The organism is Falsirhodobacter xinxiangensis, assembly GCF_004959935.1.
Classification (GTDB): Bacteria; Pseudomonadota; Alphaproteobacteria; order Rhodobacterales; family Rhodobacteraceae; genus Falsirhodobacter; species Falsirhodobacter xinxiangensis.
Map to the genome: position 1 here is coordinate 1 of NZ_SMYN01000019.1, position 57671 is coordinate 57671.

The window sequence follows — 57671 nt, forward strand, 5'->3', positions numbered from 1 at the left end:
CTGGCTCTGAAACTCAATGAGTCTGGACCCTAGTGACACCCAAGTTGCGTTCTAAGAGCTGCTCTATGAGCTCTTGATAATCAAGGATGCTCTTAGCAATAAATTTAACAAGATAATCATATCCACCCGAGATCAGGTGGCATTCCATCACCTCTGGAACCCGCGCCATACCCTGCTCGAACCGCGAGAAGTTGTCGCTGCGATGATCGGCCAGTGTGAACTCGGTAAAGATCGTCACGACCTGCGCGACCTTGCGCATGTCCAGAAAAGCGCCGTAGCCGCTGATGATCCCCGCCGCCTCCATGCGCCGTATGCGCTGGAGGCAGGGCGAGGGGGAAAGCCCGACATGTTCGGACAGGCGGACGTTGGAAATCCGTCCATCCTTCATCAGTTCCGCGAGGATCTTGATGTCGATTCTGTCGAGCTTGATCGTCATGCCGGTGCTATCTCAGGATGCAAGCCGAAGGCTTTTCTGATGGGCCTGGGCGAAATCCGCCATCGAGTTGAAGCGGAAATCATAGCTGGGCATATCTCCGGGGTGCATCGTCGCGCCGAAGCCTTCCTTGTTGTGCCGACGATAGATCCACGCCGAGGCGAGCCCATGCCGGTTTGCGGGCTTGTGATCGTGGAACATGCTTTCGGCAGTGTGAAGGATCTCGGACTTCTGGTGGCCCATGCGGTCAAGCTGCGCCAGCATATAGTCGAAATTGCGATCAGAAGGCTTGTAGCTGCCCACATCTTCGGCGGTGTAGACATAATCGAAGTCGACGGCGAGCTTTTCGTTTGAAAAGGCGAACGAGCGGTTGTCCACGTTCGACAGCACGCAGAGCTTGTAGTATTTTTTCAGGTATTGAAGCGCACCTGCGGAATCCTCGAAGGCGGGCCAGTTCCTGACCGACTGGCCATATTCCTCGCATTCGGCCCAGGTGACGGGGATGCGCCATTCTTCGGACAGGCGGCGATAGACGGTGGCGAGCAGGCGCGAATAGGGCATGGCCGGCGTCGCGAGTTGCTGGGTGCTTTCGTGGAACGCATGCGCCTCGAGGATCTGGTCGCGGCTCAGCGACAGCCGGTCGGTCAAGGGGCGCAGGCCCTCGATCATCCCGCTCTCCCAGTCGATCAGCGTGCCATAGACATCGAAGGTCAGGACTTTGAAATCATTCAGGTTCATTTGGTTTCTCCGTGTAATGTCAGATGACGAGGCAGAGCCGGAAGGCGTCGTAGATGGAGGCGTGGATAGAGCGCGAGGAAACCGCATCGCCGATACGGTAAAGCGCGAATTCGTCCTTGCCCACCTCGGGCTGCGGTTTCAGGGCAAGAAGCGCGTCCATGTCCAGCGACCCGCGGTTGCCCGAGGCGTCCTTCATCTCGTGGAACAGCTCGTCGATCGGGATCGAGCCGCAATCGACGATGACGTTGTCGGCCAGAACCTCGATCCGCTCGCCGGTGAGCATGTGGGTCAGGGTGGCCTTCAGACCGTTGCCGTCGCGCTCGACCTTGGCGATTTCCAGATCCACATCGACGCGGGCATGTTTCTCGGCCAGCTTCTTGCGATAGGTGACGCGGGATTGGTATTCCATCTCCTGCGCCATGAATTCATCGACGGTGACCAGATGCACGTCGCGGCCCGCCTCGGCCATGGTCAGGGCGGTGGAGGGCGCCTGATGGCGGCCCGTGCCATCCACGACCAGAACGCGCTGGCCAATGCGGTGGGGCTCGGTGAGGGCATCCCAGCTGCTGGTGACCAGATCCTCTCCTCCCTCGGGGACGGTCGTGTCGGGCAGGCCGCCCGTGGCGATGATCACCACGTCCGGCTGCTCGGCCATGATGTCTGCCTCTTCGGCATAGACGTTAGTGCGGACGGTAACGCCCAGCTTTTCAAGCTCCGCCTCGCGCCAGTCCACGATCGCGATCAGATCGCGCCGCCATCCGGCCAGCGCCGCCGTGCGAATCTGGCCGCCCAGCTTTGCGCCCGCCTCGAACAGCACGACGCTGTGCCCCCGTTCGGCAAGCACGCGGGCCGCCTCTAGCCCCGCCGGGCCGCCGCCGACAACCACGGCCTTTTTCGCGATTTCGGCCTTTGGCACGATATGCGGCAGCTTGTATTCGCGGTTGCTTGACGCGTTGTGGATGCAGTTGCCCAAGCGATAGAGGCAATGCGAGGTGCCGATGCACGGGCGGATGCGGTCGGCCTCGCCCTGCTCGAGCTTGCGCACAATGTAAGGGTCCGCGATATGGGCGCGGGTCATGCCGACCAGATCCAGCAATCCCTCGGAGATGGCGTAGCGCGCCGTTTCCAGATCGGGAATTCGCGCGGCGTGGAAGACCGGTAGCTTAACCTGCCGCTTGAAGGCACCCACGGTCTTTAGGAACGGGGCCAGCGGGCGGGCCATGTTCGGGATGTTGTGTTCGACCAGCGCGATGCCGGTATCCATCTTGCCAAAGATGCAGTTGAAGAAGTCGATCGTCGTCTCGCGCTGCAAAATATCCGCGATTTCAAGGCATTCGTCGAAGGACAGGCCGATCCCGTCGCCCTCGTCCACGACATAGCGCATGCCGACGACGAAATCGTCGCCGACCTCGGCCCGGATGGCGTCGTGGACGGCGATTGCGAAACGGGTGCGGTTTTCGACCGATCCGCCCCAGCGATCGTTGCGGTGGTTGGTCAGCGGCGAGAAGAACTGCCCGATCAGGTGGCCGCCGGTCAGTGTCTCCAGCCCGTCGAAGCCGCCTGCCTTGAGCCGGCGCGCCGCTTGGGCGTAATCGCGTATGACGCGGGCGATGTCATCCTCGTCCATCTCGCGGCTGATCGCGCGGTGGCGCATCTCGCGCATCCGGCTTGGGCCCATCGCGGGAAGCCAGTCCTTGACCGTCGCATCGGCACGGCGACCAAGATGCGAAATCTGGCACATCACATGCGCACCGTGCTTGTGTACCCGATCGGCCATCTGCTGAAGATAGGGGATGGCGTCGTCATGGCTGACATCCATCTGGTTGCCGCCCCAGTTGCTGTCGGGCGACACCTGCGACGATCCGCCGATCATCGTCATCGCCAAGCCGCCCTTGGCCTTTTCCTCGTGATAGGCCTGATACTGCTCGCGCGGATAGCCCCCGCCCCCCGCCGTCGCCGCGTGCGAGGTGGAGATGATGCGGTTCTTCATCGTCAGGTGCTTGAGCCGGAACGGGGTCAGAAGCGGGTCCTTGATCCGGGCCGGATTGGAAATGGCGTTCATGGGGCTTTTCCCTGCTGGTTCAATGGGTGGCGCCCGCGCTGCGGCGGGTGCTGGCGGGGACTTCCTCCAGCCAGCCGCGACGAAGCTGCGGCACGGCGCGGACGAGTTCCTGCGTGTAGGGATGGGTGGGGGCGTGGGTCAGCACGTCGCGATGCGCCAGCTCCACCTCGCGTCCCTGGTAGAGCACCATGACCTCGCGGCACATCGCCTCAACCTTGCCCAGATCGTGGCTGATGAACAGATAGGACAGGCCAAGCTCGCGTTGAAGTTCCACCAGAAGCTCGATCACCGCCGTGGCGACGACGGTGTCCAGTGCCGAGGTCACCTCGTCGCAGATCACGACCGACGGCTTCGCCGCAAGTGCCCGCGCAAGGTTGATGCGTTGCTTTTGCCCGCCCGAAAGCTCTCGCGGGCTGCGATGGGCCAGCGACGCGGGCAAGCGGACCATGTCCAGCAGCTCGGCGACGCGGCGGTCGCGCTCGCCGCCCTTCATCCCATGATAGAAGGTCAGTGGCCGGCCCAGGATTTCCGCATTCGTCTGCGCCGGGTTGAGCGCGGTATCGGCCATCTGGAACACGATCTGCACCGCGCGGCGATCGGCGCGGCTGCGCCGAGCGGGATCGGCCAGATCCAGCTCCTTCCCGTTCAGCTTCGCCCACCCCTTCGCCGAGGGAAGCATCCCCGCGATCACCCGGCCCAGCGTGGACTTGCCCGAGCCGGATTCCCCGATCAGGCCAAGCGTCTGACCGCGTGGGATGCGAAAGCCGATGTCATGCAGCACCGGATGTTTCGGCATCCCGTCCCGGACCGCACCATAGCCTGCCGTCACGCCGCGGCATTCCAGCACGATGTCATCGGCGACCGGCGGCAGTTCGAGCCGCTTGCTCGCCGAGGCGGAGATCAGGCCTTGGGTAAACGGATGCTGCGGTCGGTCGAGAAGATCGTCCACCGGCGCGTTTTCCATGACCTCGCCGCCACGAAGCACGATGATACGGTCGGCCATCTGGGCGACGACGCCCAGATCGTGGCTCACATAGATCGCGGTCACGCCTTTTTCGCGCACCAGCGCCTTGAAGGCGCGCAGCACGTCAACCTGCGTCGTCACGTCCAGCGCGGTGGTTGGCTCGTCGAAGATCAGCACCTCGGGCGTGTTGATCATCGCCATCGCCGCCATCATGCGCTGCAACTGCCCGCCCGAGACCTGGTGGACATACCGATCGCCGATGGTCTGCGGATCGGGCAGGGCAAGCTCTTCCAGCAGCGCCTTGCCCTTGGTGACGGCCTGTTCGCGCGGCATCGTCGAATGCAAGGCGGTGGGGCTGACGATCTGGTTCATGATCCGCTTGGCCGGGTTGAACGCCGCCGCAGCCGATTGCGCGACATAGGCGACCGTCCTGCCACGCAGGTCGCGGAGTGCGCGTGGCGGCAGCGAGAGAATTTCGCGCCCGCCGATGCGCACCGAGCCGGAGGCGATGCGGCAGCCCGGCCGCGCATATCCCATCAGCGACAGCGCGATGGTCGATTTGCCCGAGCCGGATTCCCCGATCAGCGCGACGACCTCGCCCTTCTTGGCGGTGAAGCTGACATTGTTCACGATGCGGGTCTTGCCTGCATCGATGCAAAGGTCGCGGACCTCGATGAAATCGTCCATCCTAGCCGTCCTTTCCGTGCGAGATCGCGTCCACCATCAGCGTCATCGCGATGGTCAGCGACAGAAGGCAGATCGCTGGGGCCAGCACCGCGCTTGCGGCATAGGACAGGCCCACCATGTTTTCCGCGACCAGCGCGCCCCAATCCGCCTCGGGCGGCTGGATACCGAGCCCAAGGAAGGACAGACCCGACAGCAGCAGCGCGATGTAGATGAAGGTGATCCCGAAATGGGTGAGCATGTTCGGCACGATGTTCGGCAGGATCTCGCGCCGGATCAGATGGGCCGTGCCCTCGCCGCGCACGCGCGCCGCCTCGACGTAATCCATGCGCGAGATGTTGATGGCCGCCGACCGGATGTTGCGATAGGCCGACGGCACGTAAAGCACCGTGATCACCACGATCAGTACCGGCAGCGACGATCCGAATCCCGCGACCGCCACCAGCGCGAAGATGGTCGAGGGAAGGGAGTTCATCGTGTCCATGAACCAGCTGAGCGCCGTGTCCACCGCCGGGCGCACGAGCGTCGCGAGGATGCCCAGCACCGCGCCGAGAATCAGCGCCAGCGCCGCCGTCAGCATCGGTAGCCCCACCGTGTATTTCGCACCCGACATGATGCGCGACAGCACGTCCCGCCCCAGATAGTCGGTGCCAAGCGGATAGGTCGCCGACATCGGGCCGAGGCTGTCCCAGCTGTCTACGAACTCGCCCGGATCGTAGGGGGCCAGCAAATCGCCGAACAAGGCAAGGAAGACCCATGCGCCGAAGACGGCCGCGCCCGCTAGCGACAGCACGGGCCAACGATTGCGCGCGCGACGCAGGGTCGGTGCGGTTTCGATTTTCGTGTCGGTCATCGTGCCCTCAGTCTTGGATTGGCAAGGATGGCGATCAGGTCGGCGATCAGCACGAGGATCAGGAACCCCGCGCAGAAGATCAGCGCGCAGGCCTGCATCAGCGGCAGGTCGCGCGCGGCCACGCTGTCCACCATCAGCTTGGTCAGGCCGGGATAGGCGAAGATCACCTCGACGAAGACGACGCCCGAGATCAGCGCGTTGAGGCTGAGTGCCGAGGCGTTCACGATTGGCCCCGCCACGTTCGGCAGCGCATGGAACACGGTCGCATGCAGCCGCGATGCTCCGTTCAGGATCGCGGTTTCGACATAGGGCTCGCGCAGCGCACCCAGCAGGATTGCCCGGATCATCCGTGCCATCTGTCCAATCACGGAAAGCGACAGGGCCAGCACCGGCAACGTCATCACGCGGAAATGCCCCGCGATGCCCGACGCGCCCTCGACGTTGGCAAGCGCTGGAAACCATCCCGCCCAGACCGAAAGCACCAGCACGATCAGCGTCGCGATCAGGAAGGACGGCGTGGACAGAGCCACCACCGACAGCAGTGTCGTCAGCCGGTCGAAAAGCGATCCCGGCTTCATCGCCGAGGCGATCCCGAGGACCAGCGAGACCGGAATGGCGACCAGCGCCGCCAGCCCCGCCAGCAGCAGCGAGTTCGGCAGGCGCGTGGCGATCACATCGGCCACCGGACGACCGCTGGCCAGCGAAAAGCCGAAATCACCGGTCACGACGCCGCCCAGCCACGCGAAATACCGCGCAAGCTCGCCTCCCTCCAGTCCAAGCTGGGCGCGCAGGGCGGCCAGCGTTTCTGGCGTGGCGTCCTGCCCCAGAATGGATTCCGCCGCATCCCCCGGCAGCGCGCCGCTGACCATGAACACCAGCGTCGCCACCAGCCACAGCGTCAGCAGCCCCAGCCCGATACGTTTTGCGATCAACGCCCCCATCAGGCTTCAAGCCAGACGTGTTCGGCAAAGGAGTAGCCCATCATGTTGCCCGTCGGGATCGGCTTCAGGCCTTTGAGCTTGCTGGAATGGGCGTCGATATTGGCAAAAAACAGCGGGATGCCGGTCCCAGCCTCGTCCCGCACCATCTGTTGCAGATCGGCATAGTTCTGGGCGCGCGTTGCCTCGTTCGTTTCGGCGCGGGTGGTGTCCAGCAGCTTGTCGAACGCCTCGGACTGCCAGCGGGACGAGTTGAACGCGCCGCCGGATTTATAGCACAGCGACAGGATCATATCCGCTGTCGGGCGCTGCGTGATCGTGCCGAAGCCAAAGGGCACCTTCATCCAGACGTTCGACCAGTATCCGTCAACCGGCACGCGCTGGACGTTGATGTTCACGCCGATCCCTGCCGCCGCCTGCTGGATGATAAGGGCCATATCCAGCGTGTTCGCCACGCCCGCCGACGCGACCAGCGGGATGTCCGCGCCGATGACGCCTGCCTTTTCAAGATGGAACTTCGCCTTTTCGGGGTCGTGTTCGCGCTGTGGGGCGGATGCGTCGTGGTATTTCATGGTGGATGCGATGGGCTGGTCGTTCGCCATCTCGGCAAAGTCGCGATAGATCGAGGAGACCATCACCTCGCGTTGCAGCAGATGCTTCATGCCAAGGATGAAGTCGGGATTGCCGGTGGTACTGTCCGTGCGCTGCATTATCAGGTCCGAATAGGTACCTGACTTGGTGACGAACAGATCGACGCCTTCCTCGCGCTCGATCAGACGGGTAGAGCGGGGGTTGATGCCGGTGGTCAGATGAACCTCGCCCGCGCGCAGTGCGTTCAAACGCGAGCTTTCGTCCGGCAGACCGAAATATTCGATGGAATCGACGTGCTGCTTGCCGTCCTTCCAGTAATCGTCGTTGCGGACCGCGACGGAACGCACGCCTGCCTCGAACATCTCCAGCTTGTAAGGGCCGGTGCCGATGCCGAATTCGGTGCTGCCGTCCGGCACGATGAACATGTTGAACGTGCCGAGGATCACCGGCAGATCGTAGTTCGGGCCGGTCAGGGTGATTGCCAGCTCGTGCGGGCCGGTCGCGCGAACCTCTGAAATCATCGCGGTATAGGTTTTGCCCCGCGACGCGGTTTCGGCGACATTGTGCCGCGCGATGGAAAAGACCGCATCGGCCGACGTGAATGGGCGTCCGTCATGGAACCGCACGCCTTCGCGCAGGCGGAAGACCCATGCGATGCCGTCGGCGGTGGACCATTCGGTTGCGAGTTCCGGCTGTGCCGCCAGATCGCCGTCAAGCGCGGTCAGCGTGTTGTAGAACATGAAGCCGCGCGCATAATCCGTGCCGTTGCCGAAGCGTGCGGGGTCCAGCGTTTCTGCGGTGGACGAGGACGACCCGGCTACCTTTAGAGTGCCGCCGCGAACGGGGACCGCGTCCTGCGCATGGGCGATGCGTGTGGACATCATGCTGGCGGCGGCAATCGTCATGCCGCCCGCGACGAGCCCGCGCAGGATGTCGCGCCGTGTTGCACCGCGGGCCGCCATGCCCTGCATCCGTGCAAGATCGCGCGGTGAAAGGGGGGGAGCCATCTCTAGGTCACTCATTGGAATCTCCGCTGATGGTCTTGGATAGGTTCTTTGTGTTCTTGGCGACCGGACGCATCCGCCGCAGCCCTAGGGTGCCAAGAAGGCCGCGAACAGTTCCGCTGAATTCCGGTGTTCGGCTTTGCAAAAATTTTGTGAAGCCGACGAATTCCCCGAAATCTGCGGCGTCGGGGGGGCTAATCCTGTGGTCACGAATGCCGCAAAAGGGCCCAGTATGACGAATATCGGAAAGTTTTTCATTGATGGTCAGTGGGTTGCGCCGGTCTCGCAAATGTCCGCTGATGTCATCGACCCCGCCACGCATACTGTGGTGGGGCAGGTTCCATTGGCAAATGCCGAAGATGCGAATCGCGCCGTCATAGCGGCAAGGCGGGCCTTCGACAGCTTTTCGCAGGTCCCGCTGGCGGATCGGATCGCCCTGCTGCGCCGCATTGCCAAGGGGATGACCCGCCGGCAGGAAGACATCGCGCAGGCCATCAGCGCCGAGATCGGCGTGCCCATCGCCTATGCCCGCTCCGGCCATGCCGCTGCCGGTGCGGCGCATATCGAGATTCTTTGCCGCGAGTTAGAAAGCTTTGCCTTCGAATGGATGCAGGGCGACACGCTGGTCACGCGCCTGCCGATCGGCGTGGCCGCGCTGATCACCCCTTGGAACGTGCCGGTCAACCAGATCGTCATCAAATTCGCACCCGCGCTGGCTGCGGGCTGCACCATGATCCTGAAGCCGTCCGAAATCGCGCCCACCTGCGCCACCATCATCGCCGAGATCATCCAAGAGGCGGGCATCCCTGCGGGCGTGTTCAACCTGATCCACGGCGACGGGCCGGGGGCGGGTGCGGCGCTGACCTCGCACCCGCAGGTGGATATGGTGTCGTTTACCGGATCGACCCGCGCGGGAATTGCGATTTCCAATGGGGCTGCCCCGACGATCAAACGCGTCGGGCTGGAGCTGGGCGGGAAATCCGCCAACATCCTGCTGGACGATGTGGATCTTGCCGATGCCGTCGCCAAGGGCGTGCGCGCCTGTTTCGCCAATTCGGGGCAGGCCTGTTCGGCCCCGACGCGGATGCTGGTGCCGCGCGGGATGATGGCCGATGCGGCGCGGATCGCGGCGGGCGTGGCGGATGGTTTGCGCGTGGGCGATCCGCGCAACCCGGCGACCGACCTTGGCCCAGTTGCCAATGCGAACCAGTGGCGCAGCATTCAGGCGATGATCGCGGCGGGTGTGGCCGAGGGTGCAACCCTTGCCGCAGGCGGCACCGGTTTGCCGGAGGGGCTGACCACGGGCGATTACGTCCGCCCCACCGTCTTTGCGGATGTGGCGCCCACCATGCGCATCGCGCAAGAGGAGATTTTTGGCCCCGTCCTGTCCATCATCCCTTACGACAGCATCGATCATGCTGTGGAGATTGCGAATTCCAGCGTCTACGGCCTTGCGGCTTATGTGCAGGGGCGCGATCTGGACCGCGTTCGCGCTGTGGGTCGTCGCTTGCGGGCAGGGCGGGTGCATCTGAACTATCCCGTACTGGACCGGACCGCGCCTTTCGGGGGGTTCAGGCAGTCGGGCAACGGGCGCGAACAGGGCCGCTATGGCCTTGAGGAATTTCTGGAATACAGCGCACTTATCGGCCACGGCGCCGCGTGAGGGAAACAGAGATGACCCGCCAGACCCCCCCCGCCTATATGGAAGCGTACAAAGAAGCCTTTGTCGCCGAGACGGCCGAATTCATACACGCCTATGACACCGCCCACGTCGTGATGCTGGGCGAGGCAGGGGTGCTGCCCGCCGAGACGGCCCTTGCCCTCCTGGACGGTCTTGCCGAGATGGAGCGCGCCGGGATCGCCGTCTGCCGCAGCGCCGCAGGCGGAGGAAACCATGCGGGAGAGCGGCATCTGACCGCAACGCTGGGAGCAAGCGTCGGCGGGGCAATCGGCCTTGCGCGTTCCTCGGGCGATCTGTCGGCGATTTCGTTCCGCATGTATGCGCGCGATGCGGCGCTGCGGCTGCGCCGACGGGTCCTGCTGCTGCGGCGCGCGATGCTGGCCTTTTCCGCATCCCACCGCGACAGTGTTTTCGCCGGCAACACCCACGGCCAGCACGCACAGCCGATCACTTTCGCACTGTGGGCGATGATGTATCACGATGCGCTGGCCCGCGACGGCGAAAGGCTGGCCGCGTTCGGCGCGCGGGCGAACTGGTGCCCGGCAGGGGCGGGCATCATGGCGGGGACGGGCTTTCCCATCAACCGCAAGCGCGTGGCCGACCTTCTGGGTTTCGACGGTGTGATCCCCAACACGCTTGATGCCGCGCTGAGCCATGATCTGGAGATCGAGTACGCGTCGGTCCTGAACGCTTTGTGCTACACCCTCTCGCGCATGGCCGAGGATGTGTTCATGTGGAACACGACAGAACATTCGCTGGTGACCTTGCCGGACTGGTTCATCGGCGCATCCTCGATGATGCCGCAAAAGCGTAACCCCGACGGTTTGCAGGACCTGCGCAACCTGTCCGCGCAATCGCAGGCGGCGCTGACGATGGTGATGGGCACCGAACGCGGCCCCACCGGCTATGCCATCATCGAACGCCGCAACCCCGACCGCGCCCTGCGCGCGCTGACCGAAGGTGTGATCGAACGGCTGGAGGTTCTGCCCGACCTTTTGGCCGAAATGCGGATCGACACCGAACGCGCCGAGGCCCATGCCAACGCCAACTGGGCCAGCGTGACCGACATCGCCAGCGCCATCGTCACCCTGAACGGGATCGAGTGGCGGCGCGCCCATCACATCGTAAAGGGCTTCGTGCGCGACTGTATCGCCAGCGGTCTCGCCCCGTCAGAGGTCACGGCGGACCATTTCAACGCCTATGCCTCGCGCTGCGGCGAATTTTCAGTGCTGCTGAACGATGCGATCCTGACCCGCGCGCTGGATGCCCGCGCCTTTATCAACCGGCGCGAGACCTTTGGCGGCCCCGGCCCCGAGGCGATGGAGGCCGCGATGGATTCCGCCACCCACCGCATCGCGATGGAGGCCGACAACATCGACGATCTGGCAGCCCGTTTCGCCAAGGCGGCGGAATCGCTGGCCGCCGTGGTATCCTCGACCCTAAAGACGCGGAAATTCGCATGAGTCGAGAGACCGCCGCGATCTGGACCATTGGCTATGTGCACGGCCTGAGCCATCTGTTCATGCTGCTGCTGCCGCCGCTGTTCGTGCTGATGGCGGCAGATATGGACATATCCATCGCGCAGATGGGCCTTGCCATCGCGGGGTTCAATCTGGTCACGGCGGTTACGCAATATCCGATGGGGCTGGCGGTAGACCGGTTTGGCGGGGTGCTTTGCCTGCGGATCGGGCTGGCCACTTCGGGGGCGGCAATCGCGCTGATGGCTGTTTCGTCAAGCTTTGCGGGCCTTGCGGCGGCCTATCTTCTATGCGGGTTGGCGAATGCGGTCTATCACCCCGCCGATTTCCGCATCCTGAACGACACCGTCTCCAAGGAGAGGCGCGCCTTTGCATTCTCGGTCCATGCGCTGGCAGGGAATCTGGGGTTCGCGCTTGCGCCCGCGCTGATCCTGCCGGTCGCACTTTGGTCGAATTGGCGGATCGGTTTGCTGCTTGCTGCCGGTTTGGCCGTGCCGGGTCTGGTCGCGCTTGCGCGGTTTCGCACCAGCCCTCGGCCCGCGAAAGAGGCGCAGGCGGGCGGGGTCGTCATTACCTCCATGATGTGGACGCAGCTCGGCATCTTCACGCTTTTATCGACCGTAAGCGCCGGGGTGCAAAGCTTTTCGGCCATCGCGGCAGGGCTGGCGTTCGGCTATCCCGCCGGCGCGATGACCACCGCCCTGACCGTCTATTTCGCGACAGGGGCGATGGGGATCGTCGCAGGTGGCCGCCTGCTGCGGACGCTGCCCGATGTGCGATGTTTCATCGGCGGCTGCGCCTGTGCGGTCCTGTGCTGGATCGCGATCTGGTCGGGCCTGTGGGGCGTGGCCGGATATACGGCGGCGCTTGGCTTGCTGGGCTTTGCGATGGGCTGCGTGCTGCCCGCGCGCGACATGGTCGTCGCCCGCAGCGCGCCGCGCGGGCGTCAGGGGCAAAGCTACGGCTTTGTAACGACCGGGATCAACATCGGACAATTCACAGCCCCCATCGCCATTGGTGCGATGATAGAGCGCGGCTTTACAGGCGGCTATTTCGCGTTCGTCCTGACGGCGCTGATGCTGGCGATCTGTGCCGGCATGCTGACCCAAACCCGAACCTACCTAACACAAGCGGAGATTTCGTGATGCCGATCAAACCCGAAGCGTCCTACAACGCGTTCCAGTCTCTTGACATCCGCACGGGCCGGATCGCGCAGGTCGAACCGTTTCCGCGCGCGCGCAACCCCTCCTACAAGGTTGCCGTCGATTTCGGACAGGAGATCGGCATCCGTTGGTCCAGCGCGCAGATCACCAGCTATTCTGCCGAGGATCTGATCGGGCGGATGGTCGTCTGCGTCGTGAACTTTGCCCCGCGCAACATCGCGGGTTTCAAATCCGAGGTGCTGATCATGGGCGCCAGCAACGACGCGGGCGAGGTCATGGTCCTGACCACGGCGGGTGATGCCGTCGTCGGCACCGAAATATTCTAAGGAGGCTTTCATGAAAATCCTGGTCCCGGTTAAGCGGGTCATCGACTACAACGTGAAGGTTCGCGTTAAATCGGACGGTTCTGGCGTTGATTTGGCGAATGTGAAGATGTCGATGAACCCGTTCGACGAGATTGCGGTCGAGGAAGCGATCCGGCTGAAGGAACAGGGCACGGCGTCCGAGGTTGTGGTGGTTTCGATCGGGGTCAAGCAGGCGTCCGAGACGCTGCGGACGGCGCTTGCGATGGGGGCGGACCGCGCGATCCTGATCGAGGCGGCGGCGGATGTGAACACGGATATCGAGCCTTTGGCCGTGGCGAAACTGCTGGCGGCGGTGGTGCGCGACGAACAGCCGGGGCTGGTCATCGCGGGCAAACAGGCGATCGACAACGACATGAACGCGACGGGGCAGATGCTGTCGGCGCTTCTGGGCTGGTCTCAGGCGACCTTCGCCAGCAAGCTGGAGATCGAGGGCGAGGCCGCGCTGGTCACGCGCGAGGTTGACGGCGGCATGCAGACGATCCGCGTCAAGATGCCCACGATCGTGACCGTCGATCTGCGTCTGAACGAGCCGCGCTATGCCTCTCTGCCCAACATCATGAAGGCGAAAAAGAAGCCGCTGGAGGAGAAGACGCCCGCCGATTACGGCGTCGATGTCACGCCGCGGCTGACCATCGTCAAAACGGTGGAACCTGCGGGCCGCAGCGCGGGGATCAAGGTCGGCTCGGTGGACGAGCTGGTGTCGAAACTAAAAGAAGCGGGTGTGATCTGATGGCTGTTCTGGTTCTGGGAGAGGTCACGGACGGCCAGCTGTCGCTGGACGCGACGGCCAAAGCGGTGACGGCGGCCAAGGTTCTGGGCGAGGTGACGGTGCTGTGCGCGGGCGGTTCCGCCGCCGCTGCGGGGGCCGAGGCGGCCATGATCGAGGGCGTCGCCCGCGTGCTGGTGGCCGAGGATGCGACGCTGGGCCACCGTCTGGCGGAACCCACGGCGGCGCTGGTTGCGGGGCTTTCGGGCTATTCGCACATCGTGGCCCCCGCGACGACGGATGCGAAAAACGTGATGCCGCGCGTGGCGGCGCTGCTGGACGTGATGGTGATCTCGGACGTGGTGGGGATCGTGGATGCAGACACGTTCGAACGGCCCGTCTATGCGGGCAACGCGATGCAGACGGTGCGCTCGTCCGACGCGGTCAAGGTGCTGACGGTGCGCACGACGGCGTTCGAGGCGGCGGCATCGGGCGGTTCGGCAGCGGTCGAAAACGTGGCCGCAGCCGCCGATCCCGCGCTGTCGGAATGGGTCGAGGATAAGGTCGCAGCCTCCGACCGGCCGGATCTGACCTCGGCCGGGATCGTGGTGTCGGGCGGTCGCGGCATCGGGTCCGAGGAAAACTTCGCCATCGTCGCCGCGCTGGCCGACAAGCTGGGCGCCGCCGTCGGCGCATCCCGCGCCGCGGTGGACGCAGGCTATGCCCCCAACGACTGGCAGGTCGGGCAGACGGGCAAAGTCGTCGCCCCCGCGCTTTACGTCGCCGTTGGCATCTCGGGCGCAATCCAGCATCTTGCAGGGATGAAGGACAGCAAGGTCATCGTCGCCATCAACAAGGACGAAGACGCCCCCATCTTCCAGGTCGCAGACTACGGCCTCGTCGGTGATCTGTTCGAGATCGTGCCGGAGTTGACGGCAAAAATTTAACAGCCTTTCCTGCGCCACAACCGGAGACCACGATGCTGACCAATTCCCTTGTCGAACTTGACCGCCGCCACTTGATCCACCCTGTTTCGTCGTTCCGAGGGCACGAGGCGCGGGGCGTCCGCGTCCTGACCTCGGGCAAGGGCGCGATCGTCACCGACAGCGAGGGGCGCGATCTGATCGACGGATTCGCGGGTCTTTGGTGCGTGAACGCAGGCTATGGTCAGGAAAGCGTGGTCGAGGCAGCGAGCGAGCAGATGCGCCGTCTGCCCTATGCCACCGGCTATTTTGATCTGGGGTCCGAGGCCCCGATCAAGCTGGCGGCGGCCTTGGCCGACCGCGCGCCGGGCGATCTGAACCACGTCTACTTCACCCTTGGCGGGTCGGATGCGGTGGACAGCACCATCCGTTTCATCCGCTATTACTGGCATTCCAAGGGCCAGCCGCAGCGCGACCAGTTCATCTCGGTCGCCAACGGCTATCACGGCTCGACGACGGTGGGGGCGGGGCTGACGGCGCTTGCGGGGTTCCATGACGGGTTCGGCGTGCCTTACGACTGGCAGCACAAGATTTCTTCGCATTACGTCTATCGCAACCCGAACGCGGACATTGTCGCGGCCTCGGTCGCGGAACTGCGCGCCAAGATCGAGGCCATCGGGCCGGAGCGTGTCGGCGCATTCTATCTGGAGCCGATCCAGGGCTCGGGCGGTGTGCTGGTCCCGCCCAAGGGCTGGGTCAAGGCAATGCGCGATCTTTGCACGGAATACGAAATCCTGTTCGTTGCCGACGAGGTCATCACCGGCTTTGGCCGCACCGGCCCGCTGTTCGCCTGCGAGGACGAAGGGATCGTGCCGGACCTTATGACGGTCGCCAAGGGGCTTACCTCGGGCTATGTCCCGATGGGCGCGGTGCTTATGCGCGATCATGTCTACGAGACGATTGCCGAAGGGGCGGGGGCCAAGGCGGTCGGTCACGGGTTCACTTATTCCGCGCATCCCGTCTCGGCAGCCGTCGGGCTTGCGGTGCTGGAACTTTACGAGGGTGGTCTGCTGGAAAACGGTCGCCGCGCGGGTGCCCGGCTGATGGCGGGGCTGGAGACGTTGCGCGACCACCCGCTGGTCGGCGATGTGCGGGGCCGCGGGATGCTGGCCGCAGTCGAGTTGGTGACGGACAAGGACGCCAAAACGCCGCTGCCCGCATCGGTGCAGCCCGCGACGCGGCTGTTCGACCGCGCATGGGACCACGGGCTGATCGTGCGGTCATTCCCGCAGGGCATCTTTGGCTATGCCCCGCCCTTGTGTCTAACAGACGGGCAGGTGGACCAGATCGTCGCCCGCACCCGCGCCGTTCTGGACGAGACGCTGGACGATCCAGAAATCCGCGCCGTTCTGCGCTGAGGAGATATTGCCATGACGCCCCATAAGATAGCCCTTATCCCTGGCGACGGGATCGGGGTTGATGTCACCGATGCGGCGGTGCGTGTTTTGCAGGTTGCGGCGTCGCGTTTCGGCTTTGCGTTGCAGACCACACGCTTTGACTGGTCGTGCGAGACTTATCTGGCCACGGGCCGCATGATGCCCGAGGACGGGATCGAGACGCTGCGCGGGTTCGATGCGATCTATCTGGGCGCGGTGGGCTGGCCTGCGACTGTGCCGGATTCGGTCTCGCTGCACGGGCTTTTGCTGCCGATCCGCAAGGCGTTCGATCAATATGCCAACATCCGCCCGCACCGGCTTTTGCCCGGGGTGACCGGACCGTTGCGTGCCGACGGGTTCGACATCCTGTGCATTCGCGAGAATACCGAGGGCGAATATTCCGGTGCAGGCGGGCGCGTGCATCAGGGCACGGGCAACGAGGTCGCGGTCGAGACGGCAATTTTCACCCGCAAAGGGGTCGAACGGATCCTTCGTTTCGGGTTCGAACAGGCGCGCGCGCGGCGCAAACACCTGACCTCGGTCACGAAATCGAACGCGCAGAGGCATTCGATGGTCTTCTGGGACGAGGTGACGCGCGAGGTTGCCGCCGACTATCCCGACGTGACCGTCAGCATGATGCATATCGATGCGATGACGGCCAAGATGGTCATGGCCCCGCAGGATCTGGACGTGATCGTCGCGTCGAACCTGTTCGGGGACATTCTGACGGACCTTGGGGCGGCAATTCAGGGGGGCCTGGGGTTCGCGGCCTCGGCCAACATTTGCCCCGACCGCGGCAACCCGTCGATGTTCGAGCCGGTCCACGGATCGGCCCCCGACATCGCGGGCAAGAACATTGCCAACCCCATCGCCGCGATCTGGTCCGGCGCGATGATGCTGGACCATCTGGGCGAAGCACAGGCCGCCACCGCCGTGATGGCGGCGATCGAAGGTGCGACCGGCAAGGGCGTTGGCATCCGCCCCGGATCGCATGGCACCGCCGCCATCACCGCCGCCGTTCTGGAGGCATTGGCATGAACCTGACCGATCATGACCTGTTCCGCCAAGCCGCGCTGATCGACGGCAAATGGATCGCCCGCCCTGACATGGAGGTGACGAACCCCGCCACCGGCACAGCGATGGGCACCATACCCGATTGCACCGCAGACGAGACGACCCGCGCCATCGCTGCCGCCGAGACCGCGATGAAGGGCTGGCGGGCCTGCACCCATGCGGACCGCGCCGATGTCCTGATGCGATGGTATCAGCTGATGCTGGATCATGCCGAGGATCTTGCGCAGATCCTGACCGCCGAGCAGGGCAAACCGCTGGCCGAGGCAAAGGGCGAGGTAATTTATGGCGCGTCCTTCGTGCGCTGGTTCGCCGAGGAGGCGCGGCGGATCAACGGCTCGATCATCCCGTCGCCGCTGCCGGGCAAGAAGATTTTTGCGATGAAGGAACCCGTAGGGGTCTGCGCCATCATCACGCCGTGGAACTTTCCCATCGCGATGATCACCCGCAAGGTCGCGCCGGGGCTGGCTGCGGGCTGCACGATGGTGGTAAAGCCGTCCGACGTCACGCCCTATTCAGCGCTGGCGATGGCAGTGTTGGCCGAACGTGCGGGCGTGCCGCGCGGGGTCATCAACATCCTGACGGGCCGCCCCGAGGTGATCGGCGCTGCGCTGACCGCCAGCCCCGTGGTGCGCAAGCTGTCCTTTACCGGATCGACCCGCGTCGGTGCGCTGCTGGCCGAGCAATGTGCACCAACCCTGAAGCGGATGTCGCTGGAATTGGGCGGAAATGCGCCCTTTGTCGTTTTTGACGACGCCGATCTGGATGCGGTGGTTGAAGGGGCGATGCTGTCCAAGTTCCGCAATGGCGGGCAGACCTGCGTTTGCGCGAACCGCATCCTCGTGCAGTCGGGCATTCACGACGCCTTCGTTGCGGCGCTGGCAAAACGCGTCGATGCGTTAAAGGTCGGACCGGGAACCGAGGACGGCACCACCATCGGCCCGATGATTAATGCCGCCGCCATCGCGAAGATACGCAGCCATGTCGAGGATGCGCTGGCGCATGGCGCAACGAAGGCCACCGCCGTGCGGGATCTGGGTGCGGCCTATGCCGATCCCGTGGTGCTGGTGGGGGCCACGACGCGGATGCGGCTTGCCTCCGAGGAAACCTTCGGTCCGGTCGCCCCCGTTTTCCGCTTCGACACCGAGGAGGAGGCGCTGGCCATCGCCAACGGCACACCCTTCGGTCTTGCGGCCTACTTCTTCACCCGCGACATGGCCCGCGCCTTCCGCTTTGGCGAGGCGCTGGAGTTCGGGCTGGTCGGGCTGAACACCGGCGCGGTCAGCCATGCCGAGGCGCCCTTCGGCGGGGTCAAATCGTCGGGCCTTGGGCGCGAGGGCGCGCAGGAGGGGATCGAGGAATATCTTGAAACCAAGGCGTTCCATTTCGGCGGGCTGTAAGGGCCCGCCACAGCAACCCACCGTGATTCAGCTGCCGTTGCCCTTCGTCGTCGGTAGCAGAACGAACAGATGTCCGTCCCGTTCGATGACAGGGTGAACGGTCAGATGGCCGCAATCGGGCGGCGCGTTGTGGGGCCTGCCATCGGTCAGCCCGAATTCGGCGAAGTGAAGGGGGCAGACGATGCGCCCTTCTTCGATGAAGCCTTGGGACAGCGACGCGACCGAATGCGGGCAACCGTCATCGGTGGCAAAGACCCGCCCGTTCTGGCGCGTAACGGCAAACGGGCCGCGATCGTGATCGATGCGCACCAGCGCCGCCTCGGGGATGTTTGCGGCGGGGCAGAGCGGGTGTTCGCGCCGGGCGACCGTTTTTGCAGCAGGCGCGGCGGGTGCGGATGGGCCGTTGTGGGCCAGACGTCGCGCGGCGCTGTGGATCAGCTTTGGCGTGTCGATGCCGACCGCGAACCGGCCGAAATCCCAAAAGGTGCCTTGGGCCAAGAGGGGCGCGGCCTGTGGGTCCGGGTTTCCGACGATCTGAAGCCGATGACCGAACTGATCGGACCAGAACTGCAACGGTTCGTCCGTGGGCGGGGCTATACCAAGGATGTGGCGCGCGGCGCGTTCGGCCTGAAGGTTGGCGTTCTGCCAGCTTTCGATCCGCCCCGAGGGCTGGCGCGCAAGATCGCCGATGGCATAGACACCGGGCGTTCCGGTCGCGCCATGCACATCGGTCAGCACCCCGTCGGCGCAAGCAAGCCCCGCGCGGCGGGCCAGCCCGTCGTTGGCGACCATGCCCGCCGCGATCACCAGATGGTCGGCATGCAGCACCTGGGCCCCAAGGGTGGCGGTGATCCCATCGGCGGATTCGCGAAAGCGCGGCTCGATCCCGAAGCGCAGGGTGACGCCGTTGGCGTTGTGCAGGCGTGCCAGATGATCCGCAACGAGGGCAGGCAGGATGCGGGGGGCCAGCGCGGTCCCGCGGGCAAACAGCGTCACCTCCATCCCCGCAGCACGCGCGGCGGCGGCCGTCTCCATCCCGATCCAGCCGCCGCCGCAAACGAACAGCCGTCCGCCGGACGCAAGGGCTGACGACAGACGGTCTGCATCCTCGATCGTGCGCAGGACGTGAACGCGCCCGTGGCCGCGATCGACCCCTGCGATCCGCCGCGCCCGACCGCCGGTCGCAAGGATCAGCGTGCCGAACCCGGTTTCGGTGCCGTCCGTCGCCTCGATCCGGCGGCGGGCGATGTCCAGCGCATCGACCGCCGTATCCAGATGCAGGGCGATGCTTCGATCCTCGGCTTCGGCTGCGGTCAGCAGCACGGAAACGGGCGCCCGTCCCGCGATGCGCTTGGACAGCGGGGGCCTGTCATAGGGCAGGTGGCGTTCCGCGCCATAAATGCGGATTGCGCCCGCATATCCAAGCCGCCGTAGTGCCCGCGCCGCTGCAGCGCCCGCCTGACCGCCGCCTACGATGACCACCGGATCGATGGACGGCGCGGCCCGCGCCGCATCCAGCCGGTCGCCCAAGGAAAGCGTCCCGCCCGCGACCACCTCGCAATAGATACCGAAGTTCCGTTCGAACGTGCGGTTCAGCGTGCGCAGGATCGAGGCGTCTTCGGGCAAATCCTCGATTTCCAGCGTGGTGAAGGCGCAGCGGACACAAGGGCGCATCCCGCGCAGCCGCACCGCGCCCACAGTGAACTCCTGTCCGATCAGGGCATATTCGGGGATCTCGTCGGCCGGGGGCATGTCCAGCAGGATGTTCGGGCGAAACCGGCGTTCGTCCAGCACGGCACCGGGCAGGCGGCGGCGCAGACTTTCCATTGCCTGCACGCTTAACAGATGCAGCGGGGCAACGTTGTAGCGCGGACGATGCCCCGTGTCGTAGCGCCGCAGATCGACCCTTCGGCCAAGAAGGGTGGCGATTTCGGCAAGGATTTGCGGCGCGTCGCAATCATGCCAGTCTGCGCCATCGGTCGAAAGTTGCACCGTGCCGCCCCGGATACGGGCGAAGAAACGGGCGGCGGCGTTCCAGCGTGCATCCCGTGCGGGGTAAATATGCTCTGCGGTTTCGGCGTCGAAAAAACCGTAGCCCCGGTCATCTTCGATGCCCGTGTCGCAGATCGCTGCTGCGGCAAGGCGCTCACCCCCGAGCGAGCTGACGGGATAGCGATACAGCGCTTTTACCTCGCCTGTGATCCGGTCGGGATTGCTTTGTGTCATGCCTGCACCTGTCCGAGATATTGATTCGTCTGTATGCATGCGCAAGTTCCTAACCTGATGCGTTATTGAACAGACGTGCATATTTGAAATCTATGAATACAACATAATATGACTTGCAAACGAATTTTCTTGGCGCATTCAGCCTTTCATGCATTAATCGTAATTATACTTACGAAAGTTGCCACGGCAGAATGGCGCATCCCTGACAGAGAGGTCCAATGGTCTTTCCCATGCTTTCCCGTATCGGCTGCGCCCTTGGCGCCGGCCTATGTCTGACGTTGCCCACCCATGCCCAGGACGGCCCGCCCGTCAGCGGCGGCACCGCGATATTCGCGGTCGGCAGCGATCCCGCGACGATCAACCGCAACATCTCGACCAGCACGGCGGACGGACTGGTGTCCTGCGTGGTCTACGAGGGGCTGGTCGAGGTGCGGGCCGGTGGCGTCATCGCGCCCCTTCTGGCCAGTGAGTGGACGGTTTCGGATGACAATCTGGTCTATGAGTTCACGCTGCGTCAGGCAAACTGGCACGACGGGCAGCCGTTCACCTCGGCCGATGTCAAATACACGCTAGAGGAAGTGAGCGCGAAATTCAGCTCCACTTTCTCCATCACGGCGGCGGTGATCAGCAGCATCGAGGCCCCTGCGCCCGACAAGATCGTCGTGACGCTGGATCAGCCCTACGATCCGTTCCTGATGTCGCTGAACTGCACCCAAGGCGGCGCGATTCTGCCCAAGCATCTGTTCGAAGGGACCGATCCCGCAACCAACCCTGTTTCGACGCAGGCCCCCGTGGGAACGGGCGCGTTCAGGTTCGCCGAATGGCGGCGTGGCGAATACGTCAAGTTCGAGCGGAACCCCGATTACTGGGATGCGGGCAAACCCTATCTGGACGGGGTCATCGCGCAGGTGCTTCCGCAATCTTCGTCACGAACGCAGGCCCTGATGGCCGGAGAGATCGACTACGTCGCCTCGCAGATCATGCCCTCCAGCGATTATCGGATGCTGGCGGACAATCCGAATTTCGCGCTGATCCCTTCGCCGGTGCCGTCCATCGACGTGATGGTGGTGAACACCACCCGTCCCGGGCTGGATGATGCCAAGGTCCGGCAGGCGCTGATGATGGCGACCGACCGCGATTACCTGCTTGCGACCGCCTATCAGGGGGCCGGGGCCGCAGCGACCATGCCGTTCACGAACCGCATGCCATGGGCTGCGGATGCCGACACTGACTATACCAAACTCTACCCCTATGACCCGGACCGCGCGATTGCCCTTTTGGATCAGGCGGGGCTGATGCCGGATGCGGATGGCACGCGTTTGCGCGTCGCCCTTGGCTATCTGTCCGACGATCAGGATGGCCCGCTGGTCGCCACGGCGATCAAGAGCATGTGGTCCAAGGTGGGGGTCGATGTGACCATCGCACCGGGCGAGCGTGCGGCGATGGTGCCCAAGATATTCGTGGACAACGATTACGACCTTGCGCTTGTGTCCTACAGCAGTGGCGGCGATCCGGCGCTTGGTCTGGCGCGGATGTGGGTCAGCTCGGCCGCGGGGCGGTGTTGCGGCAACCCCACCGGATATTCCAATCCCGAGGTGGACCAGCTTTTCGATCAGGCCCAGCAGGCCGCAGGTCAACAAGCGCGCGGCGCGATCTATGCCAAGGTGCAGCACATCCTTGGCCGCGACCTGCCGACCCTGACCCTTCACGAGCGCATCCTCAGCAGCGGATTGACCGCGCGCCTGAAGGGGATGGAGCATGAATACTACCTTCCGACCTTCCGCGAAGCGTGGTTGCAGGATTGAGGAGAGCGCCATGTCCCGCCTGATCGTCTCGCGCCTGATATGGGTGCTGCCGGTGGTGTTCATCGTGCTGGTGATGAATTTTCTGCTGACGCGTCTGGTCCCCGGCGATCCGATCACCGCCCTGATCGGCGACTTTCCGGCCCCCCCAGAATACGAGGCCCGGATGCGGGCCGAGTTCGGCTTGGACGAGCCGCTGTGGAGACAGCTGCTTCTGTACCTCTGGGCGCTGGTGCAGGGGGATCTGGGCTACTCGTTCTTCAACCGCCAGCCCGTTGCGCAACTGCTGTGGGAGCGCACGCTGAACACGCTGCTGCTGATGGTGCCGGTGCTGATCATCTCCTCGGTTCTGGGGGTGCTGGTGGGGATGTATGCGGCGGTCCAGCGATCGCGGGCGCTGGATGTGCTGATCTCGGCGCTTAGCCTCGGGGGCAAGTCGGTGCCGATCTTTTGGTCGGGGCAGGTGCTTATCATCCTGTTCGCCGTCAACCTGCAATGGCTGCCTGCCCAAGGGATGCAGAGCATTCGCGGCGTGGATCCGGGCTGGCCGCAGGTCTGGGACTTTGTGGCGCACTGGCTCATGCCGGGGGCCATCGCGGTCGCCTTCAATATGGCCATTGTCGCGCGCGTGGCGCGGGTTGCGTTCAAGGAATCCATCCTTGGCGATTACGTTACCACCGGACGGGCGGCGGGCCTGTCGCAGCGGGTCGTACTGTTCCGGCATGTGATGCCGAACGCAATGATCCCGATCATCACCGTCGTGGGCAACAACTTCTCGAACCTGCTGACCGGCACGATCATGGTCGAGGCAGTCTTTGGATGGCCCGGCCTTGGGCAGGTGTTTATGACATCGATCGCGCAGCGCGATTATCCCGTTCTGCAAGGCGTGTTCCTTCTGGTGACGCTTGTCACCATCCTCGCAAACCTGATTACGGATATCCTTTATGCAATCGTCGATCCCCGCGTCCGGGCCGGATACGCGCGTGCGTGACCGTCGGCTTGTCCGGCTGCTGTCAAGCTCCGTCGCGATCCTCAGCTTTGGTGTCATCCTTGTGCTTTTGGGATGCGCCGTCATCGGCCCCATTGTCTATTCCGGGCAAGAGCTGGCGCTGACGTCGGCCTCGCTCGTGCCGCCCTCGGGCCAAAGCTGGCTGGGCACGGACGAGCTGGGGCGCGATGTCTTTGTGCAAATGCTGTTCGGCAGCCGGACCTCGCTTCTGGTCGGGGTGGCGGCGGCTGTGTCGGCCACGCTGGTCGGTATCGCCATCGGTGCGATCGCGGGCTTTGGCAGCAATCGGGTCGATACCGTTGTCATGCGCGTGACCGAGATATTTCAGGTCATGCCGTCCTTCGTTCTGGCCGCCGTGATCGTCGCACTTTGGGGGCCGGGGACAATGCGGATCATCCTTATCATCGCCATCCTGTCATGGCCCCAGACCGCGCGCCTGATGCGGGGCGAGGTGTTGCGGATCAAGTCGCTAGATTACGTGAACGCCGCCCGCTGCCTTGGGATGACCGAAACGCAGATCCTGTGGCGAGAGGTGGTGCCCAATGCGTTGGCACCGGTCCTGACGGTCGGCACGCTGATCGTCGGGCAGGCGATTTTGCTGGAGGCAGGCCTTGCCTTCTTCGGCCTGACAAGCCCCGACGTCGCCAGCTGGGGCAAGATGCTGAACTCGGGTCAGCGGTTTTTCTATCAGGGATGGTGGCTGTCGGTGTTCCCCGGCCTTGCGATCTTTGTGACCGTGCTTGCCTTCAACCTTGCGGGCGACAAGGTGGCCGAAATATTCAACCCCCGCTCGGAGGATTGAGATGGAAACCGCATTTCTGGACGTCGAGAATCTTGGCGTCACCTATCGCGCGGGGGACCGTTCCGTGGTGGCGGTCGGCGGCGTGGACATTCGTATCGGGCAGGGGGAATCCGTCGGCATCGTCGGGGAATCGGGGTCGGGAAAATCGACCTTCGCCCGCGCGATCATGGATCTGCTGCCCGCCTCGGCGCAGCCCGCGATCACGGGAACGATCCGGCTGGACGGCAAGGATGTAAAGATCGCGGACCTGCACCGCGTGCGCGGGCGCGACTTCGCGATGGTTTTTCAGGACCCCCTCAGCTATCTTGATCCGTTGATGCGGGTGGGCGACCAGATTGCCGAGGTGGTGCACGTTCACGACCGCAAGGCGGGGCGCGACCGCGTGGGCGAGCTGTTGGAGATGGTTCAGTTGCAGCGCACGCACGCGCGCTTTTACCCGCACGAGCTGTCGGGCGGAATGCGCCAGCGGGTGATGATCGCGATGGCGCTTGCCTGCAAGGCGCGCCTGCTGATCGCGGACGAGCCGACGACGGCGCTGGATGTCACCACGCAAAAAGAAATCCTGCTGCTGATCGCCCGCCTGCGCCGCGATCTGGGGATGAGCCTTCTGCTGATCAGCCACGATCTTGGCGTCGTGTCCGAGATGTGCGAGCGTGTCTATGTCATGTTGCGCGGCAAGGTCATCGAAAGCGGCCCCGTGCGTGACGTCTTTCGCACCCCCCGGCACGACTATACCCGCGCCCTGATCGCGGCAGGATCGGATCAGGCGAAACCGTTGCCCGTGCCGGTGCATGACAACGGCCCGATCCTGACCCTGCGCGGCGTGGGAAAGACCTTCGGCAGCGGCGCGTCTGCCTTTCGCGTGCTGGACGGGATCGATCTGGATTTGCATCAGGGTGAGACGGTTGCACTGGTCGGGGAAAGCGGCTCCGGCAAATCGACGCTTGCCCGCGTGATCCTATCGCTAATCGCGCCGGATCAGGGTGATGTCACGCTGAACGGGCAGGTCCTGAACAAGCTGCCTGCCGCCGCGCTGCAAAAGGCGCGCTCGGCCATGTATCCCGTTTTTCAGGATTCGAGCGAGGCGTTCAACCCGCGCCGCAACATTCGCGGCGTCCTGTCCCAGGCGCTGGACGTGGCGGGGGTGCCTGCGCGCGATGCCGCGATGACCGCGCTGTTGGAGCAGGTGCAGCTGCGCCCGGGACAGCCCTATCTGGACCGTTTCGCGCACGAGCTTTCGGGCGGCCAGCGACAACGTCTTGCAATCGCGCGGGCCTTGGCCACAGGGGCCGAGGTGATCGTCGCGGACGAGCCGTTGTCGGGGGCGGACCTGTCGATCCGCGCGCTGGTCGTGGACCTTTTGCGCCAGCTTCAGGCAGATCGTAGTCTTGCCTACATTTTTATTACGCACGATATCTGGCTTGCCCATTCCTTTGCCCATCGCATCGCCGTCATGTACAAAGGCCGGATTGTCGAGGAAGGGCCCGCAGATGCAATCATCCGCCATCCAAAGCACGACTATACCCGCAAGCTGGTCGCGGCGGCGCCAGTTCTAAAGCTCTAATACCGCGTGTAAATCCATTTTCATTCCGCCCTTTTCTTCAGCGCCTGCCTCCCCCGATGCGGGCGCTTTTCCATTTCCGCACCCTCATCCGCCGATAAGGATTGAATGCGGCAAAATATAATCGTAAGCATACCAGCATAAATTAGAAAACGGGGACGTATATGTCTGATTCCAAGCCGGTCGCCATCGTTGGTGCAGGGCCCGTCGGGGCCGTCATGGCGCTTGCGCTTAGTCGCAAGGGCATTCCTGTGGTGCTGATCGAGGCCGAGTATGCCCCGATTCAGGATCAGCGCGCAGCCACCGTTCACCCCCCCACGGTCGAGATGTTCGCCGAGCTGGGCCTGCTGGACGACGCGTTTTCCGAGGCCCCCTCGGGCGGGCTGCAATCGCCGATCTTCCACTATCGCAACCGCGTGGATAACGAGCTGGTCGCGGTTTTCGACGTGGATGTCCTAAAGGGCGAGGTCGCCTATCCCTTCGTTCTGCAATGGGAGCAATATAAGCTGGTCGAGGCCGTGGTCCCAAAGCTTGAGGCCGACCCCCTTGCCGAAGTGCGCTTTGGCTGGCGGCTGACCGGGATGGAGCAATCCGAAGACGACGTGACGCTGACCCTGACCAACCCTGCGGGAGAGCCGGAGACGCTGGTCGCTTCTTATGTCATCGGCACCGACGGTTTTCGTTCGACCGTGCGCGAGCTTGCGGGGATCGAATTCGAGGGCTTCACCTGGGCCGAGCGGTTCATCAAGATCGGCACGACCTTCGACTATCTGGATACCGACCGCGGTTACTGCACGCGCAACTACTTCTCTGACCCCGACGAATGGCTGAACCTGTTCAAAGTGAAGGGCGAGGGCGGGAACGGCATCTGGCGCGGCATCTTTCCCGTGCCGGCGGACGAGCGGGACGAGGACGCCATGAGCCTTGAAGGCGTGCAGCGGCGTCTTCAGAACCTGTACCCCAAGGACGGCGATTACGACATCGCCTATCACGCGCTTTACAAAGTGCACCAGCGGGTGGCGAAGACCTATAACCTTGGCCGCGTGTTCCTTGCCGGCGACGCCGCGCATGTGAACAACCCCATCGGTGGCATGGGCATGAACGGCGGCATCCATGATGCGATGAACCTTGCCGAAAAGCTGGCCGATGTCTGGTTCGCCCGCGCCGACGCATCGGTCTTCGACCGCTATTCGCGCCAGCGTCGCAAGGCGCAGATCGACTTCGTGCAGGCCCAGTCCATCCAGAACAAGAAAAGTCTGGAAGAGAAGGACCCCGCTCTGCGCCGCAAGTCGCTCGATAACCTGCGCCGCATGTCCGAGAACACCGACCTGCACAAGCAATTCATCTACCGCAGCTCTTTGTTCGAGAGCCTGAAATCCGCCAACGCCGTCGAATAAGGAAAGCCCGATGATCCGCACCGATGCCTTTACCCATCTGTTCCCCCCCGCCTATTTCGAACGGATTCAAGAGCTGATCCCCAACAAGGGCCCCATCAAGCGCTGGCTGACCATCCCTACGCTTTATGATGTCGAGGCGCGTCTGCGCATGATCGACAGCTTTGGCGACTATCAGCAGATCCTGTCGAACTCTCAGCCTCCGATCGAACAGATCTGCGGCCCCGAGGACAGTCCCGCGCTGGCCCGCCTTGCCAACGACGGCTTTGCCGAGCTGTGCCGGAAATACCCCGACCACTTCCCGACCTTCGTCGCATCCCTGCCGATGAACAACACCCGCGCCTCGATCGAGGAAATCGACCGTTGCGTCGAGGAGTTGGGCGCGGGCGGCGTGCAATTCTTTACCAACGTGGACGGCGCGCCGCTGGATCACGACGACTACTTCCCGATCTTCGAACGCATGGCGCATCACGATCTGCCGATCTGGCTGCACCCGACGCGAGGCGCGAAATTTTCGGATTACGCTAAAGAGGAAAAATCGAAATACGAGGTGTGGTGGACCTTTGGCTGGCCCTACGAGACATCCGCCGCGATGTCGCATATCGTGTTTTCCAAGATCTTCGAAAAGCTGCCGGACCTGAAGATCATCACCCACCACATGGGCGCGATGGTTCCATTCTTCGAAGGGCGCGTCGGTCCCGGCTGGGACCAGCTTGGCAGCCGTACCTCGGACGAGGATTACGATGGGCTTCTTGCCTCGCTGCAAAAGCGTCCGGTCGATTACTTCAAAATGTTCTATGCCGACACGGCCCTGTTCGGATCGCTTTCGGCGACGAAATGCGGTTTTGATTTCTTTGGCGCGGACAAGATCATCTTTGCCAGCGACTGCCCGTTCGACCCCGAGGGCGGCTATCAGTTCATCCGCGATACGATGAACGTGCTGGACCAGATGGACCTGACACCGCAGGACCGCGAGAACGTCATGGGCGGAAACATCCGCCGCATGATGAAGGTCAAGGTCTGAAAATCGGCGCGGCGCTCAGGCGCCGCGCAATTCCTCGGCTGCGCTGGCGATGGCGGCGACGATGCCCATGTATCCCGTGCAGCGGCAGACCTGCCCGCTGAGTGCATTGCGGATCTGATCCTCGGACGGGGTGGGGTGGCGGGCGATGATGTCCGCCGCCATCATCAGCATTCCCAGCGTGCAGAACCCGCATTGCAGCGCGTGCTTTTCGTGGAAATGGCGGCGGATGACGCCGAATGTCTCGTCCTTGCGCGTCGCCTCGATCGTGCGGACCTCGCGCCCGTCGCAGGTGGCGGCCAGCACGATGCAGGACCGCACGGGCATCCCGTCCAGATGCACGGTGCAGGCCCCGCAGGCCCCGTGGTCGCAGCCGACATGCGTGCCGGTCATGTCGCAGCGGTTGCGGACCAGATCGGACAGCGTTTCTCGTGGTTCAACGGATACGGTGCGGGGGGTGCCGTTCAGGGTCAGGGTCACGTCGATCATGATTGCGCTTCCTTTATCGCGGCAAGAACGGTGGCAAGGTGGCAGCGGCGCTTGTAGGCGTCTGCGTCGGGATCGGCATCCGCCAGATCGGCAAGGATCGCGGCCCGCAGGTCGCCATGCAGCGCGGATTCCGCCCGCCGCAGACGCTGGGCGCGCGACTGCGTGCCGGTCAGCGCGATGCGGGGGGCATCGCCCAGCACGCAGATCGCCAGCGAATCCGCAAAGGCCCCGCTTTTGCGCGTAACCTTGTACACTCCCCATGGCGCGGTGTTGCGGGGGATGCGGATGGCGCGGATGATCTCCCCCGCCTCCAGCGTGGTTGTGTAGGCGTCCTGAAGGAAATCCTCGATGGCTTCCTCGCGCGACGTGGCCCCTTCGATCAGCACGGTCGCGTCCAGCGCCAGCAGGCAGCAGGGCCAATCCGCCGCCGGATCGGCCAACGCAAGGCTGCCGCCGATGGTGCCCATATTCCGCACCGCGCGATAGGCGATCTTGGACGCGATGCGCGGCATCAACCCGCCCGAGGGATCTGGCACCGCCCCATCCTCGATCATCGCATGGGTGGTCAACGCGCCCAGCGTCACGGCATCGGGTGTCTCGTTCACGCCGCGCAGCTCGGACAGGCGCGACAGGTCGATCATCGTCTCGGCCGAGGTGACACGCAGGTTCAACATTGCCATCAGCGACTGGCCACCCGCCAGAAATGTCGTCTCGTCATTTGCCGCGTCAAGGGCGTCGGGCAGGGACGTGGGGCGCAGATATTCGAAATTTGCTGACTTCATTCCTCGCCCCTCGCCAATGCGACGGCATCCGAGACGCGGCGCGGCGTCATCGGCGTTTCGCAGAACTTTGCGCCAATGTCGCGGAAGGCGTCCGTCAGCGCGTTGGCAATGGCGGCGGGGGGCGCGATGGCCCCGCCTTCGCCCATGCCCTTGACGCCGTGTTCGGTGCTGGTCGCAGGGGTCACCATGTGGCCGATGCGGAACGACGGGATTTCCGGCGCGCAGGGCATCAGGTAGTCGCCCCAAGTGGTCGCAATCGGCTGGCCGGTTTCGTCATAGGGGATCTCCTCGTACAGCGCGGTGCCGATGCCTTGGGCAACGCCGCCGATGATCTGGCCGTCCACGATCATCGGGTTGATCAGGTTGCCGCAATCCTCCACCACGACGTAATCGAGGATACGCGTCACCCCTGTTTCTGGATGCGCAGCCACCACCACGGCATGAACGCCATAGGAGAATACTCCGCCGCTTTCGGGGGGTTCATAGGTTGCCGTCGCCTCCAGCCCCGGTGCCATCCCTTCGGGCAGCGCCTCGGGGCGGATGTTGGCGGCGCGGGCAATCTCGGGGATCGGGATGCTTCCTTGCGGTCCGTGCGCCGCGCCGTCCCGCAGCGTGATCAGGTCCGGCGTGGTTTGGAGCAGATGCGCGGCGACGGCGCGGATTTTTTCGGCCAGCGCTGCGGCGGCCTTGGTCACCGCGCCACCGCAAAACACGATGGACCGCGACGCGAACGTGCCGAAACCGAAGGGAGAGATCGAGGTATCCCCATGCCGCACCACGATCTGCGCAGGCGTCAGGCCAAGCCCGTCTGCGGCGATCTGCGCCAGCGACGTCTCCAACCCCTGACCGTGGCTTTGGATCGCGACCAGAACCTGCGCTGATCCATCGGGCATCATGCGGATCGTTGCCGTCTCATATCCCGGCACGACGCGGGACTTGCGCTTGACCCATTCAACGGTGCCGTGGCCGCTTTGCTCGGTATAGCAGGCAAAGCCGACGCCGATGCGGGTGCCGTCAGGTTCCCCCGCCGCCTGCCGCGCACGGACCGCGGGCAGGTCGATCATCGCCACCGCCTTGTCCAGCGCAGTAGGATAGTCGCCGTTGTCCAGCCTCAGCCCGCCGCCGGTGCGATAGGGCATCTCGGTCGGGCCGACCAGATTGCGGTGGCGGATCTCGACCGGGTCGATGCCCAGCTCGTGTGCCAATTCGTCCACCAGCCGTTCGATCGCGAAACAGGCGCCGGGGCGGGCCACACCGCGATAGGGGCCAAGCGGCGCCTTGTTGGTCGCAACCGTATGCGTGTCGATGTTCAGATGCTGGATGCGATAGGACCCCGGCAGGTTCCGCGCCGCCATGCTCGTTTCCATGAACGGCCCCGACGGCCAAAGCGCATAGGCCCCGGCATCGACATGGATCGACCCCTCGATCCCCAGAATGGTGCCGTCGCGTTCGGCCAGCACGGTCAGGTCGTAATGATGTTCCCGCGCGTGGACGGATGCGATCAGATGCTCGTTCCGATCCTCGATCCAGCGGACAGGGTGATCGACGCTCAGCGCAAGGGCGGCCATCGCGATTTCCTCGGGCATCAGGCGGTTCTTGCCGCCGAAACCGCCGCCCACATCCACGGCCACGACGCGCAGGCGGTGTTCGGGAATGCCAAGCGCGATGGACAGCCCGTGGCGCATTACATGCGGCCCTTGGGTCGATGTGTAGACCACCAACTCGTCCGTGCGGTGGTCGCGATATGCGACGACGCCGCGCGTCTCCAACGGGTTGGCGGCTTGCCGGTTCATCTTGAACCGCCGCCGCATCCGCACGGGCGCATCCGCCACCGACGCGATATCGCCCCCCGTGATGACGGAGTGGATAAAGCCGTTGTCCGGCCAGTCGTCATGCAGCCGCGCCGCACCCTTGGCCAGCGCGTTCACCGCGTCGATCACGGGGGGCAGCTCCTCCACATCGACCCAGACGGCAGAGGCGACATCCTCGGCCAGCGCGCGGTTCGCGCCAAGGCACATCGCAACCGGCTGGCCCGCGAACAGTACCTTGCCGTCCGCCAGCGGCGGATAGACGGCGTTGCGGAACGTCCCCAGTTCCGGCCCTGCGAACAGCGGATGGATGGTCGGCAGATCGGCCAGTGTCCAGACCGTGCCCGGCTCCGCCCCGCCCGCATCGATGGAAAGGATGCGACCGTGGGCCGAGGCGCTGCGCACAAAGGCTACGTCCTGCATGTGCGGCAACCGCAGATCGGCGACGAACTGGCTTGCCCCCAGCAGGTGGCGGGCGTCTTCCTTTCGGAGCAATGGCTTGCCGATCCATCGGTCGGCTGTCTCGCTATGCATGTCGTCGTCTTTCGCAGATGTCATGGGTTTCGCGTCAGGTCAGCATCTTGATCGCGGTGATGCCAAGAAACACGGCAAAAAAGCGCTTTACGATCCGGGGATCGAGGCTATGGGCAAGACCCGCGCCAAAAGGGGCAAGCGCGGTTGTCAGAGGCAGGATCAGCGCCACCGCGACAAGGTTCACGTAACCGACGGAAAAGGGCAAGCGATCCGCCACGCCCAGCCCGGAAAGCACGAACCCCGCCGTTGCCGGAACCGCAATAAACAGCCCCAGCATCGACGCGGTGCCGACCGCGCGCCGGATCGGCACCGAAAACGCTACCATCGTCGGCACCGCCAGCGATCCGCCCCCGATCCCCATCAGCGCCGAGAATGCGCCGATTACGCAGGCGATCGCAGCGTTTACCGTCCGGCTGGCCGGCATCTCCGCGCGCAGCACCAAAGACTTCGGCGTCGCCATGTTGATCGCGACCAGCACGGCGACGATGCCGAAAACGGCGCGCAGCACGTCGCCATCGATGAACCGCGCCGCCAGCCCCGATGCAAGCGCGCCAAAGGCCACGGCCGGACCCCACCGCCACAGGATCGCAGCGTCGATCCCGTCCTTCTTGCGATGCGCCCGCGCCGAAACGACAGAGGTCGCGATGATCGTGGCCAGCGACGATGCCACCGCCATGTGCATCGCGACGTCGTCCTCCACCTCGGTCAGGGTGAACAGCCAGAACAGCACCGGCACCAGAACGATGCCTCCACCCACGCCCAGCAGCCCCGAAAGCACACCCGCCAACGCCGAGGCCGCGAGCAGCCCCGCCAACAACAAAATCGCCTCGTGCAAAGGTATGCCCAGTATCATGCGCGATCCTCGGCAAGCGGGGCGGTTGCAAATGGGCCGCCTTGAAAACGCTCGGGCGAGGGGCCGTCGAAGCGGGCGGCAAAGGCATCGGCGTCGTCCTTGGGCCGATACCCCAGCACCCGAAGGGCAGGGCTGTGCCAGAATCCCTCGCGCGTTTCCGAGGTAGCATAGACGACCATATGCCCGATCCGTCCCGCCGAAAGGCCCAACCGCACCAGCTGTTCAAGGTCGCGGTGCGACAACCATGTGGCAAGCATCCGCCGCGCCGTGGGTTCGGGGAAACAGGACCCGATCCGCAGGCACAACGTCTCTATCCCAAAACGGTCGAAATAAAAGCGCGACAGATCCTCGCCGAAGCTTTTGGACACGCCATAGAAACTGTCGGGTCGGCGGGGGCTGGCGGGATCGATCACCTCGGTCACTGGATGAAAGCCCGTGACGTGGTTCGATGAGGCCCAGACGATGCGCCGCACGCCCGCCTTGCGAGCCGCCTCGTAAAGCACCTGCATGCCGACGATGTTGGAATGAAGGACATCGGCAAAGCTGTGGATGCCCGAACGTCCGCCGAAATGGGCGATGGCATCGAGCCCTGCGACCATGCGCGCGCACAGATCGGGATCGGTCAGATCGCCCTGAAACAGCGTCTCGTTCGCGCGGGCAGGGCCAAGATCGGCAACGTCGTTCAGGTGCAGCGCGAAATCCTGCGCCAGCGCCCCGCGCAGATAGCTGCCGATGCGCCCCGATGCTCCGGTCAGCAGCACCCTTTTCATATCACGCATCTTGCCACCGCCATCTCTATCGCCCGCGTCAAAGAGGACGGGGCGAGAACCGAGCTTTTGGGATTGTCGGGCAAAACGCGCCCGTTGACCGAGATCGCGATCTCTCCGAATGCACCGCTGGCGAGGATGACATGGCGGTTGCCGGTGGCCTCGGGGTCGGCGATCAGGGCGACCTCGGTCGCATCGAAGCCCGTTCCGGCAAGGGCCACCGTTGCCGCCACGTTGGCGTTCTTGGGGAATGCCAGCGCAGCCTCGCGCGCGGTGCCGGTAAAGAAAACGACCGGCGAGGTGACGGCACGCAGATCGAGCGTATCCTCGGCGGGGGTGCCAAGCCACGCGGCGGGAGCCTTGCGGCTTTCATAGCGAACCTTGTCCAGCCCCGCATGACGCGCCGACCCCAGAACGTCCAGCCCGCCCAGTGCGCCCGAGGGGATGACAATTCTGCCGCCCCGTTCGGCGGCGCGGCGCAGGTCAGCCTCGGTCTCGTGATCGGCAAGCGCCCCCACCGAGGCGATGACCAGGTCGGCACCCAGACCCAGCACTCGCACGCCCAAGGCCCGCAGCGCCGCGTGACCCGCACATTCCACGACCAGCGTCGGCGCAAAGGCCGCGAACGCGTCCCAGTCAGCCGTGACCAGCGCGCCAGCGGGCGCGACGGCCCGCGTCTGTTCCAGTGCGCGGGGCGTGCTCAGGATCGCGCCGACCGGAACGGTCGAAAGCTGCCGCGCGATCTGCTGGCCGATCGCGCCAAACCCGATCATTCCAAGGCGCAGTTCAGTCATTTCGCTTGTTCCTTCAATAAACCGCAACCGCAACCGCGCCCGTGCGCGGATCGGCGGCGGCATGATGCAGACCGCCATCTTCCGCCACGCAAAGCAACTGCGCGACGGATCGCAGGGCATAGGGCGCGATGGCGGTACCCTCGTTCGACGGGGCACCGGGTTCTACGGTGACAGCGCCTTTGGCATCCATCGCCCAACGCGGGGCGCAGACCGCATCGACAAGCGTATCGCCCGCAGCCAGCCGCGTCAGGACCTGCAGGTTCCACGGCAGTTGGTTCACGCCGCCGGGCGTTGCGCCAAAGATCAACCGCCCATCCTGCCGTTGCGCCCATGCGTGCAGCGTGGTGGGCGGGGTCTTGCCCGGCCCCGGCGCGGCGACCGATCCTGCGGGTGCGTCGCGGTCAAAGCCGCGGCCCGCGCGGTTGTTCAGGATCAGACCGTCGGGCATCACCACACCCGACGCCATCTGCGGAAAGGAATTGGAGTGCAGGACAACGACCACATTCCCTTCGGCGTCGGCACAGCCGAAGACCGAGGTTCCGCCATCTGCCGCGCGGCGACCACGTGCCTTGGCATCGGCCAGCACCTCGCGCACCAACGCGGGCGTCGGCGGGCCGCCCTGTGCAAAGGCCTGCGCCAACGCGGGTCCGTGGGTGGGGGCAGGGGTCGTGACAAGGGATCCGTTCTGGTGGGGGGCAAGGATGCGGGCGGGCGTCTGGGCGAAATCCTCGGGGCGGAGGAAACCGCCAAGCCGCTGCACCCGTTCCGCGATGCTGACGCCAAGGTCGCCGGTGAACAGCGCCTCGCGTTGCGCGACGAAGGCTTCGACCAACGCGCCAAGGCCGGGAAGTTTGCGGATATCGCCCACCTTGGGCAGCACGCCATTCGGGGCATAAGGATTGTCGGGGCTGTAGCGTGCCAAAAGCGCGGCACCCGCGCGTACATAGGCCAAATCCACGCCGCGCCACGCGATGCCCGCACGTGCCGCGCAAATGGCGGGTCGCGCCAGATCGCCTAGCGGCAATCGGCCCATTCCCGCCAGCGTCGCATAGCCGTGCGGCGCACCGGGTACCCCGACCGATGCAGGGCCGGTCGGGGTCAGTGCGGCAGCCGTCAGCGCCGCCGCCCCGGCCCCCACGCTTATCAACGCGGTGATCTGCCCACCCGCCGGACGGAACAGCGCGACCAGATCGCCCGCCAGCCCGCATTTTATCGGCAGGGCCACGGTTTCCATCAGGCAGCCCGCGACCGCCGCGTCGAATGCATTGCCGCCCGCCGCCAACGCCCCCGCCGCCGCCGCCGCGACGGCAGGATGCGCCGCCGTTACCACAGCAGGGCCGCAGACCGAAACCGATGCTCGCAAAAGCGCATCGGCCACCATCAGATCATAATCCCGGTAAAGCGGATCTGCGACATCTCCTCGATGGCATAGCGGATACCCTCGCGCCCGACGCCGCTGCGTTTGACGCCGCCGAAAGGGGCCATGTCCAAACGGAACCGGCTTGGCTCGTTCACCCAAAGCGAGCCGACCTCGAAATCGTCCGAGAAGCGCATCGCCGTGGCGAGCGAAGCGGTAAACACCGCGCCTTGCAGCCCGAAGGGGGAGTCGTTCGCCAGCTCCAGCGCCTCGTCCAGCGTGTCGAACGGGTTGACCAGTGCAAGCGGGCCAAAGACCTCCTCGGTCCACAGTCGCGCGTTGCGGGGCACATCGGCAAAAACGCCGGGGGTCACGAAACAGTCGCGCTGTTCCGGGGCCAGCGGTACCCGCGCGCCCGCAGCTGCGGCGTCCGCGGCCATCGCCATGACCCTATCTGCGGCGGCGCGGTGGACCATCGGGCCAAGATCGGTCGTGATATCCAGCGGATCACCCGTCTTCATGCCCTGCGCGGTGGCGACAAAGGCCGCCAGAAACGCGTCGAACACCGGACGCTGCACCAGAACCCGCTGGGCCGAGATGCATTGCTGGCCGCTCGCCTCGAACGCGGCACCGGCGATCTTTTTCGCGGCGGTCGCGATGTCCGCATCGGCAAAGACGACGTTCGCGGCGTTAGAGCCAAGCTCGGCTGTAAATTTCCGTGCACTCGCAGCCCGCGCCAGCGCGTCGCCAGCGACCGTGCCGCCGGTAAAGGACACCGCCGATACGCCGGGATGCGCGGCAAGCGCAAGCGCCGTATCGCGGTCGCCCGTCAGCACGCCGACCAGCCCCTTGGGCACGCCCGCAGCCTCCATCTCGGCCACGACGCGCAGAGCGGTGCGCGTCCCCGACGGGGCTGGTTTCACGATCACCGCGTTTCCGGCGGCCAGCGCGGGGGCGACCTTTTGCAGCAGCAAATTAAGCGGCGCGTTGAACGGCGTGATCGCCGCGACGACGCCGTAGGGGACGTGGCGCGTGAACCCGAAATGGCCGCGTCCGGCGGGGGCGGCATCGACGGGGATCGTCTCTCCGGTCAGTTGCAGCGTGGCGGCGGCGCAGTTGTCCAGAAAATCGCCGCCCCGGCCCGCCTCGAACCGGGCGGCCTTCAGCGGTTTGCCGACATCGGCGCAGATCAGTGCGGCGATGTCGTCCGAGGCCGCACGCAGCGCGGCGGCGGCAGCCCGCAGCCAGCCCGCCCGATCGTGCAGGGACGAGCGGCGGTTGGCGCGAAACGCAGCTTCGGCCGCCACGACGGCGCGATCGGTCGCGGCGCCGCCGCCCTCGTCCAGCCGCGCGATCAGCGCACCGCTGGACGGGTCGATCAGCTTGAACGCCGGTTCCGCCTCGGTCGCCGCAACAGGGCCGCCGTCGATCCAGGAACTGAGAACAACCACCCCTCAGGCCTTGCGCAGACGGCGGATCTGCATGTCCGCAAGGAACGGCACCAGAGGGTGCACCCCTGCCGCGACCATCGCGGGGCTGTCCATTTCCGAAAGCATCCGGCGATGTTCGTTCGGCATAGCGAAATCGGCGGCATAGGACGCGGGGTTTTCCAGATAAGCCAGCCGCTTGGGCTGTTCATGCGCCAGCCCGTGCAGCGCGGCAGTCAGCGTCACGAGTTCGGGCTTGATCGAGGGGTAGTGAACCTCGGTCTCGGCGTTGCCTTCGGTATACCAGCCCAGCGACATGTAGTTGTGGTGCCATGACGGGTCGATCGACACGACATCTGGCTTGCGCTCGCCCAATGCGCCCGCGCCGCAAGCCCAGCAACGCAGCTCGATATTGCCTGTGGCGTCCAGTTCTACCTCGTCATAGCCGATCAGGGATTTCAGGTTCCCCTCGGCCAGACGGCCCACGGCCTTCATGTCCCAGTCGAGTTCGGGGTGTGAATAGCGGTCGGTGCCGGGAAAATGCGACATCCCGCCCGAGCAGATGATTGCCGTGCGCAGGCCCATTGCCGTCACGGCGCGCGCGATGGCTTTGCCGAAGGCATAGCACCGCTCCATCGTCGGCTGCGGCGGCAGATAGGCGTTGACGTAGATCGGCAGCACAGGCGCCGTCACGCCCAGATGGGTCAGCGGAATCCCGATGGCATAGTCGATCTTTGCAGTCGAGGTGAAGGCCGGGTCGAACCCTTCCTGATAAAGGCGGCGCACAAGCTCGAACCCGATCTCGCTGGGCACTTTCCAGTTGAAGTCATGGCCTGCGAATTCGCCCGTCGCCTCGCCGCCGACATGGATGGTGAAGGGCGGGGCCGAGGTGTGGAAGAACTGTTCGGCATGGTCGTTGGAAAAGATGATCCACAGATCGGGCTTTAGCGCATGCAGCTTTTCGCCGATCTCGGCCCCGACCTTTTTGACCGCAGCGATGATCTCCTTCGGCTCGGTATCGGGCTGGGTAAAGAATTGGGGGGCGTGGGGCAGCATCGCGCCGCCGACGACAGTGGAATGCATCCTGTTGGCCTTTCGCAGAGGATAGCGTGGGAGTATCTTTAAACTATGACAGTATACATACCAAGTTGAAATTCGTCGTGTTAGATGGTATTGCGTCAAATAATGTGGCCGAAACGACAGAGGTGAGCGGATGCGACACGCGGCATTGAGCGCGCCCGTCCTGCGCGGTGGGCACCGGGGCTTGCACAGCCATGACCGGGGGCAGCTTCTTTACGTGCGCAGCGGTGCAATTTCTATTTCTACGAGTATGATGGCGGTCGTTCTGCCCTGTAACAGGGCGATATGGATACCTGCGGGGCTACCGCACGAATGCAGGCATATCGACACGACGGAACTGCGGACGGTCTATTTTGGAATGCCCCATGACGGGCTGCCGTGCAGGCTGACGATCATTCAGATGACGCCGCTGCTGGATGCGCTGGTTGATCGTATACTTACCATGATGCCCGGGCCCGCTGGTGCGGACCGCCGCCTGATGCGGGTGATCGCGGATCAGATCGTGCCGATGCAGGAAACTGCCGTCACCGTGCCGATGCCGACATCGCCCGCGCTGGTCGCAGTTGCGCGCCGCTTGCTGGATTCGGACGAAGTGCCTGTCGCATCGCTTGCGCGCGACGCGGGGATGGGAATCCGCACGCTGGAGCGGCGGTTCAAGGCCGAGATCGCGTTGTCCCTGCGGCAGTTCCGCCTTCAGGTGAAGCTGCTTCGCGCGGCCGAGCTGTTGACCGCGGGCCATCGCGTGCAGGACGTGGCGTTCCGGCTGGGATACGAGAACGCGGGCTCGTTCGTGCAGGTCTTTCGCAAGCACATGGGCCAGACGCCCGCGCGTTACGCACGGCGGCGTTAAAGCAGGCCCAGCACCCCATCGCGCACCAGTCCAAGGCCGATCGTGGCAAGGATTGCCAGAAACACGCGGTCGAATGTCATACGGTTCATGCGTTTGCCCAGCCAACTGCCCAACGGCATGAAGATGGCCACCGGAATCATGGCAAGCGCCCCTTCGGCCAGATGATGCGGCTGGATCAGGCCCACCGTCAAAAGCAGGGCCGTCTGCACGATCGCAAAGCCAAGAAACATCACCGACACGGCAAAGATCATCGCGCGGCGCGCAAGCCCGAGCGAGTGGATGAACGGCACCCCCACAGCCGCGCAAAGCCCTGTCGCCCCCTGCATCACCCCCGCCGCGAACCCCAGAGGCGGGGCGAGCAGCAGCCCCGTCCGCGTCGCCAGCGCAAAGGTGGGGTCGAGTATCCGAAGCCCGATATAGCACAGCAGCAGCAGCCCGAGGCAGACCGAAAGCGCATCCGGCGGCAGCACCGTCAGCAGCCATGTGCCGAACCCTGTCCCCGCAAAGCCGAACCCCATCATCGGGATCAGGAACGCGGTCTGGCGCGTGGCCGTCCAGGAGGTGCGGATTTGCAATAGGTTGGTCGCGATGATGGGCAGCGCCAGAATTGCCACGGCATGGGGCACGTCATAGACCCAGGCCAGAACCGGCAGCGCCACGATGGGCAGACCCAATCCCGTGGCGCCTTTAATGATCGATCCTGCAGCGAGGGCGGCAAGGACTATGGCAAACGTCTCGATCGATTGCATGGAATATCCCGAAAGGCCCGCCCCGACGGGGGCGGGCGGGAAAATCAGCGTTTGCCGCGCATGGCCCAGCCGGTCATCCGCTTTTCGATAGCGGCAAAGATGGCGTACGTGGCGATGCCCAGCACCGCGATGACCCCGACGCCTGCAAACATCAGCGCGACGCGGAATTGCGATGAGGCCTGAATCATCAGGTAGCCGATCCCCTTGTTCGAGGCGATGGTTTCCGCGATGACCGTGCCTACGAAGGCCAGCGTGATCGCCACCTTCAACGACGCGAAGAAATACGGCATTGCGCGCGGCAGCCCGATCTTGCGGATCAGGTCCAGACGCGATGCGCCAAGCGAGCGCAGAACGTCCTCCATCTCCGGTTCTACCGTGGCAAGGCCGGTCGCGACGTTCACTGCAATGGGAAAGAAGCACAGCAGGAACGCGGTCGCGATCGCGGTGGGTTGGCCGATGCCCAGCCACAGCACGATGATCGGAACCAACGCGACCTTGGGGACAGAGTTGAAGCCGATCAGCACCGGATAAAGCCCGGCATAGACCAGACGCGAGCTGCCGATCATGATGCCGATCAGCAGCCCCACCACGATCCCGAGCCCGAACCCCGCCATGGTAGAGATCATCGTGTATGTCGCGTGCTGAAAGATCGGGCCGCGGTATTGCAGCAGCGCGGCCCATATCTCGGTCGGGGCAGGCAGCACGAAGGACGGCACGTTCAGCAGCACGACGCTGGCCTGCCAGATGACAAGCAGCCCCACGACGACCAGCCATGGCATGGATGCCTCGATGCTGCGACGCATGGCTTCGCTCATCTCAGGCCGCCTTGCTGTCTTCGCGAATTTGGGCGATCTGATTGCGGATTTGGTGAACGATATCGATGAATTTCGGATCAAAGGTGGTCTCCAGCGTGCGCTTGCGGGGAAGATCGACGCGGTGGGTGGCGATGACGCGGCCGGGGCGCGCGCTCATGACGAAGACAACGTCGGCCAGAAAGACGGCTTCGCGCAGATCATGCGTGACAAGGATCGTCGTGAACTGCTTTTCCAACCAGATGTCCTGCAAAACGCCCCAAAGCTCCTCTCGGGTAAAGGCGTCGAGCGCGCCGAAAGGCTCGTCCAGCATCAGCAGCGAGGGATCGTGGATCAGTGACCGGCACAGGTTGGCGCGTTGCTGCATGCCGCCCGACAGCATCCAGGGATGCTTTTCCTCGAACTCGGCCAGGCCCACGGTTTTCAGAAGCCCGCGCGCCTTGGCAAGGTATTCCTCTTTGCGGCTGGCAAGCTGATGCCGGTGCGGGCGCACGATCTCTAGCGGCAGCATGACGTTCTGCAAAAGCGTGCGCCACGGCAGCAGCGAGGGGTTCTGAAACGCCATTCCGGTGATGCTGAGCGGGCCTGACACCGGTGCGCCGTCCACGTGGATCGCGCCCTCGGTCGGCGGTTGAAGGCCGGTCATCAGCTTCATCAGCGATGACTTGCCGCAGCCGGACGGGCCGACTACCGCCGCAAATTCACCCTTGCGGATCTTCAGGTCCGCCCCGCTAAGCGCAAGCGTACCCTTCGCGCCGCCATATCGAAGCGCGACGTTGTCGAGTGTTACGAAATCTTCCATTTGCTTCCTGTCCGTGCTGCCGGAACTTGCGCCCGGCTTGTCGTTTCAGCCGGCGTTTTCGGTCTGGTCCTCGCAGATGGCGACAAAGCTGTCGAAGAACTGACCCGAAAGCTTGGTGGCTGTCGAATCTATCAACCGCGCGCCCAGTTGCGCCAGCTTGCCGCCGACAGCCGCCTCCACTTCATAGGCCAGAAGCGTGCCGTCCTCGGTCTCGGTCAGGCGAACATTTGCTGCGCCGCTGGCATAGCCCGCGATCCCGCCCTTGCCCTGTCCCGCGATGCGATAGCTTTCGGGGGCGACGATGTCGGACAGCGTGACCTCCCCCGCAAAAGTCGCCTTGATCGGCCCGACGGCAAGGCGCGCCTGCGCGGTGAACCCTTCGTCGGGCGAACCTTCAAGGCTCTGGCAGCCGGGGATGCAGGCGCGCAGAACCGCCGGATCGTTCAACTGTTCCCAAACGCGGGCGCGCGTTGCGCGGATATGGCGGGTGCCGTTCATTTGCATGATGTCATCCTTGTCGTATCAGGCGAGGGCCAGTTCGGCCGCCTCAGGCAAAAAGCGCGGATCGTAGTAACTCTCCAGCGCGGGATCGATGGCCCAGCCGAAGCCGGTTTGCATCAGCGCCGTGCCAGCCGCCATGCGTGCCGAGTCGACATGGCCCAGACCGTTGGCCTTGACGCTTGCGGTGGCAACATGGGTGTCCAGCACGAACTGGAGGCGCTGAAGCTCCACTTCCTTGACCAGCAGCGGTTCCTGCGCGACGACGGCATCGACCGCCGCCGCCGGATCGGCGTAGGCCGCGCGCCAGGACCGCGCGACACCAAGCGCGACGGCACGGCAAAGGTCGGGCTGTTCGTCGATCATTTTCTGGCTTGCAATCAACGAGTTGGCCGGAAAGTTGAACCCGAAATCAGAAAAATGCAGCATGTGCATATCGTCGCGCGATACGCCGCTTTCGACAAGGTTGAAGATCGAAGTGTAGTCGAAGCAAACCACTGCATCGACTTCTTTTTGCAGCAACAGCGTGTCGCGGACGCGGACATCTACGTTTACAAATTCGATCTCGCCTTCGGCGATGCCGTTCAGTTTCATCAGGGCAGGCATCAGTTTGGTCGCGGCAGAGTTCGCGCCGATGCCTAGCCGTTTGCCCTTGAGGTCTTCGAGCGAGGCGATGGGCGCGCCGATGCTTAGCAAGGTCTGCGGCCCATGGTCGAAAACGCCCATGATCAGCTTGGGCGTGTCTTCGGGGTTGCTGACGGCGAATTCCACAAGGGTGGCGACATCGGCAAAGCCGAACTGATGGGTGCCGGTGGCCACGCGCCGCACCGACTCGGCCGAACCTGCTGCACCGTCGAACGTGGGGACAAAGCCAAGCTGTTCAAAGATTCCTTGCGCCGAGCCAAGGAAGAATGGCGCGTTGCCGCCATAGATCCGAAAATCGAGCGAAATCGGCACACCGGCTTGCGCCCTTGCGACAAAGGGTGTGCTGAGCATAGCGGCCCCTGCGGCACCCAGGCTGTATTTCATAAGGCTCCGGCGTGTGATCATGGCGTTCCCCTATTGACACCGTTGACAGGTACATTGCCTGCGTTGGTCATTTATGCATGTGCACTTACAACAAGGCACCGACAGGGAATTGGTGCAACAATATTGTTTCATAATTGGCAAACCAAGATCAGAATCTGCCCGAAAATCGGCGGTTGTTCCATTTTTTGTGCATATACTGATGATATAGGTTGGCGACCTTGCATCGGCAGGAAAACCCGCATCTTCAAAGGGCCGTGAAGGTCAGTGTTTTCTTGTAAGTGTGCGTTGCATCTGCAATTCAAAGCTGTGGTAAGGAGCAAGACCGATGTCAAACGAAGCACCAGAGCTGGAGCAGGTTCGCGATTATGCGGAAACCCACGAGCGGATCACCGACCTCTGGTCGCGCCCCGGCTTTTTGATCCGTCGCCTGCATCAACTTAGCGTCGGCGTTTTTCTGGACGAGATGGGCGACATTGAACTGACGCCCGTGCAATACGGCGCGCTAAGCATCATCGAACGCAACCCGGGCATCGACCAATCATCGCTGGGGGGGCTATTGGGCATCGACCGCGCCAATTCGGCGGATGTCGCCGCGCGGCTGAAGGCGGCGGGATACCTCGCTCGCGGCAGGTCAGAGATGGACGGCCGGATGCGCGTTATGTGGATCACCCCCGAGGGCCGATCGATCCTGCACGAGGCGCATAAACGGTTCCAGAACATCCATAAGCGCTTGCTTGCCCCGCTTTCGGAAGCGGAACGCGACACCTTCCTTGCCTTGATCTCTCGACTTGTGGTCGAGGGGAACCATCTGGGCCGGACGGTACTGCATATGGACGAAAAAACAACGCGTATGGGTTGAGGGGTTCTGTCGCAAACTTTCCGATGGCGATTGCCAGCCCTTTGCCGCTTCGGCATTTAACCGGCGAGTTGGAGAGACTGCTCACACGGGCGGGGACCGGCTGCGCACTGCACCTTGCGGGTCTGGGCCTACACCGTTTCCGTTCCTGTCTCCTCAGAGCGTGCTCTCTTCAGAGGGGACAGGATATGGCAGCGACACACAGGGACGAGTACAAGCGTGATGCGGTTCGCATCGCGCCCACCAGCGGCCTGACGCGGCGTCAGGTTGCGTCTGATCTTGGCGTCGGGCTTTCGACGATCGGCAGATGGACCCGGACGATTTCCGATGAGGCGAAGGTGCCGGAACGGGATGGTGATCTTCTCGCGAGAACGAACGGTTGCGGAAAGAGAACCGCATACTGCGCGAGGAGAGGGGGTGCTAAAAAAGGGCATTGTTGCATTAATCGGCTTGAGGCCGATCTTCCCCTTTCCCGCGTGGCCTTCAGCCCAACGCAGTGATCTCGGCGGTGCCGAGAGCGTTATATTTGTTCATGATGGCAATGCGGATCTGGACCTCTGCTGTCTGTCGGTCCGGATGGCGGGAGGCGATGCGTTCGCCGAATGCCTTGAGGCACTTCATCCGCGCTTCGACCCGACTTCGGACGTGGTAACCGACCGCACGCTTCCAGTTGGCGCGCCCGAGGCGTCGTGTCTCACGCAGGATCTCGTTGCGGACACGGGCGGCCGGGCAATCCTCTTTCTAGGTGCGCCCGTTCCGGCGGATGGGGATGCGCGCTTCGGCCCCTCGATCAACGATCGCAGCATGGCATCGTCTGGTATCATAGGCGCCGTCGGCCGTGACCGAGCCGATCCTTTCATCCTCGGGGAGCTGCGCCAACAATTCCGGCAGCAGCTGGCTGTCGCCTTGCCGGCTGGACGTGCATTCGATGGCCCGGACATCGCCGGTCTGGGCATCCATGCCGATATGGACCTTGCGCCATTGCCTGCGGCGGGAAGTGCCATGCTTGCGCGCCTGCCACTCGCCGTCGCCGCGGAACTTGATGCCGGTGCTACCGACTAGCAGCGTCACGGGGCCGTCCAGGCGGCGGTAGGGGATCTGAACCGCAAGCCGGGCCTGACGTCGGCAGAGCGTGGAATAGTCCGGAACAGGCCAGTCCAATCCTGCCATCTCGATCAGGCTGGCGACCAGCCCGACCGTCTGCCGCAGCGGCAGGCCGAACAGCACCTTCAGCGTCAGGCAGGTCTGGATCGCGCTCTCGGAGAAGGTCTCCGGATGACCGCGCTTGCCGGTGTTCACGGCATGCCACGCCATCGTCGGATCGAACCAGATCGAGAGTGAACCCCGGCGGCGCAGGGCAGCATTGTAGATGGGCCAGTTCGTCGTGCGATAGCGGGGAGAGGAAGGCTTCGGCATGGGCCGAAGCTAGGGTCAGGACTCATTCCGATTACAGCCAGAACATAACGGTTGCAGCGAGGGCGACGGCTGAGAGGAAGACCTTGGGCGATCTGTCGTAGCGCGTTGCAACGCGGCGCCAGTCCTTCAATCGACCAAACATGATCTCGATGCGATTGCGGCGGCGGTATCTGCGTTTGTCGTATGCCGCGGGCTTTGCGCGGGACTTCCTGCCCGGGATGCAGGGCCTGATCCCCTTGTCCTGCAAGGCGCTGCGGAACCAGTCCGCATCATACCCCCTGTCTGCCAGCAGCCAGTCGGCCTTGGGCAGACTGCTGAGCAAAGCCGCGGCACCGGTGTAATCGCTGACCTGCCCGGCGGTCATGAACAGGCGGATCGGGCGTCCCACGGCATCGGAAACAGCATGCAGCTTTGTGTTCATCCCGCCTTTCGTGCGCCCGATGAGGCGCCCACGCCCCCCTTTTTTGACCGCAGGCTGGTCGCCGTGCGGTGCGCCTTCAGGTAGGTCGCATCGATCATCACCGTCCTGGGGGTGGCTGCTTCAGCGGCCAGCCCCTCCATGATCCGGGCGAAGACACCTTTCTCGCTCCACCGCTTCCAGCGGCTGTAGAGTGTCTTGTGCGGCCCGTAGACCGCAGGAGCGTCCCGCCAGCGCAACCCATTGCGGTTGATGAAGATAATCCCGCTCAGCACCCGCCTGTCATCCACCCGCGGCTTTCCGTGCGACTTCGGAAAGAAAGGCTGCAGACGTGCCATCTGCTCATCAGTCAGCCAGAACAGATCGCTCATGTCACCGCTCCGTTTCGAAGCCGTGAATCACGCAGCGAAGCGGAAATCAATGCGTCCTGACCCTTCTGTGTCTGGACTGCGCTAAACTGACCCCGTCACCGGCCCCGGCCAGGGCCGATGGCGGGGTGGTGCGCGACGTCTGACCCTTGTGGGATAACCACGCTTCTTAGCCTGTCGGCACCGCCTCTCTTCATCGTCTCGAACAGTTGATTGCGGCCTTTGCAGGACCGCGCACCAGAAGGAAGAGAGTATGGACAATCTATCACATGGCCGCGTTATCGGCATAGACGTCAGCCGCGACTTGCTCGACGTTCATTGCCTCCCCGATGGACATCGATGCAGAATGCCAAACGCTCCGGCTGGTCATACTGCCGTAGCCGATCTTGCCCGCGACCGGGATGCCGTCGTCTGCTTTGAATCGACTGGTGGCCAGGAGTGGCAGCTCTGGGCGCATTTGGAAGCGGAAGGTATTGTAGCCCGCCAGGTTCCACCCGCTCAGGTAAAGGCGTTTGCGCAAAGCCGTGGCACCCGCGCAAAGACCGACCGGATAGACGCCGAACTCATCGCTCGCTTCTTTGCTTTCCGCCCCGATGCAGGCCGAAGCCTTCCAGCGGAGAAGCTTCGCTTTCTCAGGGCGTTGGCGTCGAAACGAGCCCAGTTGGTCGAGATGCGCAAGCGACTGCTTGCCCAAGTCCGTGCGCATCAGAAACTGGGAACTGCTGCGATATTTGAGGACGTCGACACCGAGCTGACGCAAAGGATCGACAGCCTGATCAAGGAGCTTGAAGACAGGGTCATCCGGGCCATCGCGAGCGACGATCACCTGTCGGAAATGGCCACCGTTCTGCGTTCCATCCCGGGGATCGGCCCGGTTGCGAGCACAATGCTGATCGCCGAAATGCCCGAGATCGGCACCATCACCGGCGAAGAAGCTGCCGCGCTCACCGGATTGGCCCCGGTCGCGCATGACAGCGGAACCCTTCGCGGAAAACGGGCCATCGCCGGTGGTCGCAGAGCCCTGAGGCACGTGATGTTCCAAGCGGCCCTAGTCGCGTCACAGCACAACCCCCGCCTGAGATCCTTCGCAGATCGACTTCGCAAGGCAGGTAAACCGCACAAGGTCATCATCACCGCAGTCGCCAGAAAGCTGGTCACCATCGCAAATGCAGTGTGCAAAAGCCGTCAGAAATGGGTGGACCATCCGACCTGACAGATACAGTTGCTAGACGAATACTGGCGGGCCCGCCCATCAATCTCGCATAAAAATACCGGCTGTGGTCATGGCCCTGATGAAGTCTGCCCGAACCAGCTCGGCGTTGCCCTGCCCTTCGGCGAACGCAATGCAAGACCGAGCCGCTGCCAAGTAATCGGGGTCGGCTTGGTCGCAATTCGCGATCAAGGCTTTGCCCATGCCATGCGCGTCTGCAACGGTTCGATATTGGCTGATTGTCTCCTGGTAGGTGACGGGCCGAATGGAAGTCGATTTACCTTCGCGGCCCGCCATCGGTTCAACCCTTATCCAGCTTGCGCTCGACCTTCTGGCGGCTGTTGCCTTCGGACTTCACGGCTTCGCGCACCTTGTCCTTGGACGCGCCCGTCTTTTCCGCCTCGTATCGGACTTCATGATCTTGGCCGCCAGCAACTTTCTGGCGGTCTTGGGCGCGGCCCCGGCTCGTGGTCTCCTTGGACATGACTTCCTCCTTCGATGCAGGAAGAACGCCACTGCACGGCCCCTTGTTTCATTAAACCCTCGGACGGGATCCATAGGACCAAATCCTAGGACTGGTACTCCCAAGGGTTGATGACTTTCACGCCCATCGCGTCGAACGGAGCCGTGTCTCTTGTGGCAATGCTTGCGGCTTTCTGCGCCGCCACGATGGCCCCGATCTGACCATCTGCGTGACCAATAGTAATTCCGCGTGCGCGGGCGCTCGAGACGCGCGAGGCGTAAAACTGTGCAGCGGTCATATCATAGGGGAGAACCCTAAATGCAAAATCGTCTGCGAGCATGGATTCCACGGTTCCGACAAGCCTGGCTCTTCTGTCCCCGACAGGCAGGATGAACGCGCCGAACAGTAGCTCTTCGGCTGTGATAGCCGTGACAAAAAGGTTGCTAGGCTCTTGAGCGTCGAGCCAAGCCATTACATTCGGATCGGGCTTTGGCTTTTGGACTTCGGACAGAACATTCGTGTCCAAAACGATCATGAGAAGTCTGCGGCATCGCCCGCTGCCTTGTCGCGCGTGACGCTCAACTCTTCACCAATGACGCCCATGTTCTGAAAGCGCGATCTGAGCTGCTGTCCGAAGCCACCTGTGTGTTTGGCGACATAGGAGTTTACAAGGATGGCACGGGCTTCGGCCTCGATGCTGCGGCTGTTGCTGGTTGCTTGTTCGCGCAGGTGGTTGTGAACCTCATCGGGCAGGTTGCGAATGGTCATATTTCCCATAGTGCACCATGATATCAGTTTATGATAAGTGCCATCATACCTCTCCAGTGCCACGAAAACAAGGAGTGCTACCATCGTGTCAAAGCTGAAGCACGGGCAATTCGCTCAAGCGCGTTGTGTAGCGAGGGGAACGATAATCCGCCCGCGTGGTCCACGATTTTTCGAATCCTTCCCGACCCGTCAGCATCGTTTTCTTGCCGAAGCGGTCGTTGATCGCGTCCAGCGCATCAGTCAGCCGTGCATCCCGCGACCTATCGGGGGGGAATAGCATGGCGGGCCGATCCTGCTCGGCCAGCAGATCATCAAGGATGATCCCGGCTTTAGTATAGCCGTAGCCGTTCCCGGAGGGGTCGCCCTTCCAGCCCCGCTTCGCAGCGGCGATTGCCGCATCCACAAGGTCAAAAGTGTGGTTCGACATTGGGGAGAGGCGCACGCTGCGGGACGCTGAATGTTGCGGCCGTTCTGGCTTATGCGGATTGGTATGGAAAAATACATTCACGGTTCCGGCTACAAGGCCATGTTGCCTTAGTTTCTCGGCCGCGCGGGTTGCGTGGGCAGAAAGCGCCTGCGCCAGCACGTCGAAACTGGCCATGGGCGTGCCTGCCGATCGCGTCACCGCCATGCCTTTGCGTTGCGGGGGAACGTCCTCGAAGTCGACACAAGCGATGCCTTGAAGTTCGGCCACAAGGCGTTCCAGCACAACGGTTCCGATTTTGCGAGCCAAAGGGGAAGGAAAATCGCGCAACTGAGCCGCTGTTCTCACGCCTTGGGCCAGTAGCTTGCCCTCGGTTGCCGAACCGACGCCCCATATTTCGCCAATGGGCATGCGCTGCATGACGTAATCCCGGACCTCGGGCTTCATCAAGTTGCAGACGCCGGAAAAGATTGGGTTCTTCTTGGCTGCGAAGTTTGCCAGTTTGGCAAGCGTCTTGGTTGGGCCAATGCCAACGCAGGTGGGGATGCCGACCTCGACGCGAACCGCCGCCCGCATAGCAGCTGCCTGAGCCTCCATCCGCTCCCCAAAGCCGGACAAGTCAACGAACGTCTCGTCTATGGAATACACGTCTAGCCGCGGCGAGAAACTGTGCAGCACCTCCACGCAGCGGCGGGAAAGGTCGCCATAGAGGGTGTAATTGGATGACAGCGCCTTGACCCCGTGGCGCTGTATCAGCTCACGCATCTTGAAAACCGGCGCTCCCATCTTGATCCCGAGGGCCTTCGCCTCTCAGTTAATTGGAATGTCAACTAGTGTTCACCGCCTAACAGAAGATTCCTTCCTGTGGTCGAATGTGACATGTTCGGCGGATGAGACGAGACGACATTAGCCTTTACCTTGGCCCTGCCGATCGAGCGCGGCTTGAAACCGTGCTCACCGACCGAAACACCCCACGCAAGGTGGTCTGGCGGGCCGAGATTATCCTGGCTACCGCCGATGGCTACGGCACCAACGCGATCATGCGGCGTGCCAAGACTTCGAAGCCCACTGTTTGGCGTTGGCAATCCCGCTATCTTGATGAGGGTGTGGCAGGGCTGCTGCGGGACAAGACCCGACCCTCGCGGGTGCCCCCGCTGCCCCGGGAAACACGGCTGACGGTGATCGCGAAGACCGTGCAGGAGGCTCCTCCCAACGCCACCCACTGGAGCCGCTCGATGATGGCCGAAGCGGTGGGGATCTCTCCTTCAAGCGTGGGGCGCATTTGTGCAGAGGCGGGGTTGAAGCCGCATGTCTCGCGCGGGTTCAAGGTGTCGAACGATCCGCTGTTTGAGGAAAAAGTCACCGAGATCGTCGGGCTTTATCTGGACCCGCCGGACCGTGCCGTCGTGCTGTGTGTTGATGAAAAGTCACAGATACAGGCCTTGGACCGGACCCAGCCTGGCTTGCCGCTCAAGAAGGGGCGAGCCGCCACGATGACCCACGATTACAAGCGCCACGGCACGACTACCCTGTTCGCCGCGCTTGATGTCAAATCCGGCATGGTCATCGGTAATTGCATGCCCCGTCATCGGGCCCGGGAGTTTCTGACCTTCCTGCGCCGCATTGACCGCGCCGTCCGCAAACCTCGTGACATCCATCTCGTGCTCGACAACTACGCCACCCACAAGACGCCCGAGGTGCAGGCCTGGCTGGAGAAACATCCGCGGTTCAAGCTGCATTTCACACCAACCAGCGCCTCCTGGCTCAACCTTGTCGAGCGCTTCTTTGCAGAGATCACCGCAAAGCGCATTCGCAAAGGCAGTTACACCAGCGTGAGCGACTTGGAGGATGCGATCTATGACTACCTGGCGCAGCACAACATCCGGCCGAAGCCCTTTGTTTGGATCAAGTCAGCTGACGATATCCTCACCCGTGAACGGCGCGCGCTCGATGCACTCGATGGTATCCGCGGGAACAGGTAGCAAGCGTCAGACTCAGAACACTAGCCATCCAGCCGAACCCTCGATCAAAAACTATCGCGGATGTGTAATATGAAGTCGTTGGCTGGGCTGAAGCGACTTTCAACTCATGACAAAAATCCACACGACGCCGTCGTCCGCTGCAATTGCTCACCTTTCATTAGCAAGTACGGCGCAGCGGACGTCATGGCGGATGAGCCGCCAGCTGAGCCTCGGCACGGCACCCGCAGAGAAGCCAGCAAGAGCGGCCACTCATTCATCGAACTGAATTCACGGGAAAGATCACAGCGACAAAGTCGCCACGTGTGCCTGCAACTATGACGTACGTGGTGGAGACAAATTCCTACCTGAAGCAGTTGTTCGAAGACGTGCAGCATAAGTCGATTGCACAAACTTCGTCTCAAGAATCCTATTTTCGACTGATTGCCTGCTACAACCAGCGTCTGCTGAATTGCGTCAATCAGATTTCCGCTAGCGAAGGAGGAGACGCAATGTGGAGGGTCGGGATCGACGTGGGCGGCACGTTCACAGACCTGTTTGCTTGGGAGGAAAACACCGGCAAGCAAGTCACCGCCAAGGTTCTTACGACAAAACAGGATCGGTCCATCGCCGTTCTTGAGTCCATTAAGAAGGCCGGGATCGAGATTTCGAACATCTCGTATTTGATGCACGGCACGACGACAGCGACGAATGCGCTGATCGAGCGCAGCTATCCCGACGCTGCCCTCATCACCACCGAAGGTTTCCGCGATACGATCGAGATCGGGCGCCAGCACCGCCAAAATCTCTATGATCCCTATCAGACCAAGCCCAAGCCGGTCATCAAGCGCCGCTATCGCTATACCGTGCCCGAGCGCACCAATGTTCACGGCGAGACCGAACGCCCGCTGGATGTGGACGCCGCACGCGATGTGGCGCGCAAGATCCGAGACGCGGGGATCCAGTCGGTCGCGATCGGTTTCATCAACTCTTATGCCAGTGGCGCGCATGAAGAGCAGATGCGCGACATCCTGCGCCAGGAATGCCCCGACGTGCATATCGTCCTGTCGTCGGAAACGCGCCCGATCTTCCGGGAACACGGTCGTTTCGTCACGACCGCAGTGCGTGCAGCCTGCATGCCGGTCATGGTCAAATACATGGACGATCTGGAAAACCGCCTCGGCGCCAGCGGCTTCACCGGCAAGCTGCTGATCCTGAAAAGCAGCGGCGGCGTCATGTCGGCCGAAGCGGCGCGCCATCACCCCGAGGACATGCTGGAATCCGGCCCAGCCGGCGGCGTGGCCTATGGCAGCTATCTGACCGAGCAGAGCGGTTTCGACCGCATCCTGCACACCGATGTCGGCGGCACCAGCTTTGATGTCTCCATTGTGGAACATGGCAAGGGCCTGATCACCCGCGATCACGAGCTGGAATGGGAAGTCCCGATCGTGGTGCCCATGCTGGACATCCACAGCGTCGGTTCGGGCGGCGGTTCCATTGGCTGGGTCGATGCCGGCGGCAGCCTTCGGGTGGGTCCGAAAAGCGCCGGTTCCGAACCCGGTCCAGTCTGCTATGGCCGTGGCGGCACACAGCCGACGATCACCGACGCCAACCTGATCCTTGGCCGACTGGACCCGACCCTGAACGGCAAGCTGGACCTGGACCTGGAAGGCGCCAAGGCCGCCATGCAGAAGCTGGCCGACCAGATCGGCCTGCCGATGCTGGAGACGGCCGAAGGCATGATCCGCATCGGTTGCGAATACATGGCGCAGGCGGTGAAAAAGGTGCTGATCGCTCGCGGCCGCGACCCGCGCGACTTCGTCTATGCCAGCTTTGGCGGGGCCGGCGCGCTGGCGGCCTGTTTCGTAGCCCGGTCGATGAACATTCCGAAGGTCATCGTGCCGGCCCATGCCGGCGTAGCCTCGGCCTTTGGTGCCACGGTCATGGATCTGCGGCAGGACATCGAACAGTTCTATTATTCGCCGGTGAAAGAGGCCGATCTGGACCGCGTGAATGCGATCCTGGACGATCTTGAGACCCGCGCGAAAAAGGAACTGGTGGCGCAGGGCTTCACCAACGAGGCCGAGATCCAGATCAGCCGCAGCGCGCAGATGCGCTATGTCGGGCAGTCCTACGAGGTGGATACGCCACTGCCGAACGGCCGGCTGACCGCCGGGCATTTGCCGGGCATCGAGGACGCGTTCCACAGCGTCCACCTGCAGGAATTCGGCGTCAGCTCGGATGATTTCGCGCCCGCCTTCGTGTCCTTCAGCGTGACCGCGATTGGCGGGATGGATGATCCGCCCCCGGTCGAGCTGCACTATTCGCCGGATGACAGCGTTGCCCTGAAAGGTCGCCGCGCGGTCTATTTCGACGGCGAATGGCATGACTGCGAGGTCTATGACGGCGAGGCCCTGACGACGCATCATCACATCACCGGGCCGGCGATCGTCGAATATGACCACGCCTGCACCGTGCTGCCGCCGCGAACGCTCGCCCATGTGAACGCGATGGGCGCGCTTATCATCGACATCGAGATCTGAGGAGGGGAGGCCATGGATCACAACAAGACCGAAATCGACATCGACCCGATCACCTTCGAGGTGATGCGCAGCATCTTCGAATTCGCCTCTGACCGGATGGCGACGGTGATGCAAAGGTCGTCGTTCTCGCCGATCCTTGCGGACATGCTGGATTTTTCCAACGCCATCTATGACGCGGATCTGCACCTGCTCAGCCAGGCGGCGAACTGCCCGGTCCACCTTGCCGCGATGAAATTCTCGGCCGAGGAAGCCGTCAAGGGCATCGGCGCCGCGAACATCCGCGAAGGCGACGTTCTGGTGCTGAACGACCCCTATCGGGGCGGGACGCATATCAACGACATCACCTTCACCAAGCCGATCTATTACAAGAAGGAACTGATCGGCTATGCGGTCAGCCGGGGGCACTGGATGGATCTGGGCGGCGGCGGCGCCGGCGGCCAGGCCTTCAGCACCCATATCGCCGCCGAGGGGCTTCGCCTTCCGCCGCTGAAAATCTTCAGCGGGGGCAAGCTGAACGAGGATCTGATGGCGATCATCCTCAACAACACCCGCACGCCGCATTTCATCAAGGGCGACACGCAGGCACATCTGGGCGCGCTGCTGGCGGCCGAGCAGGAAATGCAGCGCGCCTGCGAACGTTACGGCGCCGATACGGTCCGCGCCGCGATGAAGAAAATCCAGGCTTATACCGAAAAGATGGTGCGCGAGAGCATCCGCAGCATTCCCGACGGTGTCTACGAGGCCGAGGACTATGCGGATACCGACGGGATTACGCATGAGAAGGTGCGGGTCAAGGTCGCGCTGACCGTCAAGGACGATCAGATCACGGTGGACTTCACCGGCACCGATCCGATGTGCCAGGGCGCGATCAACTCGCCCAAGGCCAACACGATGTCGGCGGCGCTCTATTCGTTGCAGTTCTTCCTGGCACCGGAGGCCCCGCAGAACCAGGGCCTGTTCAACCCGATCGAGGTGATCCTGCCTGAAGGCTGCTGGCTGAACGCGACCTGGCCCGCGCCCACCATCGGTTGCACCACGCTGACGGCATCCAAGATCACCTCGGCGATCTGGCAGGCCCTGGCCAAAGCGATCCCGGAACGGGTGACCGGCTCGACCTGCGCCGATGCCAACTGGTTCGTGGCAAGCTGTGTGGACAAGGACGGCAAGACCGACGTGTTCTCGGATCTACCGGCAGGCGGGTGGGGCGGGACGCCCTATTCGGACGGCATGAACGTGACCATGGACCCCTTGGGCAATTGCATGAACATGGCGGCAGAGACGGCCGAACTGTTCTTCCCCATTGCCTATGAGGCGTTCGAGTTGCGCAAGGACTCGGCGGGTGCCGGGAAATATCGCGGTGGCCTCGGCTCGGTGTTCAAGGTCCGCTTCTTCGGCGGCGGCGAACTGGGCATGGAGACCTCGCGCACGCGGGCCGGCAGCCCCGGCGTGGCCGGTGGGCAGGAGAGCGCGGTTCAGCGGTCAATCCATATCGGTGCCGATGGTGGCCGCCGGGTGATCGGCGGCATCGACGATGACGGCAACTGGCACAATCCGCTGCTGGCCTCGCACAAGTTCGGCCCTGAAGAGACCTTCATGTTCGAAAGCACCGGTGGCGGCGGCTGGGGCAACCCCAAGGCCCGCGCGGTCGAGGATGTGGTCGAGGACGTGCTGGACGAATACATCAGCATCGACGCCGCGCGCGCCCTCTACGGTGTCGTAATCGACCCGGCGACAATGACGGTCGATCAGGCGGCCACCGATAGCCTGCGCGGCTGACCCGCACAATCACGCAACGGGAACAGGGCGGTGCGCCGCCTTGTTCCGGCCGCCCGCATCATCGGGCTGCGCCGGTCTGACGAGGATTGACCCATGAAGTTCCGCGCCTCCCTACCCCTGAAGCCCAGCCACTGGCAGACCTCGGTGCCGGGCCCGGCCCCGTGCCCCGCGCTTCAGGGCGACCATCACGTCGATATCGCTATCGTCGGCGGCGGATTTGTCGGGTTGTGGACGGCCTTGACGATCCGCGAACTTGAACCCGATTGCCGCGTTGCCATCGTCGAACAGCATCTGTGCGGCAGCGGTGCCTCGGGGCGCAATGGCGGCTTTGCCATGTCATGGTGGCCCAAGATCGGCACGCTGCGCGCGCTGTGCGGCGACGACGAAGCCCGGTTTCTGGGCCAGCAATCCGAAAAGGCCATCTTTGATCTGGGCGAATTCTGCGCCCGCCACGCCATTGATGCGCATTTCACGCAAAAAGGCTGGCTCTGGACGGCGACCAGCCCGGCGCATGTCGATACCTGGAACGGCACGCTGGCCGCCTGCGAGGCGCTTGGCGCGCAGCCCTTCCAGCGGCTCTCGGGTGCCGAACTGCGCCGCCGCACCGGCTCGCCCACCCATCTGGCCGGCGTGTTCGAGGCGTCGAATGCCACCGTCCAGCCCTATGCGCTGGTGCAGGGGATGCGCCGCGTGGCGCTGGATGCCGGCGTGACCATCTTCGAGAACAGCCCCGTCGGCCGGATCGAACCCGGCGAGCCGGTGCGCCTGATCGCCGAGGGTGGCACGCTGGCTGCGGATCGGGTGGTGCTTGCCACCAACGCCTGGTCTGCGGCGATCCCCGAACTGGCGCGGCTGTTCGTGCCGGTGAACAGTTCCGTCGTCATCACGCGCCCCCTGGGCGACAAGCTGGAGCAAATCGGCTGGACGGGCGGAGAATCGATCACCGATTCACAACTGATGGTGGATTACTACCGCACCACCCGCGACGGCCGGATCGCCTTCGGCAAGGGCACGGGCGCCATGAGCTTTGGCAGTGCCATCGGGGGAGTGTTCAGCGAGGATGCTGCCACCGCCGCGCAGACCCGGGCCGATCTGTTCGCGACATTTCCGATGCTGGATCAGACTTGCCTGGACGGCGCCTGGTCCGGCCCGATCGACCGGACCTTTGACAGTGTGCCGGTCTTTGGCCATCTGCGCGACCAGCCGAATATCTGCTATGGCATCGGATGGAGCGGCAATGGCGTCGCTCCAAGCCGTTTGGGCGGATACATCCTGGCCAGCATGGCCCTGCGCCGCGAGGACGACTGGTCGCGCAGCTCGCTGATTGGGCGCAAGGCGAAGACCTTTCCGCCCGAACCCTTCCGCTATGTCGGTGGCAGCATGGTGCGCAACGCGGTGCGCCGCAAGGAAACCGCCGAGATGCAGGGGCGCAGGCCACGGTCGCTGGACAGGCTGCTGGCCGGGCTGGCCCCGGCTGGCCTCGAGGACAAGAGTTGAAGGAGCATGACCATGAATCCGATCCTGATCCGCGCGACGGATGCCGATTTCACCACTCCCGCCGCCGTCGGCGCGCCGACCGGCCCGCAGATCGCGATGACGCGGACCGCAGGCAATACCGCGACGCCTTCGGGCAATGCCGGCATCTGGGAATGCTCTCCCGGCCGGTTCCGGCGTCAGGTGCCGCAGGCCGAATTCAGCTATTTCATCGCGGGTAGCGGCAGTTTCACCCCCGATGGCGGCGAGACGGTCTCCTTCCGCACCGGAGATTCGATCTGGTTCGCGCCCGACACGCAAGGCGAATGGGACATCCGCGAGACCGTCCGCAAGGCCTATCTGATCATCGGCTGACATCTGGTCTGCCTTGTCGCGCGGCTGGCGATAGACTGGGGTCAGGATCAGCCACAGCAATCAGGTTTCAGTCATGTCGCTTCGCATCGTGGATATCGTCAACATGCCGGAGCTGCGCACACGGTTCATCGGCGGCGAGGCCGGTCAGGAACGGCAAGTGCAATGGGCACATGTCTGCGAACTGGCGGACCCGACCGAGTGGCTGGGCAAGGGCGACCTGCTGATGACGACCGGCATGGGCGTGCCGAAAGGCCGGGCCGGTCAGGCCGCCTATGTCCAGCGGCTGTCCAATGCGGGCCTTGCCGGCATGATGATCGGTGAAAACATGCAGGGCCCCAAGGACATGACTGCGCTGCAGGCGAGCGCCGACCGTCTGGGATTTCCGGTGCTGCTGACCGACTATGGCGTCCCCTTCGCCAGCGTCACCCGGGCGGTCGCCGACGCCTGGCGGTCGCGCGAAAACGACCGCCGGGCGGCGTTTGCGCGCCTGCACGTCAGCGCCCGCATGGCGATCGAAGGCCATGATCTGGCTGCGCTCCTCGACCGGTTGGCGCTGGATGTTCAGGCCGAGTTGATGCTGTGGGACGGTCAGGCGGCGGCGCTGTGGCTGCCGCGTGGCGCCGAATTGCCGCCGGGCCTACGCCAGATGCTGAGCAGACCCCCTGAGCGCGGCACGGCGCAGGCCGC

General features: G+C 63.7%; 51 protein-coding genes and 4 pseudogenes (1 of these 55 running past the window's edge). 25 read left to right on the plus strand and 30 right to left on the minus strand.

The window, feature by feature from the left end; all coding sequences use genetic code 11:
* Positions 1-13: 13 nt before the first annotated feature.
* From E2K76_RS16680 to E2K76_RS16710, 7 genes are read right to left on the minus strand one after another with little or no spacing between them, the layout of a single operon-like run.
* Positions 14-436, minus strand: coding sequence for an Lrp/AsnC family transcriptional regulator (locus E2K76_RS16680; protein WP_136685587.1), 423 nt, complete (start codon positions 434-436; stop codon positions 14-16).
* Positions 437-448: 12 nt separating this feature from the next.
* Positions 449-1171, minus strand: a complete 723-nt coding sequence (locus tag E2K76_RS16685) for a haloacid dehalogenase type II (protein WP_136685588.1) — start codon at positions 1169-1171, stop codon at positions 449-451.
* Between the two features lie 19 nt (positions 1172-1190).
* On the minus strand, positions 1191-3233 hold the full coding sequence (locus E2K76_RS16690) for an oxidoreductase (RefSeq protein WP_136685589.1): 2043 nt from the start codon (positions 3231-3233) through the stop codon (positions 1191-1193).
* Between the two features lie 19 nt (positions 3234-3252).
* On the minus strand, positions 3253-4884 hold the full coding sequence (locus E2K76_RS16695) for an ABC transporter ATP-binding protein (protein ID WP_136685590.1): 1632 nt from the start codon (positions 4882-4884) through the stop codon (positions 3253-3255).
* A 1-nt stretch (position 4885) separates the two neighbouring features.
* A complete protein-coding gene (locus E2K76_RS16700; protein ID WP_136685591.1) occupies positions 4886-5734 on the minus strand; it encodes an ABC transporter permease in 849 nt (282 codons plus the stop codon).
* Positions 5731-6666 carry an ABC transporter permease gene (locus E2K76_RS16705; RefSeq protein WP_220432275.1) on the minus strand — a complete coding sequence of 312 codons (936 nt, stop codon included), beginning with the start codon at positions 6664-6666 and terminating at the stop codon, positions 5731-5733. Before E2K76_RS16705 ends, E2K76_RS16700 begins: the two co-directional genes overlap by 4 nt.
* An 8-nt stretch (positions 6667-6674) precedes the next feature.
* A complete protein-coding gene (locus tag E2K76_RS16710) occupies positions 6675-8285 on the minus strand; it encodes an ABC transporter substrate-binding protein (protein WP_220432276.1) in 1611 nt (536 codons plus the stop codon).
* 214 nt (positions 8286-8499) lie between these two features.
* Here E2K76_RS16710 and E2K76_RS16715 point away from each other — a divergent pair, with 214 nt between their 5' ends.
* From E2K76_RS16715 to E2K76_RS16755, 9 genes are read left to right on the plus strand one after another with little or no spacing between them, the layout of a single operon-like run.
* The gene (locus E2K76_RS16715; protein ID WP_136685593.1) at positions 8500-9930 is read left to right on the plus strand and encodes an aldehyde dehydrogenase family protein; all 1431 of its coding nucleotides are present in this window, start codon (positions 8500-8502) and stop codon (positions 9928-9930) included.
* 11 nt (positions 9931-9941) lie between these two features.
* Positions 9942-11411 carry a lyase family protein gene (locus E2K76_RS16720; RefSeq protein ID WP_136685594.1) on the plus strand — a complete coding sequence of 490 codons (1470 nt, stop codon included), beginning with the start codon at positions 9942-9944 and terminating at the stop codon, positions 11409-11411.
* Positions 11408-12571 carry an MFS transporter gene (locus E2K76_RS16725; RefSeq protein WP_136685595.1) on the plus strand — a complete coding sequence of 388 codons (1164 nt, stop codon included), beginning with the start codon at positions 11408-11410 and terminating at the stop codon, positions 12569-12571. Before E2K76_RS16720 ends, E2K76_RS16725 begins: the two co-directional genes overlap by 4 nt.
* Positions 12571-12915, plus strand: coding sequence for a tRNA-binding protein (locus tag E2K76_RS16730; RefSeq protein WP_136685596.1), 345 nt, complete (start codon positions 12571-12573; stop codon positions 12913-12915). The genes E2K76_RS16725 and E2K76_RS16730 overlap by 1 nt, the downstream gene beginning before the upstream one ends.
* Before the next feature lie 10 nt (positions 12916-12925).
* Complete coding sequence (locus tag E2K76_RS16735) at positions 12926-13684, plus strand: electron transfer flavoprotein subunit beta/FixA family protein (protein WP_136685597.1); 759 nt, start codon at positions 12926-12928, stop codon at positions 13682-13684.
* Positions 13684-14607, plus strand: a complete 924-nt coding sequence (locus E2K76_RS16740; protein WP_136685598.1) for an electron transfer flavoprotein subunit alpha/FixB family protein — start codon at positions 13684-13686, stop codon at positions 14605-14607. Before E2K76_RS16735 ends, E2K76_RS16740 begins: the two co-directional genes overlap by 1 nt.
* A gap of 32 nt (positions 14608-14639) precedes the next feature.
* Positions 14640-16001 (plus strand): aspartate aminotransferase family protein, encoded by a 1362-nt coding sequence (locus E2K76_RS16745; RefSeq protein ID WP_136685599.1) that lies wholly within the window; start codon positions 14640-14642, stop codon positions 15999-16001.
* Positions 16002-16013: 12 nt separating this feature from the next.
* A complete protein-coding gene (locus E2K76_RS16750; RefSeq protein ID WP_136685600.1) occupies positions 16014-17057 on the plus strand; it encodes a tartrate dehydrogenase in 1044 nt (347 codons plus the stop codon).
* Positions 17054-18490, plus strand: a complete 1437-nt coding sequence (locus E2K76_RS16755) for an NAD-dependent succinate-semialdehyde dehydrogenase (protein ID WP_136685601.1) — start codon at positions 17054-17056, stop codon at positions 18488-18490. Before E2K76_RS16750 ends, E2K76_RS16755 begins: the two co-directional genes overlap by 4 nt.
* A 27-nt stretch (positions 18491-18517) precedes the next feature.
* Here the strand turns inward: E2K76_RS16755 and E2K76_RS16760 are convergent, their stop codons facing one another.
* On the minus strand, positions 18518-20716 hold the full coding sequence (locus E2K76_RS16760) for an FAD-dependent oxidoreductase (RefSeq protein WP_169053357.1): 2199 nt from the start codon (positions 20714-20716) through the stop codon (positions 18518-18520).
* Between the two features lie 230 nt (positions 20717-20946).
* Between E2K76_RS16760 and E2K76_RS16765 the strand changes: the two genes are divergently transcribed.
* The 6 genes from E2K76_RS16765 (at position 20947) to E2K76_RS16790 (ending at position 28308) form a co-directional block, all read left to right on the plus strand.
* Positions 20947-22521, plus strand: coding sequence for an ABC transporter substrate-binding protein (locus tag E2K76_RS16765; RefSeq protein WP_169053358.1), 1575 nt, complete (start codon positions 20947-20949; stop codon positions 22519-22521).
* Between the two features lie 10 nt (positions 22522-22531).
* A complete protein-coding gene (locus E2K76_RS16770; RefSeq protein WP_169053359.1) occupies positions 22532-23509 on the plus strand; it encodes an ABC transporter permease in 978 nt (325 codons plus the stop codon).
* Positions 23502-24329 carry an ABC transporter permease gene (locus tag E2K76_RS16775; RefSeq protein WP_169053360.1) on the plus strand — a complete coding sequence of 276 codons (828 nt, stop codon included), beginning with the start codon at positions 23502-23504 and terminating at the stop codon, positions 24327-24329. The genes E2K76_RS16770 and E2K76_RS16775 overlap by 8 nt, the downstream gene beginning before the upstream one ends.
* Position 24330: 1 nt before the next feature.
* Entirely contained in the window at positions 24331-25893 is a 1563-nt protein-coding gene (locus E2K76_RS16780; RefSeq protein WP_136685606.1) for an ATP-binding cassette domain-containing protein, read from the plus strand.
* A gap of 161 nt (positions 25894-26054) precedes the next feature.
* Positions 26055-27287 (plus strand): FAD-dependent oxidoreductase, encoded by a 1233-nt coding sequence (locus E2K76_RS16785; protein WP_136685607.1) that lies wholly within the window; start codon positions 26055-26057, stop codon positions 27285-27287.
* A gap of 10 nt (positions 27288-27297) precedes the next feature.
* Positions 27298-28308: an amidohydrolase family protein gene (locus tag E2K76_RS16790; RefSeq protein WP_136685608.1), complete on the plus strand. Its 1011-nt coding sequence runs from the start codon at positions 27298-27300 to the stop codon at positions 28306-28308.
* A 15-nt stretch (positions 28309-28323) separates the two neighbouring features.
* Here the strand turns inward: E2K76_RS16790 and E2K76_RS16795 are convergent, their stop codons facing one another.
* The 9 genes from E2K76_RS16795 to E2K76_RS16835 are packed head-to-tail and all read right to left on the minus strand — an operon-like array spanning position 28324 to position 38199.
* Entirely contained in the window at positions 28324-28794 is a 471-nt protein-coding gene (locus E2K76_RS16795; RefSeq protein ID WP_136685609.1) for a (2Fe-2S)-binding protein, read from the minus strand.
* Positions 28791-29576 carry an FAD binding domain-containing protein gene (locus tag E2K76_RS16800; protein ID WP_136685610.1) on the minus strand — a complete coding sequence of 262 codons (786 nt, stop codon included), beginning with the start codon at positions 29574-29576 and terminating at the stop codon, positions 28791-28793. The genes E2K76_RS16795 and E2K76_RS16800 overlap by 4 nt, the downstream gene beginning before the upstream one ends.
* Positions 29573-31918 carry a xanthine dehydrogenase family protein molybdopterin-binding subunit gene (locus E2K76_RS16805; protein WP_220432277.1) on the minus strand — a complete coding sequence of 782 codons (2346 nt, stop codon included), beginning with the start codon at positions 31916-31918 and terminating at the stop codon, positions 29573-29575. Before E2K76_RS16805 ends, E2K76_RS16800 begins: the two co-directional genes overlap by 4 nt.
* 34 nt (positions 31919-31952) lie before the next feature.
* Positions 31953-32771 (minus strand): sulfite exporter TauE/SafE family protein, encoded by an 819-nt coding sequence (locus tag E2K76_RS16810; protein WP_136685612.1) that lies wholly within the window; start codon positions 32769-32771, stop codon positions 31953-31955.
* Entirely contained in the window at positions 32768-33550 is a 783-nt protein-coding gene (locus tag E2K76_RS16815; protein WP_136685613.1) for an NAD-dependent epimerase/dehydratase family protein, read from the minus strand. The genes E2K76_RS16810 and E2K76_RS16815 overlap by 4 nt, the downstream gene beginning before the upstream one ends.
* Positions 33538-34332: an aspartate dehydrogenase gene (locus E2K76_RS16820; protein ID WP_169053361.1), complete on the minus strand. Its 795-nt coding sequence runs from the start codon at positions 34330-34332 to the stop codon at positions 33538-33540. The genes E2K76_RS16815 and E2K76_RS16820 overlap by 13 nt, the downstream gene beginning before the upstream one ends.
* A gap of 13 nt (positions 34333-34345) precedes the next feature.
* Complete coding sequence (locus tag E2K76_RS16825; RefSeq protein WP_136685615.1) at positions 34346-35713, minus strand: gamma-glutamyltransferase; 1368 nt, start codon at positions 35711-35713, stop codon at positions 34346-34348.
* Positions 35713-37140 (minus strand): aldehyde dehydrogenase family protein, encoded by a 1428-nt coding sequence (locus tag E2K76_RS16830; protein WP_136685616.1) that lies wholly within the window; start codon positions 37138-37140, stop codon positions 35713-35715. The genes E2K76_RS16825 and E2K76_RS16830 overlap by 1 nt, the downstream gene beginning before the upstream one ends.
* 3 nt (positions 37141-37143) lie before the next feature.
* Positions 37144-38199, minus strand: a complete 1056-nt coding sequence (locus tag E2K76_RS16835; RefSeq protein WP_136685617.1) for a DODA-type extradiol aromatic ring-opening family dioxygenase — start codon at positions 38197-38199, stop codon at positions 37144-37146.
* Positions 38200-38596: 397 nt separating this feature from the next.
* On the opposite strand from E2K76_RS16835, the gene E2K76_RS20425 reads away from it, so the two are divergent.
* A complete protein-coding gene (locus E2K76_RS20425; protein ID WP_169053362.1) occupies positions 38597-39046 on the plus strand; it encodes a helix-turn-helix domain-containing protein in 450 nt (149 codons plus the stop codon).
* Here E2K76_RS20425 and E2K76_RS16845 read toward each other — a convergent pair.
* From E2K76_RS16845 to E2K76_RS16865, 5 genes are read right to left on the minus strand one after another with little or no spacing between them, the layout of a single operon-like run.
* Entirely contained in the window at positions 39043-39795 is a 753-nt protein-coding gene (locus tag E2K76_RS16845) for a sulfite exporter TauE/SafE family protein (protein ID WP_136685619.1), read from the minus strand. The two genes, E2K76_RS20425 and E2K76_RS16845, sit on opposite strands and share 4 nt — an antisense overlap.
* A gap of 44 nt (positions 39796-39839) precedes the next feature.
* Positions 39840-40610, minus strand: a complete 771-nt coding sequence (locus tag E2K76_RS16850; protein ID WP_136685620.1) for an ABC transporter permease — start codon at positions 40608-40610, stop codon at positions 39840-39842.
* Between the two features lies 1 nt (position 40611).
* On the minus strand, positions 40612-41409 hold the full coding sequence (locus E2K76_RS16855) for an ABC transporter ATP-binding protein (protein WP_136685621.1): 798 nt from the start codon (positions 41407-41409) through the stop codon (positions 40612-40614).
* Between the two features lie 45 nt (positions 41410-41454).
* Positions 41455-41913, minus strand: coding sequence for a CoxG family protein (locus E2K76_RS16860; protein ID WP_136685622.1), 459 nt, complete (start codon positions 41911-41913; stop codon positions 41455-41457).
* A gap of 18 nt (positions 41914-41931) precedes the next feature.
* A complete protein-coding gene (locus E2K76_RS16865) occupies positions 41932-42903 on the minus strand; it encodes an ABC transporter substrate-binding protein (RefSeq protein WP_169053363.1) in 972 nt (323 codons plus the stop codon).
* A 358-nt stretch (positions 42904-43261) separates the two neighbouring features.
* Here E2K76_RS16865 and E2K76_RS16870 point away from each other — a divergent pair, with 358 nt between their 5' ends.
* On the plus strand, positions 43262-43795 hold the full coding sequence (locus E2K76_RS16870; protein ID WP_136685624.1) for a MarR family winged helix-turn-helix transcriptional regulator: 534 nt from the start codon (positions 43262-43264) through the stop codon (positions 43793-43795).
* Between the two features lie 185 nt (positions 43796-43980).
* Positions 43981-44207 (plus strand): annotated as a pseudogene (locus E2K76_RS16875) (transposase); the annotation flags it as partial.
* Positions 44208-44275: 68 nt separating this feature from the next.
* On the opposite strand, the pseudogene E2K76_RS16880 reads toward E2K76_RS16875, so the two are convergent.
* Together E2K76_RS16880 and E2K76_RS16885 are read right to left on the minus strand one after the other, a co-directional pair.
* A pseudogene (locus E2K76_RS16880) lies at positions 44276-45208 on the minus strand (IS5 family transposase).
* Between the two features lie 31 nt (positions 45209-45239).
* A pseudogene (locus E2K76_RS16885) lies at positions 45240-45997 on the minus strand (IS5 family transposase).
* A gap of 250 nt (positions 45998-46247) precedes the next feature.
* Between E2K76_RS16885 and E2K76_RS16890 the strand changes: the two are divergent.
* Positions 46248-47207, plus strand: coding sequence for an IS110 family transposase (locus E2K76_RS16890; RefSeq protein ID WP_136685626.1), 960 nt, complete (start codon positions 46248-46250; stop codon positions 47205-47207).
* 39 nt (positions 47208-47246) lie between these two features.
* Here the strand turns inward: E2K76_RS16890 and E2K76_RS16895 are convergent, their stop codons facing one another.
* The 6 genes and pseudogenes from E2K76_RS16895 to E2K76_RS21010 all read right to left on the minus strand — a co-directional run.
* Positions 47247-47501, minus strand: coding sequence for a DUF982 domain-containing protein (locus tag E2K76_RS16895; RefSeq protein WP_136685627.1), 255 nt, complete (start codon positions 47499-47501; stop codon positions 47247-47249).
* 4 nt (positions 47502-47505) lie between these two features.
* Entirely contained in the window at positions 47506-47688 is a 183-nt protein-coding gene (locus E2K76_RS16900) for a DUF3606 domain-containing protein (RefSeq protein WP_136685628.1), read from the minus strand.
* A gap of 85 nt (positions 47689-47773) precedes the next feature.
* Complete coding sequence (locus tag E2K76_RS16905; RefSeq protein WP_136685629.1) at positions 47774-48202, minus strand: type II toxin-antitoxin system VapC family toxin; 429 nt, start codon at positions 48200-48202, stop codon at positions 47774-47776.
* Entirely contained in the window at positions 48199-48435 is a 237-nt protein-coding gene (locus E2K76_RS16910; RefSeq protein ID WP_136685630.1) for a FitA-like ribbon-helix-helix domain-containing protein, read from the minus strand. The genes E2K76_RS16905 and E2K76_RS16910 overlap by 4 nt, the downstream gene beginning before the upstream one ends.
* An 88-nt stretch (positions 48436-48523) precedes the next feature.
* Positions 48524-49306, minus strand: a complete 783-nt coding sequence (locus tag E2K76_RS21005; RefSeq protein ID WP_342773652.1) for a DUF4113 domain-containing protein — start codon at positions 49304-49306, stop codon at positions 48524-48526.
* A 60-nt stretch (positions 49307-49366) separates the two neighbouring features.
* Positions 49367-49657, minus strand: a pseudogene (locus tag E2K76_RS21010) (Y-family DNA polymerase); the annotation flags it as partial.
* 92 nt (positions 49658-49749) lie between these two features.
* Here E2K76_RS21010 and E2K76_RS16920 point away from each other — a divergent pair.
* The 6 genes from E2K76_RS16920 to E2K76_RS16945 form a co-directional block, all read left to right on the plus strand.
* Positions 49750-50841 carry an IS630 family transposase gene (locus E2K76_RS16920; RefSeq protein WP_136685632.1) on the plus strand — a complete coding sequence of 364 codons (1092 nt, stop codon included), beginning with the start codon at positions 49750-49752 and terminating at the stop codon, positions 50839-50841.
* A gap of 488 nt (positions 50842-51329) precedes the next feature.
* Positions 51330-53360: a hydantoinase/oxoprolinase family protein gene (locus E2K76_RS16925; protein ID WP_136685633.1), complete on the plus strand. Its 2031-nt coding sequence runs from the start codon at positions 51330-51332 to the stop codon at positions 53358-53360.
* 12 nt (positions 53361-53372) lie between these two features.
* On the plus strand, positions 53373-55136 hold the full coding sequence (locus tag E2K76_RS16930) for a hydantoinase B/oxoprolinase family protein (protein ID WP_136685634.1): 1764 nt from the start codon (positions 53373-53375) through the stop codon (positions 55134-55136).
* A gap of 93 nt (positions 55137-55229) precedes the next feature.
* Positions 55230-56633 carry an NAD(P)/FAD-dependent oxidoreductase gene (locus E2K76_RS16935; protein WP_136685635.1) on the plus strand — a complete coding sequence of 468 codons (1404 nt, stop codon included), beginning with the start codon at positions 55230-55232 and terminating at the stop codon, positions 56631-56633.
* A 12-nt stretch (positions 56634-56645) separates the two neighbouring features.
* Positions 56646-56984, plus strand: coding sequence for a cupin domain-containing protein (locus E2K76_RS16940; RefSeq protein WP_136685636.1), 339 nt, complete (start codon positions 56646-56648; stop codon positions 56982-56984).
* A gap of 73 nt (positions 56985-57057) precedes the next feature.
* On the plus strand, positions 57058-57671 hold the 5' portion of the coding sequence (locus tag E2K76_RS16945) for a PucR family transcriptional regulator (protein ID WP_136685637.1). It continues 928 nt past the right edge of the window; the window shows 614 of its 1542 coding nt (coding positions 1-614); it begins with the start codon at positions 57058-57060; its stop codon lies beyond the right edge, outside the window.

Bases quoted from the DNA above. Each gene is read 5' to 3' on its own strand.
- E2K76_RS16845 (WP_136685619.1), bottom strand. From the start codon at position 39,795: ATGCAATCGATCGAGACGTTTGCCATAGTCCTTGCCGCCCTCGCTGCA.
- E2K76_RS20425 (WP_169053362.1), top strand. From the start codon at position 38,597: ATGACGCCGCTGCTGGATGCGCTGGTTGATCGTATACTTACCATGATG.
- E2K76_RS16780 (WP_136685606.1), top strand. From the start codon at position 24,331: ATGGAAACCGCATTTCTGGACGTCGAGAATCTTGGCGTCACCTATCGC.
- E2K76_RS16865 (WP_169053363.1), bottom strand. From the start codon at position 42,903: ATGCTCAGCACACCCTTTGTCGCAAGGGCGCAAGCCGGTGTGCCGATT.
- E2K76_RS16685 (WP_136685588.1), bottom strand. From the start codon at position 1,171: ATGAACCTGAATGATTTCAAAGTCCTGACCTTCGATGTCTATGGCACG.
- E2K76_RS16750 (WP_136685600.1), top strand. From the start codon at position 16,014: ATGACGCCCCATAAGATAGCCCTTATCCCTGGCGACGGGATCGGGGTT.
- E2K76_RS16810 (WP_136685612.1), bottom strand. From the start codon at position 32,771: ATGATACTGGGCATACCTTTGCACGAGGCGATTTTGTTGTTGGCGGGG.
- E2K76_RS16710 (WP_220432276.1), bottom strand. From the start codon at position 8,285: ATGAGTGACCTAGAGATGGCTCCCCCCCTTTCACCGCGCGATCTTGCA.
- E2K76_RS16890 (WP_136685626.1), top strand. From the start codon at position 46,248: ATGGACAATCTATCACATGGCCGCGTTATCGGCATAGACGTCAGCCGC.
- E2K76_RS16765 (WP_169053358.1), top strand. From the start codon at position 20,947: ATGCTTTCCCGTATCGGCTGCGCCCTTGGCGCCGGCCTATGTCTGACG.
- E2K76_RS16745 (WP_136685599.1), top strand. From the start codon at position 14,640: ATGCTGACCAATTCCCTTGTCGAACTTGACCGCCGCCACTTGATCCAC.
- E2K76_RS16820 (WP_169053361.1), bottom strand. From the start codon at position 34,332: ATGACTGAACTGCGCCTTGGAATGATCGGGTTTGGCGCGATCGGCCAG.
- E2K76_RS16925 (WP_136685633.1), top strand. From the start codon at position 51,330: ATGTGGAGGGTCGGGATCGACGTGGGCGGCACGTTCACAGACCTGTTT.
- E2K76_RS16860 (WP_136685622.1), bottom strand. From the start codon at position 41,913: ATGCAAATGAACGGCACCCGCCATATCCGCGCAACGCGCGCCCGCGTT.
- E2K76_RS16790 (WP_136685608.1), top strand. From the start codon at position 27,298: ATGATCCGCACCGATGCCTTTACCCATCTGTTCCCCCCCGCCTATTTC.
- E2K76_RS16735 (WP_136685597.1), top strand. From the start codon at position 12,926: ATGAAAATCCTGGTCCCGGTTAAGCGGGTCATCGACTACAACGTGAAG.
- E2K76_RS16940 (WP_136685636.1), top strand. From the start codon at position 56,646: ATGAATCCGATCCTGATCCGCGCGACGGATGCCGATTTCACCACTCCC.
- E2K76_RS16870 (WP_136685624.1), top strand. From the start codon at position 43,262: ATGTCAAACGAAGCACCAGAGCTGGAGCAGGTTCGCGATTATGCGGAA.
- E2K76_RS16760 (WP_169053357.1), bottom strand. From the start codon at position 20,716: ATGACACAAAGCAATCCCGACCGGATCACAGGCGAGGTAAAAGCGCTG.
- E2K76_RS16910 (WP_136685630.1), bottom strand. From the start codon at position 48,435: ATGACCATTCGCAACCTGCCCGATGAGGTTCACAACCACCTGCGCGAA.
- E2K76_RS16900 (WP_136685628.1), bottom strand. From the start codon at position 47,688: ATGTCCAAGGAGACCACGAGCCGGGGCCGCGCCCAAGACCGCCAGAAA.
- E2K76_RS16835 (WP_136685617.1), bottom strand. From the start codon at position 38,199: ATGCATTCCACTGTCGTCGGCGGCGCGATGCTGCCCCACGCCCCCCAA.
- E2K76_RS16825 (WP_136685615.1), bottom strand. From the start codon at position 35,713: ATGGTGGCCGATGCGCTTTTGCGAGCATCGGTTTCGGTCTGCGGCCCT.
- E2K76_RS21005 (WP_342773652.1), bottom strand. From the start codon at position 49,306: ATGAAGCCCGAGGTCCGGGATTACGTCATGCAGCGCATGCCCATTGGC.
- E2K76_RS16795 (WP_136685609.1), bottom strand. From the start codon at position 28,794: ATGATCGACGTGACCCTGACCCTGAACGGCACCCCCCGCACCGTATCC.
- E2K76_RS16730 (WP_136685596.1), top strand. From the start codon at position 12,571: ATGCCGATCAAACCCGAAGCGTCCTACAACGCGTTCCAGTCTCTTGAC.
- E2K76_RS16785 (WP_136685607.1), top strand. From the start codon at position 26,055: ATGTCTGATTCCAAGCCGGTCGCCATCGTTGGTGCAGGGCCCGTCGGG.
- E2K76_RS16720 (WP_136685594.1), top strand. From the start codon at position 9,942: ATGACCCGCCAGACCCCCCCCGCCTATATGGAAGCGTACAAAGAAGCC.
- E2K76_RS16930 (WP_136685634.1), top strand. From the start codon at position 53,373: ATGGATCACAACAAGACCGAAATCGACATCGACCCGATCACCTTCGAG.
- E2K76_RS16935 (WP_136685635.1), top strand. From the start codon at position 55,230: ATGAAGTTCCGCGCCTCCCTACCCCTGAAGCCCAGCCACTGGCAGACC.
- E2K76_RS16715 (WP_136685593.1), top strand. From the start codon at position 8,500: ATGACGAATATCGGAAAGTTTTTCATTGATGGTCAGTGGGTTGCGCCG.
- E2K76_RS16770 (WP_169053359.1), top strand. From the start codon at position 22,532: ATGTCCCGCCTGATCGTCTCGCGCCTGATATGGGTGCTGCCGGTGGTG.
- E2K76_RS16725 (WP_136685595.1), top strand. From the start codon at position 11,408: ATGAGTCGAGAGACCGCCGCGATCTGGACCATTGGCTATGTGCACGGC.
- E2K76_RS16690 (WP_136685589.1), bottom strand. From the start codon at position 3,233: ATGAACGCCATTTCCAATCCGGCCCGGATCAAGGACCCGCTTCTGACC.
- E2K76_RS16695 (WP_136685590.1), bottom strand. From the start codon at position 4,884: ATGGACGATTTCATCGAGGTCCGCGACCTTTGCATCGATGCAGGCAAG.
- E2K76_RS16800 (WP_136685610.1), bottom strand. From the start codon at position 29,576: ATGAAGTCAGCAAATTTCGAATATCTGCGCCCCACGTCCCTGCCCGAC.
- E2K76_RS16850 (WP_136685620.1), bottom strand. From the start codon at position 40,610: ATGAGCGAAGCCATGCGTCGCAGCATCGAGGCATCCATGCCATGGCTG.
- E2K76_RS16920 (WP_136685632.1), top strand. From the start codon at position 49,750: ATGAGACGAGACGACATTAGCCTTTACCTTGGCCCTGCCGATCGAGCG.
- E2K76_RS16905 (WP_136685629.1), bottom strand. From the start codon at position 48,202: ATGATCGTTTTGGACACGAATGTTCTGTCCGAAGTCCAAAAGCCAAAG.
- E2K76_RS16700 (WP_136685591.1), bottom strand. From the start codon at position 5,734: ATGACCGACACGAAAATCGAAACCGCACCGACCCTGCGTCGCGCGCGC.
- E2K76_RS16855 (WP_136685621.1), bottom strand. From the start codon at position 41,409: ATGGAAGATTTCGTAACACTCGACAACGTCGCGCTTCGATATGGCGGC.
- E2K76_RS16755 (WP_136685601.1), top strand. From the start codon at position 17,054: ATGAACCTGACCGATCATGACCTGTTCCGCCAAGCCGCGCTGATCGAC.
- E2K76_RS16895 (WP_136685627.1), bottom strand. From the start codon at position 47,501: ATGGCGGGCCGCGAAGGTAAATCGACTTCCATTCGGCCCGTCACCTAC.
- E2K76_RS16740 (WP_136685598.1), top strand. From the start codon at position 13,684: ATGGCTGTTCTGGTTCTGGGAGAGGTCACGGACGGCCAGCTGTCGCTG.
- E2K76_RS16815 (WP_136685613.1), bottom strand. From the start codon at position 33,550: ATGCGTGATATGAAAAGGGTGCTGCTGACCGGAGCATCGGGGCGCATC.
- E2K76_RS16805 (WP_220432277.1), bottom strand. From the start codon at position 31,918: ATGCATAGCGAGACAGCCGACCGATGGATCGGCAAGCCATTGCTCCGA.
- E2K76_RS16680 (WP_136685587.1), bottom strand. From the start codon at position 436: ATGACGATCAAGCTCGACAGAATCGACATCAAGATCCTCGCGGAACTG.